Below are 57,671 nucleotides of genomic sequence, written 5' to 3' on the forward strand. Positions count from 1 at the left end.
CAACTTTTATATCTTAGCAAACTCTCGAATGATTGTCAACTATTTTTTAAAAGTTTTTTGAACTCGTTTTTCACGAGATCGTTTTAGCAACTCACTTATCATAACTCACCGTTTGTTATTTGTCAACATGTTTTTTTGTTTATTTCTTAATAAAATCAACATCTAAAAACTCATCTCTCATAACCAACTTCGTTATATTATCACATGGAATTATGATTGTCAATAAAACTTTTAAACAAATTTCATGATTGTTTTCATGTTCCAGCAACGTTGACTATACTATCATTAAAAAAAAGATTGGTCAAGGTAAAATTTAACTTTCACTGCACCTAATCTTTTTTTTATTTATTTCATTCCATTTCTATTTCCTGATAGTTGAAATAATCAAAATCAGCATAGCTCCCTCCTCTTACGTTTAAATCATGCACACCAATACCAACAAAGTTTCCTGTAAAACCACCTGTTAGTGTCTGCACATCAATTTCAGCACCGATTTTTTTCCAGTCTTGCGAACGTTTCACATAAAATTGTCCAAAAGTCTTTTCAACAACTACTTTAATCACTGTCTCTCTTCCTCTTAGCGGATAAATTTCAGGCCTAATCGTAACATGACCGTCAACTGCACTAAGTAATCGGAGACACTTCCCTATCTTTTCATCCCAGGTCATACAGCAATAATAATAATTTTCTTCATTTAGAAAAAGAAGCAGCCCAGCCATTTGGTTGAAGTGCTTTGGCTCATATTCCATCTTAGTTTGTGCAATAAATGAAAACGTTGTTTGCCGTATCGCTAATAAGTGTTGGTCAAACGTTGACTGCAGTGATTCTCCTGCGAGCATTCTTAGATAGCCATATCGGCTAGTCAAATCGCACCAAGTTATGTTTGGTAAACAACGACGAGCGTTCCAACTTTTTTTCATTTCACCTGCAAAATCATCAAAAAAACAAGCATTGATCTTTTGGATCACTTTCTCTTGTGTTGGAATGGTGACGATCTCTCTTGGTTCATTTCCTCCTTCTTTTATCCGCAACCAATAGTCTTCCGTCCAATACACTTCTTGAATAGCTGTTTCTCTACCTAAGATAGCAACACCTTCGATAGGGCGAGTACAAAGATGGACTATATACCATCTGTCGAATTCTGTTTGAACTAAACTTGCATGTCCCGCACATTGTAAACTTGAGCTTGGATAACCACTTGCTGTCAACATTGGATTTTGGGGATCGACTTTGTATGGTCCTAACAAATCACGACTACGACACACGGTAACAGCCTGTCCACTACCAGTACCACCTTCAGCAGTCAGCAAATAATAGTAATCATTGACATAGTAAAGATGAGGTGCTTCGGTCTTTGCGAGTTCGGTTCCTGTAAAGATCGTGTGAATCGACCCGACTAGTTGTTTTTGTTTTGCATCATATTCTTGAATGACGATCCCTGCTGATTTATTAGGTGTAGTTAGTCGAAAATCCCAGATTTCATTCAAAAGCCATTTACTACCTGTACGTGGATCATGAAAAAGCGAGGGATCAAAACCACTACTATTTAGATAGATTGGACTTTCCCAAGGTCCATTGATATCCTCTGCGATCATCATGTAATTGTGGGTGTCTTTAAAAGGACGTGTTACGCTTTTAACCTCTGTATAAATAAGATAAAATCGCCCAGCTGAGTAACTGATTTGTGGCGCCCAGATACTTCCATTGATTGGATGACCCTTTAACGATACTTGATCAGTTAAAATATCTGTTTTATGTTCCCAATTAATCAGATCTGTCGATTCATATACACGAATACCTGGTAACCACTCAAAAGAAGAAACGATCACATAATAAGAACTACTCACTTTCAAAATATTCGGGTCTGGATTAAATCCTCGAATGATTGGATTGACTACTTTACTTTGAAACATTTGATCTCCACCTTTGCTCTATTTTTTGGCGATACATACTTGAACCCGCTGCTAATAGATAGAAAAAGACAAAAGGGTACGCAATGAATTGTGTACCGAACAACAGCAGGACTCCTGAAATCAAATAAATGAGTGCCGCCATCGGACTTGCTTTTCCCTTCAACGATAGATAAAGAGCCAGACACAGCCCAACCAATGAGAGGAATAGGCTAACGTTAAACACCCCCGTCATGCTCCGTAGTGACTCAAAGGTTTCTTTTACACTACCAAGGCCCTCTAATGAGAGAGCTTGGTATGTTTCTCGGAAATTTGAAAGAGACATTTGATTGAAGGTCACAGCAATCCCACCAAAAAACAACAAAGCGGTAGACCCACCGATCAAGCCAAAAGTTATTTCCCATTTTTTCGTCATCTAATCGACCTCCGTTTCCACAGTAACCCATGCTTCGCGACAAATTCCCCTTTGATACCTATTATTTTTTTCATAAAAGCGTGCTGTTTGTCTGTTTTGTTTCTCATCCCAGTCATGCCAGCCACTTTGGTAGACATGCGCTCCTACATCACACTCTTCAAATGTCACCTGAGCATACGGACGCCAAGGTCGACCTAAATAGATAGAAGGTGCCTCGTAATCTGCAATGATTGCACACCTAAAAAAAAGAAAACCTCGTTCTTGTTCTTTTACCGTTGAAGCGGCTGTGATATAACCATTAGAAGAACTAACCAAACTGTGGATGAAACAGCGGTAAAACAACGCATCTGCCCCACCGAAAATAAAGTCTACCGTCCCTTCGATCCAACATCGTTCATAAGATTGCCGACAATACTTACGCTCCTTTAACACTGGGGTAAAAAATGGGCGACCATCTTTTTGAATCGGAGGCAACGGTCCTGTGCATAATGTATCTTGTTGCCCGCACAACCGACAATTGATCAACTGGACTTGATGGGCATAATTGAATAGCGCGACTGCTTGACCTACTTGTTCTCCTGCACCAGCGTTATTGATGATTTGTATATTTTCGAGACGAATATTTTCTCCTTCAAGAAATAGTGTCGCGGTTCGAAATGTTTCTCTTGCTTCACCAGATGAAAGTGTTTGTTTCGCAAAACGGCATCCAACAATCTTTACTTCTCCTTGTCCAAACATTTGGAAATTTGACAGCCGACATTCGATATATTCATGATAGACCCCTTCTCGAATGATCATGGTCTTTTTTACGTAATTCGGCAATGAGCTAAGATGAGCAATTCCTGCTTGAATGGTCTGATAGTCTGCTTTTCTTGGAATCGGGTCGATCACGATTTCTGTCTTCATTATAGGTACTCCTTTAAAAATGCTTGCCACTTCATTCGCATATCACGTGTTTCAAAGTGTCCACCATTTAAAGAGTATCCTTGAAAATTCGTTGGCACTCCCAATTGTTGATAATACAAATCTAGCTGTTTATTCAAGCGACAGACGCCTTCTGTTGGACACATTCGATCGTTTTTTCCTACTATAGTGAGGCGTTTACGAGGAGCAATTTTTTGCTGAATAGCTAGGGTCGTATACTCCGTCAATAAATCAGGAACATAATAATAGTAACCGTGGTAGTCTAACATTTGATGTTTCAAGAGTGTTTCAACCTCTACTTGGCTAGCTAGGTCAATACATACTTTCACACGTTCATCCAATGCACTTGTCCACCAACTTAATAGTCCACCCATAGATAACCCGATCGTTGCGATACGTTGTGTGTCAATATCTTCTCGTGTTTCCAAGTAGTCGATCAAGCTTAGCACATCAAAGATCCGCATTCCCCAAAGTGTTCGTCCTGTTAATAAGAATCGCTTAAAAAGTTCACTTTCAGCAATTCCGCCGCGTTCTTCAAATCCCCAAGCATCAATCGCCCATATACCATACCCCATACTCGTCAAGGCCTTTGCAAACGAAGGTTCTACAAAATAGGATGCACCTGCTAGTAATTCACTTTTTCCTAGTGAAAAATCACCCCCATGTGAATGCAGATAGATCACAGCAGGCAAAGGTTCCTTCTTTTTTACTGGATAAACATAAATGGCAGAAACAGGTTCAAGATCATTTAATATCAATTGATAATACTCAATTACTTGATCATCAATGATTTTTTGTGATAAACAGCTACCACTCGGTCTCAAGCAACGTGCGTCTTTCCCTAAGTACTCGATCAACTCCATTTTATTTAAGTTCCTTCTACAATAGATACATTCTTTTTATCCAACTCTGTCGATCGCATACGTTTAATTTCGATATCTTCCGAATCTTCAATCATGATTGCTGGTCCTTCATGATGATCGATCGTGATCTGCTGGAAAGAAATATGCTTACCAAACCGCACATAAAATCCTTGTTGGCGCATGGGTTCTAAACCTGTCATCATAGCTGGTACGCCCGCTTTTGCATCTTTTGCCATTGATATATCGACATGATCGAAAGAAATGTCTTGAACCGCTTGTTCTGCTAGACCATAAATAAATCCCGCGGAAGCATGAACATTTCGAGCAGTGATCGATGAAAAATGAACACGTCGAACTTGTGGCGTTCGCTCATCGATTGGATACACTTCCTTGTCCCAGAAATAAGGATCTTTGCCACGAGGCCCGCAAAAATAATAAAGATTGATGACAAACGGACACAGTACTTGGTCCATGATCAAATTAGTTACTCGGACATCTTCGATCATTCCACCTCGACCTCGGCGTGTCTTTAATCGAATTCCACGATCGGTTTGTTGGAATACACAGTTCGAAATCGTTACATTCCGAATCCCGCCACTCATTTCACTGCCCAAAACTACGCCACCATGACCGTGTACCATCGTACAATTAGTGATCGTGATATTTTGACAAGGCACTTTATTAACGGCATCCTCTGTCCCTGCTTTGATCGCAATACAGTCATCGCCCACATCAATATGGCAATTACTGATATGCACATTATGACAAGACTCTGGATCAATACCGTCTGTGTTCGGCGAATCAGCAGGATTACAAATGACTACGTGATCGATAGTCACATCTTGGCAATGATTCGGATGGATCGTCCAACTTGGTGAGTCGACCAACTGGATATCACGAATCGTTACTCGTCGACAATGATCAAAACCAAGCAATTTTGGTCGCGGGTACTCAAGTGTTTCATGCTCCTCTCGAAAAATGCGCCACCAGTTAGGACCACTACCATCTAATTTCCCTAAACCAGTGACAGCAATATTTTCTGCATGTTGCGCATAGATACATGAAGCATAGACCTTTTTAGGTACCCCCTCCCAGCTGGATAAAATGGCTGAATACTGGGCTGGGTCATCTGTAAATTTCAATACTGCTCCAGGAGAAAGATACAACTCCACATTACTTTTCAAGCACAATGGCCCCGTTAAAAACTGCCCACTTGGAATGGTTACTCTTCCCCCACCTGCTTCTACTACTTGATCAATGGCTTGTTGGATCACCGTCGTGTTGAGTATATCGACTGAGGCACCTAAGCTTAAAATATTTATCACCTAGATACACCTTCCACTTCTACTAAGGCTTGCAAAAAAGCCCCAACACCTTTTTGATCATTACATACGATTGGCTCACTAATATAGTAGGCATAAGAACCATCTCTTTGGTCCGCCCCGCCTAGACCTGCAACTTGGCAATTTTTATTCAGATTCAACCAGCCTTCTTTTGTTTCCAAAACAAATTCATCAAATAAGCCTTGATAAGATTTTTTCAACTGAGGAAACCACACTTCCTTCTCCAATATTCCTATGCGAATCCCCTTTGCCATCGCATAAACGAACATGCTGCTTCCTGAAGCTTCTAGATAATTACCTTTACGGTTCGTTTCGGTTGTTACTTGGTACCAGGTGCCAGTTTCTGATTGATAAGGTAACAATGCTTCTAATGTGGATGTCAGAATCCGCCCCAATAATCGACAATCCACTTCTTTATGCAACAACTCGTAAGTATCAACACACGCCATCAAATACCAACCAATTGAGCGGCTCCAAAAATGATGAGATAATCCAGTTTCTGTATCCGCCCAAGGTTGGACCTTTTTTTCATCCCACGCATGGAACAATAAATTCGTTTTTGAGTCGAACAATCGCTGATAACTGATCTCGAATTGACATAAAACATCTTGATAGTCTTTTTTCGACGTAAAGGTTTGGATATATTCCGCATAAAAAGGCGCTCCCATGTACAATCCATCTAACCATATTTGCCAAGGATAGATTGCCTTATGCCAAAATACACCTTCAGATGTTCGTGGGTGATTCAACAATTGTTTGGCGCAAGTTTCTGCTGCTTTGCGATATTTCTCATCTCCTGTTTCTTTATAGAGTATAAAGAACAGTTTTCCGGTATTGATATGGTCGATATTGTATTCTTCTAATTCATAGCCTTTGATCGATCCATCTTCTTGTACGAAGTAATCAATGTTTGTTTGGATGAAGTCTAAGTACTTCTTCTCCTTTGTTTTCAGCCATAACAACTGAAATCCTTTCAAAACAACGCCATAATCATAAGACCATTTTTGTTTATATCCTTTATCTAGATACAAATAGGGTGTACGCGCCATAATACTATCTGCTAATTTCTCTGACCAATTCAATCTTCTTCCTCCAATCAATCATTTTAAGAGAGAAAGGGTTGCGGTTGGAAAGGTTACAGCCCTTTCTTGATATATCTACTATTGCTGTGCAGCTTTATAAGCCTCTTCGTATTCTTCAGCAATTTGATCGCCACCTTGGGCACGCCAATTGATGATTGCTTGTTTGAATCCATCTTCATCTATTTGTCCCATAATATATTGGACAGTTGCATCGATCATGATTTTTTCGATTTCTGAACCGACTTCATTGTTTTTCTCTGAATCTAATGGAACCGTTGGATCTAACACAACAAACTGTTCATTTTCCTTGACTAATTGATTGGATAATTCTTTCTCTGGATCAGCATCTTTAAACGAAAATGTGACTTCACTTGGTCTTGAACTAGACAATGGTTGCACTTCCTGTTGCCAAAGGTCCATGTCGATATATTCGATTGCGCCATCGTCTTGCAATTGGTAATGTGTTCCTTCAATACCACCTGTCATCAATTTATACATATCTTCTTCTAATAAATCATCGACAAACTGAAGTAATTTCTTCAATTGTGCTTCATCTTTGACCGAGGATTTAGGAAATGCCAATAATCCCCCTACGCCATTTCCTTCTGACCACACATGATAATCCCCATCTTCACCATCTGATATTTTATTTACTGGCACAAGCTCCATCTCTGGTTGAATATCTTTCCCCATATTTTTTAGGTTTTTGATATCGATCATCCCGGTATAGATCCCTGTCTTACCTTGTGCAAATTGTTCCTGTTGGTCTGTCTTTTGAGTCACTGCAAAGTCTTGCGCTAAGTAACCGTTTTCAAATAAATCTCTAGAAAAATCCATCGCTTTCTTATATTCAGCTGTATCAAATTCGGGAGTAAATTTCCCGTTGCTCTCTACTTTCCAACCATTTGGTGCGCCGTAATACGAAGTGAATAATTTGAAGCTTGTATAACGGATATCACTTGGCGCGCGATCGCCAAAACCAACCGTATCATCGACACCATTGCCGTCTGGATCATTTTCTGTGAATTGTTTTGCTACTTCATAAAGTTCATCCAATGTATCTGGTACTTCTAAGCCTAGATTATCTAACCAATCTTTCCGGATAACTAAACCTGCACGGGCATAGTCTTTTTGCATAGGTACGCCATACAATGCACCATCGATACTTGCCGCTTCGATTCGATCCTCTGATATTTTACTTAAATTTTTATAGTCAGCTAAATAATCAGACACATCCCAGAAAACACCGGACTTCAATGCATTTCGTACAGAGGAATTTTTTAGCATAGCAATTTGTAGTGTCACGATATCTCCCAGCTCATTTGAAGCTAATGCAGTGGTCAACCGTTCCTCTTTTGACGCATCAGGAATCCAGTTAAACGTCAATTCTGTATTGGTTTTCTCCTCGATTTTATCAACGATCGTATCATTAGGTGGTGAAGCTGTATGTAAAATGTTCAACAACGTGATTCGCGTTTTCCCATCCTCTGTATCTGCGGATGTGTCACTTGAATCATTGCCACAAGCTGACAAAGCAAGTATGCTGAGTAAACCGATCCCTGCTGTTACTAACGTTTTTTTCTTCATAATTGTTCTCCTTCACTGAATGTATTTTTATCTATTGCTACTTCTTTCTTTTTAAGACGATCAAATAGTTGCACCGCTGTCCAAGTGATGGCAAAAAAGAAGAAGCTACTCCCCATGAACGTCAATATACCCGGCATCAAGCGAATAATTATCGCGTAACTGCCAATAATGATCAACAGTAAAACGAGTGAATAATGTAACTGAGAAAAACCGAATAAAAAAGCCATTTTGATTTTATAAAACATCCCTTGCCATTGGTAATGGGCCATAATTGGGAAAATATATAGTGCAGATAACACGTAAAAAAAGCTAATGACCAAAATCACAACGCGTAAATACCAATTTTGGATATAGGCAAGATCTACGTATAAGACGAAAGCAACTGAAAAATACAACCAACTGATCAACAACGTTTCTTTGTAGTTTTCTTTAAAATAGTGAAAGTACGTCTGTGTCAGTGGAAAATCCTCAGATGAGCGTAACCACTCCCGGATTACTGAGACCATTGCGTAAGACGCTGGACCAAAAGTGAATAGTCCGAGACCCAAAACAACTAATATTCCCCACAAAAAATTTAAGTAAATGAGTTGCAGGAGTCTGATTAATTTTTTATTTGTACTCTCTAACTTTTGCAACATCTGTTTGCTCCTTTTCTAGTACACACCGTCTTCACCCAGTTTTTTTGCTACCTTGTTCGCAAGTATGACCATAAACAAGCCTACTACACCTTTGAACAAGCCCATTGAAGTACTAAAACTTAATTGTCCATTTTTCAATCCAGCAGTATAGATATATGTATCAAAAATCTCTGCCACACTGCGATTCAACGAATTGAGTAGTAAGTACATATGCTCAAATCCTAGGTCAAGTGTTTGACCTATTTTCAAAATCAACAAGGTAATGATCACTGGACGGATCGCAGGTAATGTCACATGCCATGTCTTACGTAAACGTCCTGCGCCATCCATTTCGGCTGCTTCATATAATTGCGTATCTACTGCGGTAATCGCAGAAAGGTAAATGATTGTTGACCAACCGAGTTCTTTCCAAATCACCTGTCCAATGTAGACTGTTCGTGTCCAATCAGGTGATGTCAAAAAACTTATTTTATCTAACCCAATACTGGCCAAAAATTCATTGATGACTCCACCGTCCACATTTAAAAAAACATAGGTGATCGAGACGATGATGACCCAAGACATGAAATGTGGAATGTAAATGATTGTTTGGATACTATTCTTGAATCGCTTGCTGGTTACTTCATTCAATAGAAGCGACAGAATGATCGGCATTGGGAAAAAGACAAAAATATTCAGTCCAAACAAAATCAGCGTATTCCTCAACAACATAAAAAATGTTGGCTCAGTAAATAAACGAATAAAGTGCTTGAAACCAACCCAAGGACTCCCCAGAATCCCCAGATAGGGTTGATAGTCTTGGAACGCAATCACTAAGCCACCCATAGGTAAATATCTGAAAACAATGAAATAAAGGATTCCTGGAAGAATCATCAAGTACAAAAATTTATTCGTTTTGATTCCAGCAATCGTCTTCCTTCTTCTTTTTGTTCGTTCTTCCTTTTTTGATAAAGTAATTGAACCTAGCTCTCTTTTTACACTCTCCATAAGCCCTCCTTGTTAAACATTGTGTGACTTTATTCGCTATCCACAGCATAAAGGAAGAAAAGTGATTCCGTATATAATCATTTTCACTGACGTAGGTAACTGGCGATCATCACTTGATTAATCACTTTTCTGCTTCATCTGTTTGATTTTTTAGGAAATGCCCGTTCCATCTATATGAAACCTCCTGATTTACCCTCCCTAAAAAATGATTATGTACGTAATTTCAAGCAGATGATAGATTGGAGGTACAAAAATACTTATGGTTTAAAGGAGGGTTCTCTCTAAATGAAAAAAAAGGTTTCGCTTGGAGAAAAAAGCTTTACGATTTTTAATTCTATTTTTCTACTATTATTAGCTTTGATCTGTATCGTACCGTTTTTAAATATCATCGCCACTTCATTTGCTTCTACACAAGAAGTCGTAGCAAAAAAATTCATCCTTTTCCCGACTACGTTTTCTTTAGATGCCTATCGTTACATCTTATCTACACCAACGATTTTTCGAGCTTTAGCTGTTTCTATTGGTGTTACTGGGCTTGGGACAGTCGTCAGCATGTGCGTGACTTCATTGATGGCCTATGGATTATCACGTAAATATCTTTTTGGGCGAGGCTTTTTTAACTTTATGGTTGTCTTCTCCATGCTCTTTAGTGGTGGAATGATCCCGACATTCTTAGTGGTGCGCTCTTTGGGGTTGATCAATTCGTACTGGTCGATGATCCTACCTGTAACTGTCAACGCCATGAACATGATCATCATGCGTAACTTTTTTCAAGCTTTACCTAATAGTTTAGAAGAATCTGCCAAAATGGATGGCTGTACTGATTTTGGGGTCTTTTTCAAAATTATGTTGCCTCTTGCTTTACCTTCTATTGCGACGATTTCACTTTTTTATGCTGTGACCTATTGGAATACTTATATGACGGCGATTTTATACATTAACGATTCCTCAAAATGGCCGATCCAAATCTTGTTACGTCAAATTGTGATCGTGTCAAGTGGAATGCAAGCAGAAAGTAGTGCTGTCGATATCATCCCGCCGGCACAGACGATCAAAATGGCCGTCATTGTAATTGCTACAGTGCCAATGTTGGTTGCTTATCCGTTTGTTCAAAAGTACTTTGTGAAAGGGGCATTGGTCGGCTCTGTCAAAGGTTGACCCTTTCACACTTAAAGATACGCGTAAAAATAATTATTCATTTAAATAGCACGATCTAAGAAAAATTCATTTTTCAAAGATCGTGCTATTTCTCGCAATCGAAACAACTATTTTTCCTAAGTAACTTATGTAGGACTTTAATGATCGACGTTCACTAAGTTGTCCTCAACGGTTTTTCTTACGGTACTCACCAGGAGTGACGGATTCTTTCTTTTTGAAAAAGCGAATAAAGTTTTGTGAGTTACGATATTTGAGTCTTTCTGCAATTTCTTTCACGGATAACGTCGTTTCTTTCAACCATTTCTTAGCGATCTCTAAGCGGTAGTTCTGAATGAAATCTCCAAAGTTTTCACCGGTTTCTTTCTTGAACACATTACTCAAATAGTTAGGATTATAGTGCAGACGGTCTGCCACCATGTCTAGTGATAGATCACGATCGTATTCGCTATAGATGATATGGATCATTTTTTCTGATAACGATTTAAACTCTTGCTCCGTGATTTCTTGAGCACTTTTTGTGATTGGTTGAACAAATTGTTCTAACAGCAATTGTTCAAGTTCTTGAGAATGATAAGTATGTAATACCTTAACATATATTTGCTTCAATTCTTCAAACTGCGTAATATTCACACCCAATAGTTGTCCCAACTGAACAAATTCATTGACTAACCGAATAGCTACAACTTCTCGATTCAATCGATTTTTATTTTGAGTGAACATCTCAATGATCAATTCGTGAAGAAGGTGACTGACGTGTTCGTCTCCTGAACGGATGGCTTCAAATAAACGATTTTGTTGTTTCAACGGATATTTGATCAATGTCTTCTCCTGCTGCTCTGAGATGATTTCATGGTAGAACACAATTGAATTTGGTCCAGTGTTTACCCGATGGTATAAGGCTTCTTTCGCTTGGTCGACAGATTGCTTACTGTCATTGAGCGTAGTAAAACATTCACTGATCCCAATGCTAACAGTCAATTTGAGATATTCTTGAATCATTTTTTGGATCTGACGACAGTGATCCATTACTTTTTTATTCGCGAATTCTTCTTCTTTAGGAATTCGATAAATCGTTGCTTGCATTTCTTCGTTTAGCACGATAGGAATCATTCGTTCTTCTTTAGGAACGATCTCAGCAATCATTTGGTTGATAGCCAATAGCAATAAATCTCGTTCTCCTCCATGGCTGTCTTCTAAAAGATCGATCTGCACGATTGCTGTATAGTAACATTCATTTTGCGAGTCGTAGTTGAACTGCCGTAACCGTTGATCCAACTCCCGTTTTTCCACACGATTTCTAAAGAGACTCAAGACAAATAATGTTTCTAGTTGTGGTTTCTGAGTAATCAAATTTGCACTCAATAGTTCATTTTCACCAATTACTTGGCTCACTGACTGAACAACGTTCTCTAGTTTCTTTCCAGATAAGCCTTCCGAATGAAGATTCAATCGGTCTTGAATCTGGCTGATAGGACGAACATATCGCTCAGAAAAGATATAGGACAAGCCCCCTACTAAAATGATCAAAGTAAAGGATACAGTAGCTAATCCGATTTGCAAGTTTCGGACAGTCGTACCTATAGTTGCAGGATCGATCTCTAATTGATACTGCCATTGATTGTAATCAGATTGGAGCAAGATGAAATTCCGACCATTTCTTTGAACCACTGTTGGTACATTCGCTTCGATATTTTGGACTGTTATCATCCCTTCTCTTGATGATTCAGCATCAGTAAAAAGTATCTCTGCTCCATAATAGATCGTTAAGCGGTCTTCATTGCTTCGTTCAATGATTCGTTTCAGTGCCTGATGGTCGATCGAAGCAAAACCTAGCGCATACTTTTCACTGACTGCTTTAGGTAATGCAACAACCATTTCAATTCCATCTGGTTGTTTCGTCCAAAAAACTTGTTGATCCTGATGGACGTACTGGGCTTTTAAATCAGTCACTTCTTGTGGTGATAGTTGATTCAGCGACCCATTCACGACACCCCAACCGCCTTCTAGGCTGACTAACTTGAACGCATTTTCCTCCATTGCGATCGTTTCAATAAAATTAAGTTCTTTTCGTACTTCGGAATAAATAGTGTAGTCGGTATGATTCAAAGGAGATTGAAATATTTCGGAGAAGTTTTTAGTGGAGCCGTATGTAGCGAAAGAGTATTCAATCGTCCGAAACTTCCATTCTACATTTGTTTTGATTTGTTTCAATAGATTTTGTTTATCTAATAAGTAGTTCTCTTCAATCGATTCATAGGTGTTGGTATAGATAAACAAACTAAAGCCAACGACCAGTACCACACCGATAATAAAAAGCGGCATAAACATTTGATAAAACAACATTTTGTTCCTCATTTAGCTTTCTCCCCCTCCAGAATTAAAAGGCTTACATTTTATGTAAAATTGATTATCTTCTAAAGCAATGAGTATCTTCACTCTTTCAGATTAACATACTACTATTTAAAAACATAAGTTTTTTTGAAAGAGCAAAACCTAACGATAGCAAGCTATATTGACTAAACCTTCCATTCATATTACGATGAATGCGCTACCAAAAAAATTGAACCTAGCATGAAAATCAAAAATAGATTTAGCTACAAAAAAAAACATAAAATCTGTCAAAAAGAAGCATGAAACCGTCATAAAAATAACAAGCATTGATAATTCTCGTTTCGTTCCAGAGATTTTTATCATAAAATTTTTGTCTCACAGAAAGGAAATCATTCGATGGAAAGATTAACTAAAAAGCAATACCCTAAAAACCAAGCTACAATTACTTGTCTACAGTTTGGTGAAGGAAATTTTATGAGAGGATTCGTTGATTGGCAACTTCAGCAGTTAAACAATCAAGGACTCTATCAAGGAAATGTTGCAATCGTCCAGCCACTAGCTCACGGCTTAAGTGACAAGCTGGCTGAACAAGATCAGCTCTATACGGTTCTACTTCAAGGGTTAATTGATGGCAAAGTCATCGATACGACAGAGCCGATCACTGTGATCGACCGTACGCTCAACCCTTACGAGCAATGGCAAGAATTCCTCGCATTGGCAGAAATCGATGAATTAGCCTTTGTTTTTTCTAATACGACAGAAGCTGGTATTAGTTATCATGAAGCCAATACTCGAAATGATATCCCTCCAACAAGCTTCCCCGCAAAATTGACTGCCTTTTTGTATCATCGATTCAAAATGAATAAAAACGGACTTACGATCATCCCATGCGAATTGATTGATCGCAATGCAGAGCTTTTAAAAAAATTCGTTTTACAGTATGCAAAAAATTGGCAGCTTGAAACAAAATTTGTCAATTGGCTACACCAAGAAAATCATTTTTATTGCAGTTTGGTGGATCGGATCGTTCCTGGATTCCCGAGAGATGAAATCGATGAATTGCACCAACGATTGGGATATGACGATCAACTGTTGGTCAAAGCTGAACCATTTATGTTGTGGGTGATCGAAGCACCAGAGGAATTGAATGAACGCTTACCATTGAAAAAAGCAGGTCTGAATGTTGTTTTGACTGATGATTTGACGCCTTATCGTGAGCGGAAAGTCCATCTACTCAATGGTCCTCATACTGCAATGGTGCCGATTGGTCTACTGTCAAACGTCTCAACAGTCGAAGAAGTCATGAAAGATCCTCTGCTATCCGATTACATCAACACATTAGTGACTAGTGAATTGATCCCAATGTTACGCTTACCCGAAGAAGAATTGCTGGCGTACGCTAGACAAATCAACGAACGGTTCTTAAATCCTTTTGCACATCATCAATTACATGCGATTGCTTTGAACAGTGTTGCCAAATTTCAAACACGATTACTACCTATTCTAAAAAAATACATTGAAAAAAGGGAAGCGCTCCCTTCCTACCTGACTGTCTCATTTGCTGCCTTGATCTTGCTTTATCGTTCCGATCATTCGAAAATCCAGGTAAACGATGACCCTATGGTACTCGCTAGCTTCGCTGAAGCTTGGGCTGAGCCAGAGACTGCTGTCCTTCAACTATTGAAAAATCCAACGCTTTGGGGCGAAGATCTATCCGTACTTCCTGATTTAACAGAAACAGTTTCACTTTACGTGAAAGAGATCGATCAAAAAGGCATTCGTAACGTATTACATGAATTGAAAGGATGAAAAAAATGACTGATCCAGATTTCTCCACTCGAATCATCCAATTACACCCACAGGACAGCGTTGTCGTAGCTACTACCACGATTCCAACGAATACAACACTTCGCTTCGATGATGTTACGTTAACTACCTTTGAAGAAATCCCCTTAGGCCATAAAATTGCTTTGTCTGATTTGAGCGCAGGGACTGATGTGATCAAGTATGGCTATCCGATTGGTCATCTCTTGACGGATGTCAAAGCGGGGCAATGGATACATACGCATAATATCAAAACAAATCTTTCTGGTGAGGAAAGCTACCAATACCAACCAAAATCACGCCCCATCGTCTATCCACAAGAAAATCGCACCTTTCAAGGCTATCTTCGTGAAGACGGACAAGCTGGGATTCGCAATGATCTCTTTATCGTTCCAACCGTTGGCTGTGTCAATGGAATTGCTGAATTGATCATCCAAGAGTTTAAAAAACGGCATGCAGCTGACAATCCTTTCGATCATCTCACGATTTTAAAACATCCTTATGGTTGTTCTCAACTAGGTAAGGACCATGAGAATACGAAAAAGATCTTAGCTGATGCCATCCATCACCCGAATGCTGGCGGTGTGCTTGTATTTGGATTAGGTTGTGAAAATAATACGATACAAGAATTAAAAGCTAGTTTAAATAAATATAACAAACAACGAGTAAAATTTTTAACTGCCCAAGATGTCACTGATGAAATAGCACATGGCGTATCATTACTTGAAGAATTAGCAGAAATCGCACGAAGAGATTTCCGTGTTCCTGTTCCTCTGGATAAACTAACGATCGGTTTGAAATGTGGTGGTTCGGATGGATTGTCAGGGATTACTGCCAATCCATTGCTAGGTGCCTTTTCTGACTATTTGATTTCACAAGGAGGTAGCACGATCTTGACGGAAGTGCCTGAAATGTTTGGTGCCGAACAAGTACTGATGGCACGAGCAGAAAATCAAGAAGTCTTTGAATCGATCGTTCGTTTGATCAATGATTTCAAACAATATTTTCTCTCTTATAATGAACCAGTCTATGAAAATCTTTCTCCTGGAAACAAAGCAGGCGGTATCTCTACCTTAGAAGACAAGTCACTTGGTTGCACCCAAAAAGCAGGAAATTCAACGGTAGTCGATGTGTTAGCCTATGGTGATAAAGTACGTAAAACTGGGCTGAGTTTACTGGAGGCACCCGGTAATGACCTTGTTGCCGCATCTGCGTTAGCTTCTGCTGATTGTCAACTCGTCTTGTTCACCACAGGTAGAGGAACACCTTTTGGTTCTTATGTTCCCACGCTGAAAGTATCAACTAACACACCTTTATTCGAACGAAAACAACATTGGATGGACTTTGATGCTGGTGAATTATTGACTCAATCCATGGCAGAGGTCTTACCTTTATTTATCGATAAGATCATCCGTGTTGCGAGCGGAGAAGAGACAAAAAATGAAGCCAACGACGTAAGAGAACTAGCTATTTTTAAAAATGGTGTCACACTTTGATTTTTCTTATCACTACCTAATCTGAAATTGAAAGAAGTGAAGTAAATGTTTTTATCTGATGATTTTTTATTAACCAATCAATGGTCAAAAAAACTGTACCATTCATCTGCTGAAAAAATGCCGATCATCGACTATCACTGTCATCTATCACCAAAAGAAATTTATGAGAACAAACCTTTCACTAATTTGACAGAAGCCTGGTTGAGTGGCGATCATTACAAATGGCGTTTGATGCGAGCTTGCGGGGTTCCTGAAGAAAAAATCACTGGTCACGCCTCAGATTACGAAAAATTTTATGCTTGGTGTCAAACGGTGCCGAAAATCATAGGCAATCCTTTGTATACTTGGACACATCTTGAATTGAAACGTTTCTTCCAAATCGATTTACTGATCAATGAAGAAAATGCCCTTAACATTTGGGAACAAGCAAATAAACGTTTAGCTGAACCAGCGTTTCGGCGACGAGAGATGGCGAAAAATGCGAAGGTGACTGTCATTTGCACAACAGATGACCCCATCGACGAATTAGTTTATCACGAATTATTGGCAAAAGAAGAACCTGATCTCAAAGTATTACCAGCATTCCGTCCCGATGCTGCGTTAAATCTCACCCACGAGGGGTTTTCTGAATGGTTGTCAAAATTGTCTCACGTAATTGGCAAACCAATCGCTGATTACACTTCTTTGATCACCGCATTGAGTCAAAGGATCGACTATTTCCATCAGCATGGCTGTCGCCTATCGGATCATGGATTAGATCGCTTGTCCTATCATACAGCTTCGGAAAATGAGCTTGAACAGATTTTCCAGAAAGCATTGACGAAAGAAACACTGACACAAACAGAAATTGATGCTTATCGAACGGAAACACTCAACCGGCTGATCACTTTATATCATGCGCATGGTTGGACGATGCAGTTGCATCTCCATGCTTATCGTAACTGCAATACCCAAGCATTCACACGCTTAGGGCCAGATACTGGTTATGACGGAATCAACGATCAACCACTAACCAGCCACCTGCAACAGTTATTGGATCATGCCGATCAAACCAGTCAATTACCAAAGACAATCCTTTATTCACTCAATCCAAATGATTATCCCTTACTTCTTGCTCTGATGGGTTGCTTTCAAAAGGAAACCGCCGGAAAACTTCAACTCGGTTCTGGTTGGTGGTATAACGATACCCGAGCAGGCATGCGTGAACAGATGACACAACTTGCTGATGGCGGTGTTTTAGGAAATTTCGTCGGTATGTTGACGGATTCTCGCAGCTTTCTCTCTTATACACGACACGAGTATTTCCGACGCGTTCTCTGTGAGCTGATCGGTGAAATCGTGGAACGAGGTGAAGCGCCCGAAGACATCCATCTTTTAGGAACCTTAGTGAAAGATATCTGTTATACAAATGCGCGAAACTATTTCGGTTTTTTTGAGGAAGAAGAATGACTATGCAAACGATCCATATCGCAGGCGACTCCACTGCTTCGATCAAACACATGACTGCTCGACCAGAAACCGGCTGGGGAGAAGTTCTTGGTAAATACTTCCAGCCTAAGATTCGGGTAAACAATCAAGCAAAAAATGGCCGTAGTTCAAAATCATTCATTGAAGAAGGACGATTCACTCGCTTGAAAGAAGAATTTCAAGCGGGGGACTTTTTGCTGATCCAGTTTGGCCACAACGACCAAAAAATCACTGAAGCAAAAGGAACAGAACCATATGGTGGGTATATAGATGCACTTGCTATCTATGCACAAACAGCCTTATCCTCAAATGTACAGCCAATTTTCTTGACCCCTGTCACGCGACGCCTTTACTTGAAAAATGGGCAATTAGATCCGAACTGCTTAGGAGAATATCCAAAAGCAATGAGGCAATTCGCAGAAAAAAATAACTACCCCATTTTGGATGTTTTCACTCGTTCACAAGCAACTCTTCAACAGTATACGCAAGAAGAAACAAAAAAGTTCTACTTGCATTTACCAGTTGATACTTATGAAAATTATCCCTCAGGACTTTGTGACAACACTCATTTTAGTCCAGAAGGCGCTGCTTTAGTCGCTCAACTCGTCGTTGAACTACTAAAAGAAACTGATCTTCCATTAGTAAATTATCTTGATACTCCTCATATCTAAAACTTGATTCAAAGGATTTACAATTTTACCCAGACAAAGCAAAAACTTAAAGCATACAATATGCTTTAAGTTTTTGTTTTGTCTATTAAATTAGGACTCAATGATACGATCAAAGGCTTTGTGTTCGATCATTATTCTTTTGTTTTTCCGCTAATGAAGGTCTTCTAGCCGTAATTGCCAAGCTGACGCCCTCTTTTAATTTTTCAAACATAAAAAGATCTTTGTTTTCTACTTGTAGACTTTGGCGGATTTCTTGGAAGATCATTCGTTGGTCTTTCACTGTATAACGTGCATATTCGTGAATATAGCGATGAGTTACCATAAATGAAAGAAGAGCAAAAGGCGTGTGATTCTTTTGTTTTTCTGTTAACCGCTGATATATGACTCGATCCAGTTTTTCTGCCCAGATCAAACTGTTTTGATAATGCTCGAAATGCGTTTTTGTGGATACCCAACGAAAATTTTTATCATAGGCCCATGAATCTTCGACAAGCTGATGTTTCAATTTTTTTAGTGTCTGTAGTAACTCTTTTGTTCGTTTATGTAGGATAAATTGATTGAAAAGGGCTAAGTCAAAAGGTTTCGTAACATTCAATTCTTTAATAGGTGCGGTAATTTCGATCGTCATTTTCTTTGGCATAGGTGCACATCCTCTCGTTTGTTTATCGGTGCCTTTCTGCAACTTAATGATAACAAAGGATGATCCTTGCCTGTCCATCACTTTTTCTTCTGAAAGAAAAAATTGTTTTTCATAAAAAAACTGGCATGAAATCCTTTAGAGATTTCATGCCAGAAAGTTATTTTGTTGGTGACTATTCGCTGTACAAGTCGCGTACTGGTGTCATGATGATACGGTTTAAATCGTTGATGATCGTGCTGAACCCTTGTTCTTTTTGCATCAAGTCATTGATGACTTCTTCTGTTTGGATTTTCATTGCCATTTCTTGCGCTCTGGCAGCATCTTCATCGCTGAATTCTTGTCCGCTCATTTGTTTTTCTTGTAATTCGATCTGCATCGCTTGGAAATCTTTGAACAGTTGGTGTGCTTCTTCATTCGCTTTTACTTTTGCATAAGCTTCTTCTAGCTCTTTGAATTCTTTTAGTTCACGAATCTCACGTTCGATTTGATTTGCACTATCATAAATATTTGACATACGACGGCCTCTTTTCTTCTATTTAATAAACTCTATTGTAACATGAGGTGATTGGTTTTCAAAGTGCCTACTCTCCTTGGAATCGACGCCATAGATCTCGTGTTGCATCACCGATACCTTGTACGCCTTCTCTCAGCATATCGCCAAAATTCCTTAGGCCATCTTTTGCTTGTTCGCCATAACGATCTAAATTGTCTTGCCAGTTCCCCTGATTCTCTTCATTGGTTTGTGAATTATCTGGTACTTGATCTGCTGGGACGACTTGACCGCCGGTAGCATAGGCATCCGCAACATTGAATCTTGTTTGCTCGGTGTAAGGCAAGATGCCTTCTGCTGCTGATTTGAAGACTTTCCCCACCACATTGCCACTTGTACCTTCTAAATAGTGAAGTTCACTCGTTTCTTCAAATCCCAACCAAGTAGATATGACTACATCTGGTGTATATCCAACGATCCATTGGTCATTCGCTTTTGTAGCATCAAAATTCGTTTCTGTCGTTCCTGTTTTCCCTGCCACCGTATAACCATATGGATTCGCTGCAACACCCGTTCCATTAGAGAACGTACCTAGTAACATGCTGGTCATTTGATTCGCCGTTTCTTCGGAAATGACCTGCTTTGGTTTACTATTGGTATTATCAACGATGACTGCTCCAGTAGAGTCAACGATCTTGGTTATCAAATGCGGTGTATACATCTTCCCATTATTGGCAAATGAACCATAAGCCCCCGCCATAGTCATAGGAGATACCCCATTTTTCAAACCACCTAACGCTAACCCATAATACTTGTCTGAATCAGCTAAAGGTAAGCCAAATTCTTTTGTCTTATCAAAGCCTTTTTGAAGACCGATCTCATGAAGTAGCCACACAGCTGGTAAATTCAAGCTTTGAGCAACTGCTTGATACATCGGTACTTCCCCTTGATAGGTCCCATCAAAGTTGTGTGCATCATAATAAGATTGTGGTTTATCTTCAAGAATACTTGACGGTGTATAGCCAGCTTCTAACGCAGGTGCAAACACACTGAGTGGTTTGATTGATGAACCAGGTGAGCGTTTCATCTGCGTTGCAAAGTTGAATCCTCTAAAGACATGTTCCCCACGTCGACCAACGAGCGCTGCAACCCCTCCTGTTTTCGGATCTAGTGCAACTGAACCTGATTGGACCATGGCACCATCTGTCGCATTTGGAGGGAATAACGCATCATTTTGATAAGTCGCTTCTAGTTGTTGCTGATAATTCTGATTCAATGACGTATAGATTTTATAGCCTTTGTTCATGACATCTGCTTCATCTAAGCCATATTCACTAACAGCTTCATCAATCACTGCATCAAAATAATAAGGATAACGATAACCAGACTCCGAACCAGTATACGTATCATTCAAATAGTGTGTGATGTCCGTCTGAGACTCAGCAGTTGCTTGTTCTTCACTGATTTTACCATTGTCTGCCATCACGCTTAACACCGTATTTTTCCGATTATTGGCATTTTCTGGATGATCGATTGGGTTGTAGATACCAGGACCCTTCAACATCCCCGCTAACGTAGCAGCTTCAGACAGCGTGACATTGTTAGCATCCACTCCAAAATAGCGTCTTGATGCATCTTGTACACCCCAAACCCCATTACCAAAATAGGCATTGTTCAGATACATCGTTAAAATTTCTTCTTTGCTGTACTTCTTCTCGATCTCAATCGCTAGAAAAAGTTCTTTCGCTTTTCTGTCAAACGTTTGATCTAGTGTAAGATACGCATTTTTGGCTAACTGTTGGGTAATGGTACTTCCGCCACCCCCGCCTGTACCACCAGATGTGATCATCCTTACTGCTGCTCTGGCAATCCCTTTGATATCAAAACCAGGATGTTGATAAAAATTCCGGTCTTCGGTCGAGATAACGGCATCTTGGATCAGTGGAGAAATCGCATCTAACTCCACATAAGACCCTTTTTGTGCATACAACGTCCCCGCCTCTTCGTTGTTTTTATCATAAATCACGGTCGACTGACTCAAACCAGATTTCAGTGTTTCAACATTCGCTTGTTTTGCTAATACAAATAGATAAATACTCGTGATCAATACGAAGATCAGTCCGATCAGTAAAATCAACTTGTTGATATGATATTTTTTCCAAATGCGCTTACGCCATCGATGGAATTGTCCGAGGTAAGGCTTAATCCATCGCCAAAAACTGATGAGCGCAGTTTTTATTCTTCTTAACATGCTCTGAAAATCCATTCACTTCTTCTCCTGTCTATTGATCTCATTCTTCTCATTTTAACATAACTAATTATGCGTGACGTCCTGCTTGAGATGTAGGTGTACGCTTTGTTTATTCACAATGTGGATAGTTTAGCATATGAAGTGAAGGAATTTTTCCATTTTTTTCTTAAATATCTGTTAAAAATGTTACAATGAATCTGAATTTCAATGAAAGGTGTGAGCATGTGGACATCACAATCACGTTACCTGAATCTCATCCAACCATGACGATTCGAGAATTATTAGAAAATGAGTGGCTTGTACCAAGAAAAGTCCGACATTTTTTACGTATACGTAAAAACGTCTTATTGAATCGCGAACCTGTTTTATTCCATCACGAAGCAAAAGCTGGAGATCAAATCACTTTGCACTTTGAGGAGACTGACTATAGTTACCAAGAGATCCAATTGGGGGAAGCAACAAAAGTCAGCGTGTTGTATGAGGATGAGCACTTGATCATCGTCAACAAACCAGTCGGTATCAAAACGCATCCGAATGAACCAACAGAAACGAATACGTTATTGAATCATCTGGCTGCTTACTTAAATCAAAAAAAGCAACGTCCATATGTCGTTCATCGATTAGACAAGGAAACGAGTGGAGCTGTTCTATTTGCTAAAAATCCTTTTATTTTACCTATTTTAGGTAGAATGTTGGAACAGAAAAAAATCTACCGCCGTTATCAAGCCGTTGTTTGGGGTAAACTTTCTCAAGATGTAACAATTACAGACAAAATCGGCAGAGATCGTCATGATCGTCGCAAACGAGTGGTTGATCCAAGAAATGGGCAACCAGCCATCACACATGTCCAAGTCGCCGAATTTTCGGCAGATAAAACAAAGGTCTATTGTGTCTTGGATACAGGACGAACCCACCAAATCCGTGTACATTTAGCAAATCAAGGCCACCCCATTGTTGGTGACCCGCTCTATCAAACGAAGTCAGCGAAACGTTTGATGCTCCATGCGTTAGAACTCCATATGCCCCATCCATTTACACAAGAAAAAATCATTGCACAAGCATTGCCGGGACTATGGTAAACACTTGAAAATAGTCATAAACAAAAAACTGAGAATTGGGAACTTAATACGAGCCCAATTCTCAGTTTTTTTCTGTTTCTATCAAAAATATGAATTGACAGTAAGCGCATACATGCTAGACTTACATTAGTATGTATATAAAAAATATCAAGGAGATCATTCATATGAATATTGAAATAACTAACCTTTCGTCACAAATTGCTGTAGCAACCAAAGCGACTGCTGTTACTATGGAGAACATGACCGTTGCAATAGATACTGGCTATGAAAAATTGATGAACGCTGTTGCTGAACAAGGTGCCCAACTGATTGGCGCCCCCTACTGCGCTTATCTGAATAGCAACGAAGACTTTACCATCTTTGACATTGAGTTAGGGATTCCTATCAATACAGCTATTTCTGCAAGTGATGAGGTGTATATGAGTCAAACGTATGGTGGAAAAGCCGTTATCGCCACACATCAAGGTTCTTACGCCACACTTGAGGCAACATACGAGGCAATGCTGGTTTATCTCCAAGAAAATCATTTGGAAAGTACAGGCGTTTATTATGATTACTATCTAAGTAATCCGCTTGATACACCGGAAAACCAATTATTGACACAAGTTGTTTTTCCAATCAATTAAGTTCGGATTCATGTTGCTCCAAACCAGCCTCATTTGCAACAATTATTTCTTGTACATAATGCTTCTATGACCAATAGAAAATAGTTCAATTATAATTTCAGAGTCAATTATATTTGTTAGTATGCGATAATTCCCAATGCGGTACCGCCACTCACCACCTTGATTTCCAGTCAATCCTTTACCGTGTTGTCGAGGGGTGCTGGTTCCTTCCAAATTTTTTCTAATCCAAGCAACGATTATTCTTGCCTGATTTCGATCCATCTTTCTTAACTGTTTCTGCGCTTGAGGCATATAGATAACTTTATACTTCAGCTAAGAACTTCTCCATGCCAGACTGAGAAATTCCCTTCTCTTTTTTCTTTTTAGAAAGTGCCATTGCATCTTTTAATAATTTTAAATCAATCTCATCTTCGATTTTATCAAGTACTGACGTCCTGTAAAGTTCCTTCAATGATGAGTTATGTACTTTAGCATATTCTGCTACTAGTTTGTTTTCATCATCTGGAATTCTAAAGGTAATTGTGGATTGCCCCATAATCTACCCCTCCGCTCTAATTTGTAACAACATCGTAATAAAAAATACATTCTTTTGTCAATACAACTTTAGTACGTAATATATAGAATAAAAAAGAACGGCTACCAATAATGACAGTCGTTCTCTATACCTATTTTTATTCAAGTTTCCATCTAAAAATTAAAAGTCGCTATTTTCTTCTTAGATTTATGCAAATTCATTTCCTTCTCGATGTGCCTTTTCCGCCAATAATAAACTGCCGATGATCCCACTTTCATTTGGCATGCCCCATTGAACAATATACTCCTCTACTGGCGGCGTTTCCATGTAACCAGCCATCAATGTCATAAATTGTTCTCTCACTTTTTGTAGTAAGTGTGCTTGATTCATGACACCACCACCTAAAATGATTTTTTCTGGCGCTAATGTCAATGTATAATTGACTAATGCTTGTGCAAGATAATATGCTTGGATATCCCAGACAGGATGATCCTCAGGTAAATTTTGTCCCTTGATTCCTGTACGTGCTTCGATCGATGGTCCAGCCGCTAATCCTTCTAAACAGTCTTTATGGAAAGGACAAGTTCCTTCGTAGTCGTCTTCTGGATGACGTTTGACCATGATGTGCCCCATTTCCGGATGAGCACTTCCAGAAAGAATATCGCTATTCAACACAACACCGCCACCAATACCTGTGCCGACAGTCAAGTAGATGCAACTGTTTTTCCCTTGCGCCGCCCCTTTTAACAATTCACCATATGCCGCAGCATTGACGTCGGTTGTCCATGCCAAAGGAACGTCGTATCGTTGTTTGATGCTTCCTAAGAAATCAAAATCTCGCCATCCTTGTTTAGGCGTAGCTAAGACATAGCCATAGCGAACATTCGTTGGATCAATACCGATTGGACCAAAGGAACCGATTCCAATTGCTTCTAATTCAAAGCGATCAAAGAAATCAAACACTAACGCCAATGTTTCCTCCGGTAAAGTTGTCGGTACACTGATTTTTTCAATGATTTCTCCCTGATCTGATACTGCACAAATAAATTTTGTTCCACCTGCTTCTATTCCACCATACATCAATTATTCCTCCTCAAAGCCGACTGTCCGAATCTCATAAGGCTGGAGCATTTCGTCAATCGTCTCTTGACATTCTTCTTCAAGGAGATTCAACCGTTTGCCTTTTTTGCCATTTTTCGTCAAATGCAACGATTCTAAATGACTAGACATATTGAATCCTCTCGCTACTAGTTTATCATTAAGTTTGCTTCGTTTCAAAGCAGTAATTGCAAACGTTTCCCCTTCAATTGATAAATATTGGTTTTTCGGTGATAGTTTGCCTACTTGATTGGACAATTGCTTTGTCGAAAATGGAATTTGAGCTGCATAAGCATGCTTGTAGGTGGCGAATTTATCTTCTCCTGTATGGACCTCTAAACTGTAATCGAATTGGTGAACACCTAAACACTGTGCTTCCGGTGTTGGGAAATAACCCCAGTCGCCCATCTCACCGACGCAACGCAGTAATGTCACCGCAATGGTTTTTCCATCCAAGATTTCATATTCATTCAAACCAAAATTACCAATCGTTATCCCTTGGGTTGCATCGCCTAATTGGACAAAGGCATGTTGATGCTGGGGATTGGTCGGGTTCTCCCAACTTGCAGAGACTTGGTTTGGACGAGCTACAACTTCAAAAATACTATCTGCTTCGTGTTGTTCCACATGTAACTTCGTTGGGAATAAGACACGTAAGCGATGATCTTTCATCTGATTGTCGATGGTTGTTGTAAAATCGATCTTTTTGCTCTCTGCACGCAACGTAATCAGTGTTGTGATTGTCAGTGGCTTTGTTTCTTTTGAGCGTTGGGCTTGCCTAAAGCGGAACTCTCGTACCATTTGTTGCTCTTTTTCTAACCGATCATCTGCAGAAATAGGGATGTCAATGGTTTGAGTTAGTTTGATTTGAGCGATTTTAGATGTATCCTTGATGATCTCAACAGTACTTCTCGGTTGGTCTTTTGAAAGAATCGCTTGTTCATTCTCTGGTTGCTTGAAGATATATTCGTTACCGATGTCACCGACGTCTTCAAATGTCAATAACTCTTCAAATTCTTGCCCGCTCGTTTTATCCAATAAGGTCAATGTCCCATTTTGCTCAATGGATACATGCACGAATTGATTTTCAATACAGCGTCCTGCTTGAGTAATCATCGACTCTTGTTTTTCATCCGTTGCTCCTTCAACTAAAGCGAATGTTTCCCATGAAAATGCAGGCATTTCATCAATTGGTAGCTCAATCGTGACATATCTTGCCATATATGGCACTCTAAAGCGATCTTTCGGTAAATCATAGCCAAATGATACAACTTCTTCAGAAACCAAAGCTGGGATCTGTTTTTTTTCAGACGTTTCAACATGGTAGTATTTCTTAGGTTGTTCCGCCAATTCTTGATATAGCTCCTCTGGAATACCTTCTGCAAATCGTTTTCGTTCCAACTCTAAAGTGATTACGGCTGACCCTGTTTTGGGCATTCCTGCTGTATTGAAAATAACAAAAGGATAGCTTTGCTTCGAAAATCCACTGGTATCAATAGCTGTTGCCAGTTGATCCAATGCTTCTTGTGCTAAAAATCTCCCCACTTCATTGGCTTTTTCAAAACGCGGAATCATTTCTCGATGAACGGAGTCAACTGAGCATCCGCAAATGCTATCATGAGGATGATTTTGCATCAGTGTTTTCCAAGCGTAATCTAATTGATCGTGCGGATACTTTCCTGTCACTTCATATGCCATCGTTGCTAAAGGTTCTGTGACATTTTCAAGTTGACGTTGTACTTTTGTGTTCCACTGTTTGAGGTAAACTCTCGCAGAAGCTGTATTGACTAACGTATACCAGCCATCGGTTTCTTGACTCGTCAATTCTCCTTCAACTGAGCCAAGATCCTGAGGAAGATCTTGTTGTACCGTTTCTAGATAATCAGTAAAATTGGAATGAATGAATTCATAGTCAGGATACAATTCATTGGCTAATCGAATTGCCTTTGATATATCTTTTTGTACAGGTTGATGATCCACTCCATTCATCATCAATAAATGGTTGGTTGACGCATATTGCTCGGCATCTGCTAACTTCTGATCCCAAAAACGAATCGCAGCTTCTTTCTCAGCTGGAATCTCATTCCCGTTACTGTACCAGTTGGCAAACAATAACCCAAAGATCTCCGTTTGATCAGGGCCTTTCCACCACATCTCAGAATATTGTGACGAATAGTTCTCAGCTTCTAGTACTTGATTATCAAAGCCTATCGGTTTCACCCCACGACCAAACGCAGCAGCTTCTAGTCCTACTTGCTTCATCATTTGTGGCGTTTGTCCCATATTGCCAAAAGTATCAGGGAAATAACCTAGCATGACCGGCGTTCCCCATTTGCGACTTTCTTCCATACCGATCAACATATTCCGAACATTTGACTCTGAGCTAATTAAAAAATCATCCTGTAAAATATAAAATGGTCCAATCCGTAATTTTCCTACATCGATGGCTTGTTGGATTGCTTCTCTTTTTTCAGGACGTACTTGTAGATAGTCATCTAAAATAATGGTCTGTCCATCTAAATGAAAGCTGTTGAAGTCTGGATCGGTTTCAAACAGCTCCAACAAATCATCCATTAACTCCACTAATCGCATGTGATGTTGCTCATATGCCATGTACCACTCACGATCCCAATGGCTATGAGAAATGATATACACTTTTTTCTTCATATCTATTCTCCTCCTTATTTTTCCACTCGGATATCAAAGTAATCCATGACTAATTCACAAAACATCATGTTTGCCCAAGAAAACCATTCTCTTGTGTAGTTTTGCGGATTGTTCACATCAAAACCTTCATGCATCAAGTGTGTCCCTGCATCGGTCGCTACTAGTAAATCAAGGATTCGTTCTTTTTCTTGTTTGTCTTCTGTCGTCATTCCTTCCATCGCTAGGGCGATTGGCCAAATATAATTCTCGGGCGTATGCGAAGAACCAATTCCTTTTGCATACTTCCCTTCATAAAAGTAAGGGTTCTCTTTACTTAACAAAGTGTTTCGCGTATTTATATAGTGTTCATCTGTACTGGAGCAATAACCCAAATAAGGTGCTGAAATCAAATTAGGCACATTGCTATCGTCCATTAATGAGGCATTCCCTAAGCCGTCTACTTCATACGCATAAATCGTTTCACCTTGTTGATTTTCGATTTTTCCATAGGTGGCAATCCCCTCTTGGATGGCTGTTTTTAAGTCGTTTGCTTTTGTAACGATTTCTTGGTCTTCAAGAATTGAGGTGAAAATCTCTTCCACATATCCTAGAATAACTACAGCAAACATATTGGATGGGACAAGATAGCCATATTGACAGGCATCATCGCTCGGACGAAATCCTGACCAAGTCATACCCGTGGGCGCAATCGCCGATCCACGTCCCTCGTTGACTAACGTATCTTCTTTTCTTGTGGTGTCTCTTGTAAAGGTGTAAGGCGATTGTCGATGGTCTTGTTCTACTTGAAAAACTTCTAAGATTTTTTGAATCCCCTCAATAAATGAGTGGTCAAATTGATCTGTACGTCCGGTATTCTTGTAAAGTAAATAAGCTAGTTGAACAGGGTAGCATAAAGAATCGATTTCATATTTTCTTTCCCAGATCCAATCGTTCATTTGAGTGTGATCGGTTTGATGCCCTGCGCCATTTGCTTGTTCATTGAACGCATTTGCATATGGATCGATCGTGATATAGTAAAATTGCTTTTTGACTAACCCACTGATCATGTTAGCTAAATCTTCATCCTCTTTCGCAATTACTAAATATGGACGAACCTGCGCGGTGGAATCACGTAACCACATTGCAGGGATATCTCCTGTGAGTAGAAAAGTTGTCCCATCCTCTTGCCGTTTGACTGTGGTCAACAACGTATTCGCAAAAGCCGAAGAAAAATTCTTAGCCCAATCTGCATGCTCTTCTCCACATTTTTGTATGACGTCATCCATAAATTGCTTCACTGAATTAGGTATATCTTTATAAGCCATATTATATAAACTCCCTTTTATTTGATATGTCATTGTGAATTATACCTGCTCGCACTATAAATGTCTACGCTTTCAATGAACTTTTTTCTATTTACTTTTTCAAGTATTATGCTATGATTTAATTATGATATATCATTAAGAGGTGTAATTATGGAGCAACCATTATATAAAACAATATTTTTAGCGCTAGAAAAAGCAATACATGATGGAACTTTACCTGTCGACAGTCAAGTTCCCACTGAAAAAGAACTATCCCAACAATACAATGTTAGTCGGATCACGTCCAAACGGGCATTGACAGAATTAGAACAACTAGGATTGATTTATCGTGTACGCGGAAAAGGAAGTTTTGTTAAAGCTCCCAAAAAAGGTGTTCCTTCACGTAGTCTCTCTACTCATAAAAGAATCTTATTTCTTTTGCCTTACTTGTCTGATTTATCCGTGGGTGACTTTACTCAGGGCTTGAATCCAATCATGCAAGAACATCAATTCGAGGTCATGATGACGACTTTAGATTTTTTAGAAACAAAGACAGCCAATGATTTGATGCAAGAATTTGATGGCTTGATTTATTATGCTTTTGAAATAGATCAACATCTTGACTTGCTTTTTGAGCTTTCCTTAAAAGACTTTCCAGTACTCATGCTAGATAAAAAAATATATGAGTTACCTTTTCCAACTGTCTTATCGGATAACTTTCAAGGTGGTTCTTTAGCAACCAATCAATTGATTGAACAAGGTCACAAAAAAATCGCTTATCTTTTTGGTGATTTATCCCATCCACAATCCGTGAGACAACGCTATCTCGGTTATCTTGAAGCACTGAATAAAGCAGAGTTATCGTTCCATACTGCATTAAATGATCCAATGGCGACCACTAATGAATTAGCTAACTATATTCATACACATAACGTTACAGCATTTGTTTGTGAGAATGACTTAGTTGCAATTCAAGCAATGACTACGTTAAAACAATTGGGTTACACCATTCCCAATGATTTTTCCGTCATCGGGTTCGATGATATCCAAGCTGCTGCTTTGGTTGATCCGCCTTTAACAACGATTGCCCAAGATTTTCTCCAATTAGGCGAATTGGCGGGCAAAGCGATGATCCAGTGGTTACAAACAAAAGAAAAACCGGCTGACATCAAACATCCTGTTACTTTGATCCAACGACTATCGACAAAGGAGTATACACATGGACATTCAACAAATTGATACACGTCATGGCACTGCGAATCAAGCCAACTTTTCTAATGGGAATTGCCTGCCTTATACAGGCGTTCCTTTTGGTATGAACTATTTTGCCCCACAGACAAATGAACAAAGAGGTAGTTGGTGGTTTCACCCCGATGACCGGATTTTCCAAGGTTATCGTTTGACTCATCAACCTAGTCCTTGGATGGGGGATTTCAGCCACTTTTTGATGACTCCGTTCAGTGGAGTATTACAAGAACCCACGGTGTTCCATGCCCAAAGTTCGTATCGCCCAGAAGAATGTACTTTTTGTCCCACCCACCTTTCCATTGACCAATTGCGTTACGGTATTCAATCGACATTGATCCCTAGTATGTATGGTGGCATCCTTTCCATCACTTACCAACAAAATGATAGCGGTTTATTACTAGCGTTTCCTGGCCGTTTCCGTCTTACTGCAAAAGATGCCTACACACTAGAAGGCCAAGTCACTCATTTTGCGGGCGCAGAAGATCCGAATTTCACTTTTTATTTTGTTTTGGGCTTCGAACAGCCTCTGACAACTAGTGAACTCGAGTATTCTAGCGAACAAGCAGACACCGTAGCTCTTTATTTTGGTCATATCAAGCAACAGACGATTCGGCTAGGGACGTCATTCATTAGTAATGAACAAGCTCACCACAATTTGAAACAAGAGCAAGAAAAACAAGAAAAAGACTATCTTTTAGACAGTCAGGAGCAATGGCAAAACTACTTTGATCGAATCAAAATCAACCATCATGATCAAAAACAAATGCAAACGTTCTATCACAATTTATATCGGACATTCCTATTCCCACAAACTTTTTACGAAATTGATCCAGAAGGAAAAAAAATCCATTATGATACCACTAGTTGTACAGTAAAAAATGGGATTCTTTATACAAATAATGGGTTTTGGGATACGTACAAAACGGTTTACCCACTCTTTTCATTGATTGCGGTCGAAAAATATGAAGAGATGTTGGAAGGTTTTTTAAACAGTTATCGAGAAACTGGCTTCTTACCTAAATGGCTTTCTCCAGATGAACGAGGTCTCATGCCTGGAACATTGATCGATGCAGTGATCGCTGATGCTGCCATCAAAGGTATCGGCAGTCAGAATATGCCGGAATTTTTAGAAGCCATGAAAAAAGGAGCGACAGTTCAAAGTGATCAACAAAATTATGGTCGCCAAGGGACAATCGATTATTTAAAGTATGGCTACGTGCCAAACCATTACCATGAATCGATCAATCACACACTTGATTATGCCTACAGTGATTTTTGTATCAGTCAAGTTGCTCAAACACTAGCTGATGTTGAAACAACTCATCACTATCAGCAACAATCCATGAACTATCGCAATGTTTTTGATACAGAAACTGGTTTTATGCGTTCAAAAGACTGCTCAGGAAAATTCCGTCCTGATTTCTCCTCTATCTCTTGGGGCACAGATTACGCAGAAGGAAGTGCATGGCAAAGCAGTTTTGCTGTTTTCCATGACTTTGCAGGTCTGATCGAAGCGCATGGTGGAAAACAAGCTTTTGAGAACAAATTAGTTGAATTATGTAATCAACCGCCTAAGTTTGAAGTCGGTGGTTATGGGTTTGAAATCCATGAAATGAGTGAGATGGCAGCAACTGAATTTGGACAATTAGCCATCTCTAATCAACCAAGTTTTCACTACCCTTATCTTTTCCATTACCTTGGGAAACCCGAAATGGCACAACCTTTGATCAAACAGTTGCTTACGCAACTTTTCGATGCATCACCTACTGGCTATCCTGGCGACGAGGATAATGGCAGTATGGCCGCTTGGTATATCTTTAACAGTTTAGGTTTTTACCCAGTTACACCTGGAACCGGTGAGTATGTCATTGGTATCCCACTGTTTGATCAAGTGATTTTAACACTTTCAAACGGCAATCAATTGACTATCCATGCTACGCCTAACCAGCCCCAACAACAGTTTATTCACCATGTAAGTCGAGATGGCTACACTTATGAAAAGCTATATTTTACTCATAAAGATTTACTAAACGGTGGCACGATCAACTACCATTTAGGCATTGTTCCTCATACTAAAACTTATTCAGAGGATAGTTTGCCTTATTCTTTAAGTCGCCAAGAATAATATCAGTGGTTCAGCTAGAAAAGAAGCGTGGTTAAGGAAGCTTCTACCCCAGTGCTTACTCTTTAGTTAATTCCATTTGCCATCGTCTTCAGCACTAATTTTAGAGAATGTGCGACTCCATTAGGACTTTATTGAATGATTGATTTCACTCATGACTCGTTGTTTACAGATGACTCGTTGAGATGCTATACTAAAGAAAAGAAGCGATGCGCTAACATCACTTCAATGTAGCCGCATGACGGTAGCAAAATTATTTGGAAATTCCCCGTTAAATCTCGCTAAGGTTTATGACGGGGTTATTTTTTATCGTTTTTGCTGCTTGTCAGCATAATGCCAACAAGCACAAGCATCAACGATCCAAACTGGATCATCAATGCCAGTGCTTCCGCAACAGACAAAAGGCTACTCCCTTCGTTGAAGTAGGAAAATGCTCATAAGCATCACCCCCTGAGTAGCTACCATCATAAACAATCTACATGGTCCATTTTAACATAGAACCCATCACATATTTTATATTTTTTGTTTTTTTATATGATTTTTTTCACTTATTCAATCATATAAAAACAGAGATAATGAGATGTTAAATCTCAAGATCTCTGTTTTTTTTCAGATGAAACTTCCTTCTGTTTGACTTTGATTTTCTCGGTATTCTGAAGGCGACTGTCCAACGATTTTTTTGAATAATTTTGAAAAATAGGTCGTATTATTATAGCCGATTTCATTAGAGATCTCATTGATATTTTGATTACTATGGATCAGCAACCATTTTGCTTGTTCCATTCTTAAGTGATTCAAGTACGCAGAGAAGCTTTTTTTAGTTTCTTTTTTAAACAGTTGTCCTAGATACATGACATTTAGATGCAAATGTTCTGCGACTTCTTTCAAGGTTAAAGGTTCTTTATATTTCTCATGTAAGATTTGAAGAACTTTTTCGACATTTTGACTATATTTTTGATTATGCTGATTTTCCAATAAAGATAGTAGGAGTTGATGCAACTCTTGGACAGATTTTGCTTGATTGATTTTTTGGATGCCTGTTAAGTATTCATCATCTTCTAAACGGATCAGCTCACGATAGATATCCATAAATAATAAAAAACTGAAATGACGGATATCTTCAGGCGACATGACCGCCTGTTGGAATTGCTCGAAAAAGTCAGAGATCATTTGTTGTGCGAGCGCTAATTGACCACTTTTCAACACACGACTAAATGATACAAAATCAATTGATTGTTTAATTTCTGCTTGTTCGGCATAGAAAATACGTTGATTTTGATCCCCATAGAATTGATGTAGTTGTAAATTATCTTTAGCATGCTGGAAGCTTTGCGGTATCATTTCCGGATCACAAGATTCATCCCCAATACTGATCAGCCAATTCTCACACATCAGCGACTGTTCAACAAAATGGCTAAACAATTCTACTGCCTCCTCCTGAAGCAACAAAACAAATAAAACAAGTTCTCCATAATTCCGTTGGTAATAAAAAGGTTCTTTTCTTTTTGTCAGCCACTGACTGATTGTCGTTTCAGCCTGCCTAGGTACTTGTGCAAGTAAGACACGTCGCTGACGCTTGCCTAGTTTTTCTAAAAGTTCTTCTTCACTAGGTTCATCCAATTCATCATTCAACCATTGGCTAAATAGAATTTCTTGGTACACTTCTTGTTGATTTTTTTGTTGTCTTCGATGATCCAAGCGTTTCTTGACGGTTTCAAGACTAGTAATCAGTTCTGCTTTATTGACTGGTTTCATCAAATAATTAACGGCGCCTAACTGCATCCCGCTTTTTAGATAATCAAATTCTTGATAGCCCGATAAGATCATAAATTCAAAAAAATGTTCTTTTTGAGCAGCTTCAATAAATTCTAATCCATTCATCTCAGGCATCGTTACGTCTGTGACAACTAGATCAATTGGCTGCGTCTCTAAAATCGATAGTCCCTGCATAGCATTTTCTGCAGTAGCAACAACGTTAAATCCTAAATTTTGCCAATTGATGATTTTTTGTAAGCCAGCTAAGATCATATATTCATCATCAACTAGTAGTACATTATAAGTCATCAGCAGCTCCCCTTTTTATTTTAAAAGTAATATGGATCGTTAATCCACCAGTTGCATTTCTAGCTAGGATCATCTGATAACTCGGTCCAAAACTAGCACGCAACCGTTCATTGACATTTTGTAAGCCGATCGATCCACTGAGTTCTACTTTGTTTTGCGCCAACTGTGCGCTGATTTCAGCTAATCGCTCTTCCGTGATTCCTTTGCCATTATCACGAATCAAAAGATGAACAAGTCCATTTTCTTCAAATACTTTTACACTCAATGCGTTATCAAAACGAGTAAAATCAACGCCATGTTTAAAATAATTTTCTACTAATGGTTGGATGATAAATTTCGGTACTTCAATCTCTTCCAATGATGATTCAATCGTGAAATGATAGGCGATACGGCTAGGATAACGCATTTGATAGAGGTACACATACTTCTCACAAAAATCCAATTCTTCTTTTAAATGAATCGTCTTTTCCTGGTTGGTGTTATTACGTAATAATGCAGAGAAAGCATAGACAACATCTGCTAGTTCTTCACTACCTTCACTGATGGCATACATTCGAATATATTCCAATGTATTGTATAGAAAATGCGGATTGATTTGTGCTTGTAATGCGCGCATGTGCGCATCTTGTTGTTTGATTTCTAATTTGTAGATATCTTCCACATATTGATTGATACTGCCTAGCATCTCATTGATTCCGACTGATAGGTCTTTTAGCTCGTATTCAGTGATACTAGTATCCACACGAGTATCTAAATTCCCTCTAGCCACTTCATCCATGGCTTCCATGACACGATCGATTTGTTGAGAATAACGTTTGAACGTCTTGTATAAATATAAAAGCAATAAACCATCCAATAAAATGACGCCAATAATTAACGGTGCTAAGCTTTTTTCTGTTACTTGGCGAACCGTACGCTTATCTAATGTGGCTAAAATACGATAATCGTCGGACACCTCTTGCGATTGGATAAAATTCGATTTTTCTAATTTCTCCACTGGTAATGTAGAATCCGCTTGTAGGGTCTGATTGATCAACTTTTCCTGCTTAAAGATTCGTTCTTTGCCCAGTGCTCGATCATGAAATGTATACAACCGATTACTCGTTCCGGAAATCATGTAAAGAGATAATCCATTAAACGTATTTAAATTCGTCAGCGCTGCATCAAGTTCATCTTTATCAAACCCTACAAACATACTGCCAATTTCTGCGCCACCTTGTGTAATCGTCATTTTGATATAAAAAGCCTGTTTTAATTGTGGCGTTCCCTTCTTGACTATCCCGCCTTTGTTCTCTCTAGTGGACTCAAAATATTCTGGTAATTGGTTGAACACAAGGTACACACTACTTACCTCTTCATAATTGACATACATATCACGAACTACGTTAGGGAATGAAAGAAAATCAGCAGATTGTCGTTGTCGGTCGTACGCATACATCAAATATTGATCGATCGGTTTAGTTAAATAAGTGGTGGTATTCTCGATTTTATCTGAATCCCCTACAAATTGATCTTTGATCACTTTACTTAACGTTGTTTTATCACTAAGCGTTCGCAACGTACTTTGAACTGCGTCATTCACTACTTGTTGTGCTTGAATTTGTCTTTGGATGAATGTATGCACACTGATGATGATCGTTGCAATCATCGTCAAAGCAATCATCATGATCGCATATTTACGCAATAAACGGTTTAACAACGTTCCTTTTGAAAAGATAAAATCTAACCTATTCATATGTTTCCAACTGCAAGTCCAGATTTTCCCGCCATTGTTTGGTGATCGTTCCGTTCCAAACTGTAAGTAACCCAATCAAACCAAATAAAATCAACCCTTTATAATTCCACGTCACCCAAAGAATCAGACCACTGCCAAGGATGATTTTTAAGAAAGTTGAAAAACTTGCGAAACTGGAAATCAAGCTCAACTTCAGCAGATTTCTTAAAGTCATTTGATAGCCACTATCTAAAATCATACTATATTGATACGTCGCATAGGCGTACAACATGCTGAACAGTATAATAAAATCAACCACTAAGAAAAGAATCCCTTGAATCTGTACAGATAAATACAAGTTATAACTAAGCAAAAAAAGACAAGCCGAAAAAAGACCAAATAATTGATTTCCTCGCACGAAGGACTGTTTGAACATCTGCCAACTTTCGCTGATCATGATATCTTTATATTCGAAACCATGGAGATAAAACTGTTCATTGACAACTTTCCAAGCTGGCCCGATTCCTAAAACGACGCCGCCACACACAGCTAAGCCCCAAAAATACAATGTCAATTTCATGATGACCCATACGCGTATGAATACTGTTTCCAATGCTCTACCTAACACAGGACTTCCCCCCCTTTATTCTTCATCATATCCTATTATACAAAAACATACTGTAACATTGAGCATATTGGAACCTTTAAAACCAAATAAATGGTCTTCGAGGAGCAATACTTCGGTTATCAGCTAGATAACCGATAGTCCAGAAGTAGCTTCTTCGTAAATAAGGCGGAATCCACAAAAATGCAAGAGCAATTTCCGTGGATTCCGCCTTATTTCTCGGAGCTAGATACTTCCATCATAACTTCAGTATTGATTAATTGTTCTCTTGTCGGAATGTATCATATTGTTTTTGCATTTCTGTCAGTACTTTGTCGTATCCAGCTTTATCTAAGGCATCCATTAGTTTTGGTAAGGTTTCATCTGGATCGACAGTTCCAGTGTTCAATCCATCAAGGTATTGATTCATGACATTTGAGATATTACTCAATTCAGTTTTTACGCTGTCTGTATTAAAACTGAAGCCTAAGATTGGAGAAGTTTCAGCTTCTGCAATCGATTGATCTCTTTTAGCAATCATTTCATCGGTAATCGTATCTTGTGTATAAAGAATCTTATTGTTTCCAGTATTCCAAGCAGACATGTGCGTTTTTGGCTGATAGCCGTCTAATAATTTTACTTTGTCATCGCCAACTTTTTCCCATGCCTCTCCTTCGATTCCCCAAACCAAGCCGTTAAGCAATTCAGGATCGCTATTCAATAACGCTAAGAACTCTACTGATTTCTCTTTGTTTTTTGATGTATTAGAGACAACAAAATTTGCCATTTGCGCTTGTCCTGTTGATTTCAAAGGAACAGTAATTGGTTTCGATACTAATTCTTGATTTGCAGCATTTGTTAAAATCGTATCGCCGTAATCGTATGGTCCTTGTGTTTCTCCACGCATCAACCATGTATTACCTTCTAACGGATAATCTTTGTTACTAGTCGCTGCATCACTAGGGATCAATCCTTGATCATACCAACTATGCATCGTCCGTAACAGTTCGATGTAATTTTCGTTGTCATATTGATTAATGATCTTTGTTTTGTCGCCATTCAAATCAACCGCAAATGGCAAAGTATTTCCTAATGGATAATCGAAATCCCCTTGTACTTTAAATCCTTGCCCAATGGCAAAAGCCGCTGTATTCGGTTCTTTTTTATGGAATTCTTGTAAAACTTTTTCTGCATCTGCATACGTTTCAATACCATCAATCGATAAATTGTATTTATCTAATAATGGCTTATTGAAAGTCAACACTTGTTGTGCAAAGACATTGGCGTTTACAGGGAAGGCATATAATTTCCCGTTGACCAGATTGCCTTTGATATATGCTTCATCCAAAGAATCATACGCTTCTTTTCCATATTTAGGCGCTAATTCAGTCAAGTCTGCAAACGCGCCTTTTTGTGCATTTGATACGTAATTGTTGGCAAAAGCGATATCGTAATTTTCACCGGATGAGATGATGACGTTCATTTTCTTCTCATAGTCGCCCCAACCAATATAGTTGATATTGACTTTTACACCAATTTTTTCTTCAATACGTTTATTTGCGACTTCCATCAGCTGATCAAGGTTATCTGGTTTGTCACCGATCTGGTACATTTGTAATGTCGTCGTATCACTGGCCGCTGCATCGTCCTTGTCACCTGAACCGCCCCCACAAGCTGCTAAACTGATTGCTGTTAGTGCTGAGAATCCTGTAAAAGCTAATTTTTTCCATAACTTCATATCTTTTTCCTCCTATTTTAGTGCTTTATTCTTTGACGCCGCCAATCGTTAACCCTTTAACAAAATGTTTTTGGAAAAATGGATAGCTGATCGCAATCGGTAATGTTGAGATAACAACGATTGCCATACGAGCAGACTCTCCAGGAACAGAAGCAAGACCGCCGGCTAACTGACTACCTGCTCCAGCATTTTGAGTAAGATATTGGATATTGCTTTGAATCTTCATCAATAAATATTGCAATGGAACGAGATTATCGTTTTGAATATACAGTAACGCATTGAACCAGTCATTCCAATAACCTAAAGCTGCAAATAAACTGATTGTCGCAATTCCTGGAATCGCTAAAGGTAAGACGATTTGTACAAAAATCCGAAGTTCACTCGCCCCATCTATCCTAGCAGATTCAATGATCGAATCAGACACCGAACGTTTAAAGAATGTTCGCATCACGATAATATTGAACGGACTGACTGCCATCGGTAAAATCAATGCCCAAATCGTATCTTTCAGTTGTAATAAATTCGTCATCACTAAGTAGTTCGCAACCATCCCTGGTGAGAACAACATCGTGATCAAACAAAAGACTGTAAAGAAACGACGAAATGGAAAGTTGGATCGAGAAATAGCATAAGCATATAAAGAAGTTGCTGTACTATTGATCAACGTTCCTACTACTGTCACAAGAACAGTGACGAAAAGAGCCTGAAAAATTTTGTTTTGCATCTGGTCAAACAAAAAAGTATACCCAAATGTACTAAATGTTTTAGGCCAGAAACTATACCCTTGTGTGGACAAAATGGATTCATCTGTAAAAGAGATCGCAATTACAAAAATAAATGGTAACACACAAGAAAAAGCAAAAAGTGCAATCAAAATATTGGAGAAAAAGTTGGTGGTTTGACTAAACGAGCGGATCTCTACTCGTTGAACTTTCTTTTTATTCATTTTTCTCCTCCTTAGAACAATGCCGATTCGCTGTCAAAACGACGAGCAATCGTATTGGTGATCATTAATAAAACAAAGCCGACGACTGATTGATACAGCCCAGCTGCGGCCGTCATACCAAAGTCGCCAGTGGATGTCAGCCCATTATAGATATAAGTATCTAAAACTTGTGTCACTTCATAAAGCGCTCCGGAATTTCTTGGGATATTATAGAACAAACCAAAGTCCGCTCGGAAAATATTTCCAACTGCTAATATCGTCAAGATCGTCATCAGAGGGACCAATTGTGGAATCGTCACATGTTTGATTTGTTGCCACTTGCTTGCGCCATCCACCATCGCTGCCTCGTAATACGTCGGATCGATTCCCATAACTGAGGCAAAATAAATGATACTGTTATAGCCGATCCCTTTCCATGTTCCAATAAAGACTAGAATAAATGGCCAATATTTAGGATCATTATACCAATTGATTGTTTCTCTCCCACTTGCTGCCAACCATTGATTGAAGATCCCTTTATCTGGACTTAAAAACGCATAGACAAAGTAACTAATGATGACCCAAGAAAGGAAATAGGGAAGCAATGACATGGTCTGGTATACTTTTACCAATCGTTTATTTCGCAATTCACTCATAATGATTGCAAACACGACAGATATCAAAAGATTCAGTAAAATAAATGTCACATTATATAAAATCGTATTTTTGGTAATCAGAAACGCTTGATCAGAAGAAAATAAAAACTTGAAATTCTCCAATCCAACCCATGGACTCTCTCTTAAACTGGCAAGAAAGCCATCCGCAGAAATATGGAAATTTTTAAACGCAACGACATTCGCTAATACCGGGATGTAAAAGAAAAAAATCATCCAGATCATCCCAGGGATCGCCATTAAAACAAGCGCCTTATAGCGCCATAAATTCCCAAAAAAACCTTTTAACCCCTTCCTTTTTCTCATATAAAAACTCCTTTCACCTCATTCGCACTGTCATTATAGCGCTTTCAAAAGATATAATAAATGAACAAATCATAGGGAAAATGAAACAAATTATAGAGAAGATTGTAAAAGAATCATTTTGATCTGAGGTGTGAGACAGAAAAACGAAAAATAGCTGTTTTAGGTTGCCATCTATCATGATTTCAATAAATAAACAAAAAAACTTACAGGATTGAGTAGTATACCCCAATCCTATAAGCTGTGTTTTCAGGCTCTATTTACTTCTTACTTGTGCCAATTCATCTGGTGTCATTTGGCGATACTCTCCTAAAGCTAAATCTTCTGGCAGAAGAAAATTCCCCATACGTATCCGTTTCAAGTAAGTGACTTCTTTGCCAACGGCTTTTACCATCCGTTTGACTTGATGGAATTTCCCTTCATGTAAGATCAAGCGGATACGAGAAGTGATTGTTTCTTCATCGACTGAGTCAATGAACAGTTTTGCAGGCAGTGTCTGTTCATCTCCATCAATGAGTAATCCTTCTGCAAATGCTGACACATCTGCTTTCGTCATCACACCTTTGACCTCTGCCAAGTATTCTTTTTCTACGTGTTTTTTAGGAGAGAGTAATTGATGTGAAAACTGTCCATCATTGGTCAGGATCAACAATCCTTCTGTATCTTTATCTAACCGACCGACTGGAAATAGATCTTCCCGAAAATCTTCATCAGAAAGTAAGTCGATGACGGTTTGATCATGATTATCTTGAGTTGCTGAAACTACGCCAGCTGGTTTATTCAAGATATAATAAAAATCTTTTTGATAATTTAAGGATTCATCTAGATACACCACCGTGTCTTCGGTTTCTTTCACTTGATATTTATCACTTTTAATACAGTTTCCATTGACTGTGATCAAGCCTTTTTTGATCAGCCCTTTGACTTCTTTGCGGCTGCCAAGACCGATGTCAGCTAAAAATTTATCTAAACGCATGTGATTGTCCCCTTTTCAAGCAATGCCTGTCTTATTTGATACGTAACCGTCGGCGTAAACGAATCATCCCTTGACGTCCTAATAACTTATCTGCGAGACGAAGCTTCAGTGCCAGATACGTATATACCAAACCACCCACTCCGGCGACTAAAACAATTAATATTAGTGATTGGAACTTACTGTCTTGGCTCAAGAACATCCCGAAAATCATTTTCGTCAGCCCTGCTGCAAGGAGCATCAACAGAGTAAGAATAAAAATCAATAAGGTGCGACGCCATACAAATTTCCGATTGAAGCGAGCCACTTGATGGATTTTCTTTAGTATCAGTGAACAAGAAACGATAAAACCAATCATCGTTGCGAGCAATGGTCCATATACTTCAAAAATACGGATTGCTGGATACTGCAAGACTAATTTTACGAGAAACCCAACCAGTAAGTATTGGATCGCCGCTTTGTTTTCAAACATCCCTTGAAGCATATTCGATACAAGCATATAAAGTCCTAGAAAAAGACCGACAAAACTTGCTTGGATCAATACTTGGCTTCCTAATTGATCTGGTGTGTAAAATAAAGTATTCAAAGGGTATGCCAAGAGCATCACACCACACGTTGCAGGAAACATAATAAAGGAAAACAACTGTAAATTACTGCTTGTTAATTTTGCTAGTCCACGACGATCCTTGATCGTTACCGCTTCCGTGATCAAAGGTAAACCTGTCGCAGCAATCGACGTCGCTAAAGCAATGACGACCATTGTCAACTTGTCAGGATTCGCACTGAAAATTGAAAAAAGATCCAATAATTGGGCATTGGAATATTCAGTGGTATCCGACATGATTTTAATAAATGTAAATTGATCGACTAATTTAAAAATCGTGATCCCTGATCCTACGATGATAAAAGGAATCGCTTCTTTGATCGTATCCAACAATAATTCTTTCGTGGCAATGGTCACTTGGTTTTCACTGTACTGCACACGAGCTGCTGTATACGCTTGATGTTTCTTCAAAAAATATAATAAGACAGCCAAGCTGACGATCATCCCAATAAATGCTGCAAAAGTCGATTGGGTCACCGCAGTTACGTAGTCCCCTGACAGGACTTTCATGATGATGAATGTAGAAAGCAACAGATAAAATACGCGCGCAATCTGCTCAACGATTTGCGAAAGTGCATAAGGCATCATTTCCTGATTCCCTTGGAAGTATCCTCGAATAACACTCATACAAGGAAATACTAATAGTGCTGCACTTAATGAGCGCATGATTGGAATCAATTCTTCCCCACCACCAGAGGCACGAGCTAACCAAGGCGAAGCAAAATACATAAATCCTGCAAAAAACACCCCTAAAACAGCCATCATTTGCATTGCTCGTAGAAACAACCGGTGAGACGTCCCGTATTCATTCAATGAATTGTAACGTGCGGTTTGTTTCGCAATGGCAGCTGGAATCCCCGCAGTTGAAATCATTAAGAATAACGCATAAATATTGTACCCCATATTGAATAATCCATTGGCAGCCTTTGCATTTTCGCCCATCCAAGCATACCAAGGAATAATATAGACTGCGCCCAGTAATCGAGAGATCATATTACTTGCAGTCATCCAAGCAGAACCTCTAGCCATTTTCTCTTGAACTGTCAAATTTTCTACTGCTGGTTTTCTTTGATTAGTCATTGATCAGATTCCAACTTTCTTCAAAACATTACTCATATTTTAAGTGTAAATCCACAAAGTAGCAATCTTTTTATCGGCTTTTTTTATTTTATATCAGTTAAAGTCTTTACATAATAACTGTTTTATTTTGATTACAGAATGCTCTTGTTCTCTATCCTCATTCTTTGGAAACTGGCTTATTTTTTACCAAGGGAGTATTTTCTGTTTTAACATCTTCATTCACCGAACGAAATTAAAATGTGAAAAAATCGCTTAATTTCTCAGTTGCTTTCTATTTATTTTATTATTTTTAATATATTGGGATTTCTGTAATGAATTATCTCCATCTATTTTTAGGTCCTTTCCTATTTTTCGGCCTGCCTATTTTTTTGATCTTGTCAACTAATTTTCATTTTTACTTAAATCGTCTGTTCACGAAAATACGTAACAAAAAATATGCTATAATAAACCAAATAAATACAAAGTGAGGGATGATTCAATGAGCTTCTCCTTAGAAGATATCCGCAACTTATTGTTAAAAGAAAATCTGTTAAAAGAATTTGTATCACCACAGGGGTGGCATCTGTATGCTCCAGAAAATAGAGTATTCAAGAAATTAAGTTATGACTCACGTCAGGTCGATGCTGAGACATTATTTTTTTGTAAAGGATTAAATTTTAAAGAAGAGTATTTAACTGCCGCAATTGCTCAAGGGCTTAATTACTACGTGGCTGAAGAACCTTATGAGAACGAAGCTTGTGGCATAATCGTGACCGATATTCGCAAAGCAATGGCAATTCTTTCCATGGCTTTTTATGATTATCCACAAAACAAGATGCTAGTCATCGGATTTACTGGGACTAAAGGTAAAACCACCGCTGCATACTTTACCAAGGCCATTTTAGACCATACGACTAACTATAAAACTGCCCTTTTTTCAACTATGAATACCACATTAGACGGCAAGTCTTTTTTCAAATCTCATCTGACAACACCGGAATCACTCGACTTGTATCGCATGATGGCTGAAGCAGTAGAAAACGGTATGACACATCTTGTCATGGAGGTTTCTTCTCAAGCCTACAAAACGCAACGTGTTTATGGACTCACTTTAGATGTCGGGATTTTCCTAAATATTTCACCCGATCATATCAGTCCGATCGAACACCCGACGTTTGATGATTACTTTTATTGCAAACGTCAACTGATCTTAAATTCAAAAAAAGTGATTTTAAATCGTGAAAGTGATTACTTTGATTTATTAGTGGAAACAGGACAAGTCCACGGTATTCCTGCCATCACTTACGGACGAGCAGATACTACAGACGTTCAAGTGAAAAGTTTAGAAAATCAAACGCAAGCGTTCGAATTGATCACACATGGTTCTGAATTACCTGTTGAAGCAGAATATACGATCAAATTAGCTGGTGGCTTTAATCAAGAAAATGCAGCTAGCGCAATCATTGCAGCGACATTAGCGGGTGCTTCGATTTCAGATGCCCAACAAGGACTAAGAGAAGCTAGGGTTCCCGGACGCATGGATCAGTTGACCCATAAAAACGGCTCCCATATATATGTTGACTATGCCCATAACTATTTAAGTTTAAAAACATTATTAGCATTTGCTAAGAGTGAGCATCCTAATGGCCGTGTGATCGTCGTTCTAGGAAGTCCAGGAAACAAAGCGATTTCCCGCAGACAAGACTTTGGAGAAGTCTTGTCAGAAACAGCCGATGTCGTTTTCTTGACCGCAGATGATCCTGCTTTTGAAGATCCACAAAAAATTGCAGAAGAAATCCATGCAGCGATCACAAATACAGCACTTGCTGTTCATTATGAAATGGACCGTCCGACTGCGATCCAACTAGCATTAGCAGAAAGCCAGCCAGAAGACTCTGTTGTGATTGCTGGTAAAGGCGTGGATGCCTATCAAAAAGTCGGTGGCGTAGATGAACCTTATGAAGGTGACTATGACATAGCAAAACGCTTGATTGAACAATGATTGATTTACAGAAAAAGCAGATTTTCTAATTTAGACACTTAACAACAACTAAAAAACCAACTCATCATGAGCTTTCCTTTTTTATGATGAGTTGGCTTTTTTAGTTGGTTAGTTCCATGATTTTTGACGTGAGGGGAAGTGAATGATTTTTTCTGTGGATTCTTGTCTTTCAATATTTTTGTATGAGCCTTTGCTTTCAAATTATCGAGAGACTGTCATTTCGAATCATCGGCTTTGCTTGTATAGATACTCAAGTTTTTTTGTTTATTGGATTTGTTTATTGGATTTGTTTCTTTCATTTCTTTTACTTGTCCTCCTTTTTCTAAACCTCTTTATTTCATACTTATGTCTAGTATACGGAGGATTTCCCACATATTTGTCCTTTTTTTTCTGTTATTTGATATAAATATCAAGCATCATTGAGTTGCCATCGACCATTTTTACATCTTTTTATGACTGTCCATATATGAACTAGGCTATTCCCCTTATTTTTAGAATGTTGCACTTTTGACTATCTTGGCAATTGAAATATCGTGGCTTTCTTTAAGAGGGGGAGCAACTGTTTTCTAATATTCCCTTGCCTTACTTTGATCGTGTTCTCCCTCTAGAAGTAACTTCGTAGGTTCTATTGACTAATAGATATCTATTTTTTTGTATACAAGGTTATTTTTACAAGCTTCCCCCAATTTTCTCATTATTCAACATATATAGGCTTTTCTTTTTTCATAACAACTCACTAAAAAACTCAGTTACCATCTCTAACGAATGGCAACTGAGTTTTCTTTTGAATCACTATGCCACTGAACCTTCTCTTGCTAATTCTGCGGCTTTTTCTTGTTCTTCAGTCAATAATTTATTGTCATAAAACTTGATGAATGGCAACCAGATGATAAAGCCGAGAATCGCACATAAGACGGCTAAGACAGCGGCTTTCCAATCACCTCCACTACCAACAAAGGCGCCGATCCCTACCGGTGAAGGCCAAGGCATTTGGGCTAACATTGGTCGAACAATTTCTAGTTTGATGGCAAAGTATGCTAATGATGCGGATGCCATCGGTGCTAAGAAAAACGGTACTGCCAGGTAAGGATTATAAACGATCGGCATCCCGAAAATGATTGGTTCATTGATATTGAAAATCCCTGGTACTAATGAAGCTTTTCCTAATACTTTTAACTGATCGGATTTTGCCATAAAAGCAATAAAGATAATTAATCCTAATGTCGCCCCAGAACCACCAACTGTTACATAAGAGTTATTAAATTCGCCGGCTAAAGGATAATTTGCACCTTGGGCATTCGCTGCCATGTTCGCTAAAACGATTGGTGTCAAGAATGAGGTAATAATGTTCGCCCCATGAATCCCTACGATCCATAATGCGTGGATCAAGAAATAAATGATCATGATCCCTATCCACGTATTCGTTAATTCTGTTACAAATCCAAATGGAATAGCGATCATTTTGAAAATATCTGTTCCTAACGCAACTAATGTGCCATTGACAAGCATCACCACAAAGGCAATCACAAACGTTGGGATCAATGCGGTAAAGGAACGTGAAACCCCAGGTGGTACAACATCTGGCATCTTGATGACCCAGTTGCGTTTTACACACATACAATACAACTCAACTGCAATGTAAGACATGATGATGGCGGTAAAAATGCCTGACGTACCCAGACGTTCGACAAATGCGCCCATACGTACCCCACTAACCACAGTTTCTGCATCGGTCATACTAGAGATCAAGCTGATTTTTCCGTCTGAAATGATCAACTCTGGAATACACATGAAGAAAGCAAAAACAGATAATAGCGCGCCAGTTAAAGGATTGACATTCAGTGCTTGTTCATCTCTTTCGATCGACGTTAATTCATAAGCAAATACAATAGCAAAATAAATAGATAATATCCCCATCGTCATCGTATTGACGATCATATACAAGTCGCTGACTTTAAAGAAAGTTGCATTGAAAAATCCTTCTAAAAACGGAAATGGTAACGGTAAAATATTCAAAACTAAAAACATCGAACCTACGATCGTAAAAGGAATCGACGCCATCCCAGCAGCCATTACTGCGCGTACGATCTTGAATTGTGCCACTTTCCCCATCGGTCCCATCAAATATTTCTGTAGAAAATCAAACATCTATTTACTCCCCTTTCCAAAATGTACTACACGTTCATACTCTTTGATTCGTTGATAGTGACGATCCGTATTTGCATGGATTTTATTCAAGCGTCGCTGACAAAACAGACAGATCAGTAGCCCACTAGCAATCACAAACAGAATCAATGCTTGTCCATTTGAACCATCCGCCATAAAAGGAAACAATTGAGAATATCCTGGTGAAAATACTGCTAATAGGAGAAATACATTGGTTACCGCTTGCAATCGGAAATAATTTCGAGTAACCGTTGCATTATTTTTATGTGTACGATAGAGTGCCACTTGTTCTGCGACGACTGGTAAAAGAAAGAATAATAGCCCTAATGGTACCCAAAACATCTTGCTACTCGCAAGGAGTAAGGAAACCAGCCAGTAAAGATTGGTAAAAAAGAAACCAGCTGTCAAATAGCGAATAATCAGATAGCGATTAAAATATAAGACTTTCAAACTAAATGCGTTTTTCTCTAACTCCCGTTGTTTTTTCTCAGCTTCACTCATTTTCCCACCTCCGTTCTTGTTTATTTTTGATATAAGTAACTCATCTCTTTTGCCACTTCCAACAAAGTCATCGTCGTCATCAGATGATCTTGCGCATGGACCATGATGATTTCCATTTCGATCTTTTGCCCACTTGCATATTCTTTCAATAAATGCGTTTGTGACCTATGGGCTTCCAAAATCTCCTGATTCGCTTCATTTAGCTTTCCTTCAGCTTCTGTGAAGCTTTCTGCTCGTAACAAAGCAAATGCCTCGTGGATCAATGTTCGTGCATTGCCACTGTGAAAAATAATATCAAATGCGGTCACTTGGAGCTCTTCACTCGTCATTTTCTCCGTCATCAAGACGCCTCCTTAGTAAATCATTTTCATAAATTGTTGATTAAAGTTTTCAAACGTTGGTTCAGCTAAAATCAGCTGCTGTAGATCCAATCGATCAATAAATTTTACGATTGCCTTCGTTACAACAGTGATTCCTTCATTCTCGATACAAGAAGGAGAGACTAGAAAGACAAAATGGAGCGCCCCTTGTTCATCCCATGCCATCCCATCAGGAATGATCCCCACTGCAATTTTAGCAGTAACCCCCACTGGGATCGCTGGATGCGGGACAACTACTTGTTCACTGAAAATGATTTGCCCCATTTTCTCACGACGTTCGATTTGGTGAGACATCTCAGACGTATAATTCTCCGTTTCATCTTCTTGTAAAAGTGCCAACAATTCAGCGATCACTTGATCTTTTGTTGGTGCTGAAGAATAGACTTTAAACCATTTTTTTGAAATCTGCTCTTCGTAAAATGCCCTCTTTTCTTTCATGAGTGAGACAGATTCTTGGGGCTTCACGAAACAACTTGGGCGATGTTCTTCAATCACTTTACGGATTTTTTGAACATCTTGATCATTCAAGAAAACACTGACATGAAGAACAGGGACTTTGAAAAACATCGTTGATAAATCAATGGAAGAAATGATCAAATCAACATTTTCTAACGACTGTTCATCGATTTCGTAATAGCCTTTCACTTGATTCACTGCAATATTTTTTCCAAATTCACTCAACACTCGATTTTTTAGCAATTGCGCACTTCCATAGCCAGTCGCACAAATGATCAATGCCTGTAGTTTACAATCTACCTTATTTTTTTCAATTGCTGCCATTAAATGAAGCGCTAAATACGCCCATTCATCCTCATTGATTTTATAACCTTTCAGCGAAGGCATTTGACCAAAATAGTATTTGGTTAATTCAAATGCTCTCGGATCTTCTTTTTTGATTTCTTTTGTTAAAGGATTTTCCAGAGCGATTCCTCGCTCTAAGCGAACCAGCATCGGTTCTAAATGATTGAGTAAGCCATTCCTGAATTGATAATCCTCGACGATGGACTGCCCCAGAACCTGAGCTAACTCTTTAAGAACTGACATTAACTCTGTCACTAACTTCTGATTCTCCCTTTTATGATTTTGATTCGATTTAGCCATCAAATGTAACGCTAAATAAGCAATTTCATCTTTTGGGAAACGAACATTCATTATAGACTCGATCCGTCTGGTTATCTTCTTAGCTGCTTGATATTCGGTCTCATGGATTTCTTCTCCAGTGATTTCAGGTACTTGTATCTCAAAACCAGCTCGCATTCGCTTGATTGCCAATGCTAAATGTAACGCTAAATTTTGTATCACAAAATCGGACACCTTCAATTTGGATTCACGAATCTCGTCCAAGATGACGATCACTAATTCTTCAAAATTGATTTCCTTGAAAAATTGACTGTTACCGAGATATTCTTTTAAAGAATTAGTATACTTATTTCCAAAAAAGGTATCCATGATCACATGTCGCTTGTCCTGTTCTTGACCCTCGATCCACATTCCCTGCTTATGTTTCGACACAATTTTCAACGAATATTCGGCGATCTTCTCTTTGATTTCTTGGATATCATTCACTAAACTCGAACGGCTGATATATAACTCTTCTGCCAAATCATCGATCACGATTGCGCGATCTTCCAAAAGTAGTTTATTTAAAATGTACTTTTTTCGATCTTCTGAACCATAAAACTCAGTCACCTGATCACCATATTCGACAGTTACTTCTCGTTGCTTTAAAAACAGGGCAAAAGCAAGCTTGTTGATGATCTCTAGTTGATACCCTTGCCCTTGCTTGGCGATGAGTCTTCCGCCATTGTTTTCGATCACTTCATTCAATGTTTTTAAATAGTTGCGAATCGTACGGTCAGATAATAATAATTCAGAAGCGAGGTACTGGCTCGTGAGGTATTCTCCTTGATGATCAATCAATTGCCGCAATAACTCTTTTTCTGTTTGTTTCATTATTATCTTCCCCTATTCGTCTATATATTTTCCTCAATCAGCTCCGCTAATTTTTGGATACCTGTAGGGATAGGAACATACGCTTGGAATGGTATACTTACGACCGGTTTCCCTACTGTTTTTCCTAGTTTAACAAATTTATCCAAGTACATTGTTGTTTGAGGACTGATCAAGAACAAATCGAAATCACTTGTCTTGATTTGGTTGTCCCCTTCAGTTGCAGAAACCGCATCAACAAATACTTCTTCCCCTTTTCCTTTAAAATATTCTGTTGTTTTTGATGCCATCATCGAAGAAGACATTCCTGCGGCACAAATAATCAATGCTTTTTTCATTACGATCACTCCTCTAATTTTTTAATTGGATTTCTTATATTCACTATAAAATGAAATCGCTTTCTTTTCAAAATAGATTTTTCCGTATCGCTTAGGAAAATAGTTATAAGATTACGTACAAAAAAGAAGTCACACAGTTGTGCAACTTCTTCTTATCAATTACTGCGCATGGAAATTCAAACGCATACTGTAGATTGGATTCAAGGGATCATCCAAGCCTTCAAAATCAAAGTTTTCACCAACTGTGCCAAATAATGAGAAGGAGAAAGAAGCACTATGCCCTTCGATCGTTCCTAATTCTCTGCGGTTATTGAGGTTTTTTCCTGATGAGATCAACATGACTTGATTGTCATTCAAATTGTTTTTTACCCCAAGATCGATTTCTGTTAGTTTTTCCGTAGCGGATTGACTAACGACCGAACTCACTGACACTTGGACCGCTCGTTCCGCATTGTTTTGGATCTGATATGTTGGTGAGACGATACCATTGCTTTCTTTACTTTCTGCAAAGGATACGTTCACAGGAATCGTCACATCAATGTACTCGGACGTATCTTCTAGAATCGTGACTTGACTGTTCAGTGTCCGAACATTGCCCGCTTGGTCTGTTAAGGTGATCGTTACACCATGATCGCCTACCGCTAAATCCGCAAATGCGACATTATTTTCATACGCAACTTCGACTTGAATATCTGGTGACAATGACCAGTTATCCGTTGGATCCCCATCTAGAAATTCACGAGCATCTGGTACTGTTTGTCCTTTTGTGAACACCAATGGATCTTTTAATGTTCCGTCGGGTGCTGTGGTATCTAGTATCCGTGGCATGATATTTTTAAAGACATATTCATTCCCAGCTTCATCGGTTGCTGTGAGATCCATGTAATAGGTATTGTATTCAGTATTCGGCTCTAAACTATACAAGGGATACTGACTTTTCAATTGAATATTTTCTAACTCTGACCAATTGTCCGCTAAATCATTGATCAAGGAACGCAACTCTTCTTGAGTAAAATCTCGATAACGATCGGCCTCAAAAACGGTCCAAGTTCCTTTGACGCTTCCTGTCGGCGCTTGCGTATCGATCACTCGATAGTTCACAGGATATTCCGTCTGATTGCCTCGGATATCTTGTAAACGGACTTTTGCATCATAGACGGTCATCGAAGGTGCGACATTGACAACACTCACAATTTCTCCTAAATCATTCCGCAAAGAAAGATCGATTTGATCTGAGGCCGTCGTATTATCCAATGGATCTTCAGTAAAGAACTGTAATAGATCGTCTCTCGTCAATTCATCTTTTCTTCGTGCTTGGAAATCGACAGGTTGGGTTACGACATTTCCTGTCGGTCCTTCGTTGTCTCCTGCTTTGAATTTGACTTCGTGAGGACTTGACTGATTCCCATGTCCATCCGTCAACCGGATGTAACCGATATATTCCTTGAATTCTAAATCATCTAACTCAAACTCGTTGCCTTCACTATCCACTAATTCAATGACAATATTCTGTGGCAATGTCCAGTTATCACTAGGATCTCCATTTAAGAACTGCAACAAGTCTGTTCGTGAAAAAGTATTAGCTGTATGACTCGAAAAGTCGATGACTTCATTTTTAAAATTGGCTGTTGGAGCGGTAGTATCCACTATCCGTGTCATGGTATTTTTAAAGACATATTCATTCCCAGCTTCATCGGTTGCAGTGATGTCCGTCGGATGATATGAATTCGTTGAATTAGGAGATAAATCAAACAAGTGTCGGTGATTTTCTAACTGAATATTTTCTAACTCTGACCAATTGTCCGCTAAATTATTGATCAAGGAACGCAACTCTTCTTGAGTAAAATCTCGATAACGATCGGCCTCAAAAACGGTCCAAGTTCCTTTGACGCTTCCTGTCGGCGCTTGCGTATCGATCACTCGATAGTTCACAGGATATTCCGTCTGATTGCCTCGGATATCTTGTAAACGGACTTTTGCATCATAGACGGTCATCGAAGGTGCGACATTGACAACACTCACAATTTCTCCTAAATCATTCCGCAAAGAAAGATCGATTTGATCTGAGGCCGTCGTATTATCCAATGGATCTTCAGTAAAGAACTGTAATAGATCGTCTCTCGTCAATTCATCTTTTCTTCGTGCTTGGAAATCGACAGGTTGGGTTACGACATTTCCTGTCGGTCCTTCGTTATCTAGTGTAAATTTGACTTCTTGTAAGTTTGATTGATTTCCTCGCTCATCTTCTAAACGAATATAACCTGTCTGGATAGCATCTGATGATTCTAAATTTTGTAAGTTTATCACTGTACCATTTTCGTCAACGAGTTGAATAATGATATTTTCTGGTAAGGTCCAGTTATCATCAAGATCATCATTTAAAAACTGCATGAGATCTGTTCGCGAAGGAATCTCTGTTGTCACTTCAGAAAGATCGATTGTCTCTGTTTGCACTGTTCCTGTTGGGGCTAATGTATCAACAATAGAAATTCTTGTTGGTGAAACATAGCCAGCATTTAACGATTCATCCGTAATGGTAAAGCCAGTTTGATAAGATGTACCTGGTCTTAACTCGGATAAGTTCCGTTCATAAGTCACCTTTATGTTTTCTGAATATGTCCAATTATCACTAAGTGTATTTATTGCAGATCGGAGCTCTTCTTGAGTGAAATCGCGATGTCGATTCGCTTGAATGGACGTCCACGTCGTTTTTGCTGTTCCAGTAGGAGCTTCGGTATCAACAACCGTCACATTTGTCCAAAATTGTCTAGGGTTTGCAGTTGAATTGTTATCCTGAAGATACACTGGTATTCTATTACTGTAACCAGGATACCAGCCGCCTCCCAAACTAACCGTGGAATAACTCCAACTACCTGTACTCGGTAATGTATGGAACCAGCCTTGAATGACTGATTGAGGAAGACTCTGACTTCTCGTCGCCTGAACAGTCACATTTTCATAAACACCCACTGAAGCAACCGGATTGATAGTCAAGTGTCCAATTGTTTCCCCTGTATAATTGAGCTCCATCACTTTCCTTGGTGTAGCAATATTCGGAAACTGCGTTGCGACAACCGTTGAACCTAGCGCTACATTTCCACGAATATCTAATGATATCGCTGTATTCCCTGTTTGTGTTCGTGTAACTGTGAAATTGATGGTTGCAGTATAGTTAGCATTCTTTGTCACTGTTGCAGAAACCTCAATAGCTGAATTACTTGATACTATATTATTCAAATTATAAGTATTTTGGTGGGTCGAATGATTGCCGTAGTACATCTGTGTGTAAAATTCGTCCGGCATTCCTGCAGGACTGTCAGTCGCAATTGACGAAATCCATCCATTACTGCCGTTGATTCTTTCAACTAAAGAGTGAGTCGGTACAGTAACTGCGAATGTTGTGGATGAACCTGCAGCTGTATTTAAATCGATTGTTCGATTAATTGCATTTTGTAAGATATTTTCTAGATATGAACTTCTACCGTGATTAGTCAACTCTCTAACATTTTCTGTAGACAAATTCAATCGCCCCAAATAGCCAGATAAAAGACTTTCATCAAGTGGAGGCACTGCTTGTGGTTCCACTGTCTCTAGGGACTCCTCTGTCACTTCTGCTTGTGGTTCAGGTTCCTTCGGTACTTCTGGTAGCTCTTCGTGAATCATTGATTCTTGTTCTTCGACCATTTCGGTTGTTGCTCCAGACAAGTCGCTTTCTGGTTGTTCTTGTGTAATCTCTGCACTAGCTGTCGGTTCATTTTCTATAGCCATTACTACTGAAGGCATCAACACATGTTGAAACAACAGAAACGATGCAGCGATAATCCTTATTTTTTTTGCTTTCAAAGTTTCTCTCCTCTCTCTTATTTTTTGACAATACATTTCATCATCGATCTTTTTGGATAAAAAGAACGTTATAAATAATCGTCTAAAACAAACTGCTTGATTATAAATTCTCTGCAAAGTACAGCTGTAGAAAAAGATATGTAGTTAGCTCAGGCCCCTTCACAAAAAATATTGCTAGCAAAAGCAAGATCATTTATATGAAATCAATCATCCACTCCTCTCTACAAAGTAAAAAAATATACACATCCTATAGATATTATCTATAATTTCAAAATACTAATAAAATCTTTTTTTACCGTTAGCAAGGTAAAAAAACACCCAAGACGTGAACCCCAGTTGATAACTATTTTTTTCGACTTTACCTTTTACTTGTCTACACTAGATTAATTACTATTCCTTGAACAAAAAGGGATAACTATTATATAGAGTAAAAATATGAAATCATCACTGATAATAAAATTTCCCTCCGATGGAAATTTATAAAAAAAACCACATTCTCATGAAATCCAAATGATTTCCATGAGAATGTGGCATCTCGTTTTTATTTTTTTCTATTGGTATTTAATTGTTAATTTGCGACGATGTTGACTAATTTATTGGGAACCACGATCACTTTTCTGATTGTTTTTCCTTCTAGTTGTTCGTTGATACTCTCATCGTCCATCGCTGTTTTTTCTAGTTCTTCTTTTGATAAGTCACGTGCGACACTGGCTTTTGCACGAACTTTTCCATTGATTTGGAAGACGACTTCTACTTCATCTTCAATCAAAGCAGTTTCATCATAAGTCGGCCATGGTGCATAAGAAAGATCTTGTTCATTGCCTAGGATCGCCCATAGCTCTTCACCGATATGTGGCGCGATCGGCGCAAGTAATTGTACGAATCCTTCAATATATTCATAAGGTAAGGCATCGACTTTATATGCTTCATTGACAAAGACCATCAATTGAGAAATCGCTGTATTGAAATGTAGATTTTCGTAATCTTCTGTGACTTTTTTAACTGTTTGATGATATACTTTGTCCAGTTTACCGTCATTCAGTGTCGTGATGCGATCACGCATTTTATTATTTTCATCCACGATCAAACGCCAAACACGATCTAAGAATTTACGGCTACCCTCTAAGCCATTTTCACTCCAAGCAATTGATGCGTCTAATGGTCCCATGAACATTTCATAAAGACGTAACGTATCCGCACCATATGCTTCCACGACATCGTCAGGATTGACGACATTACCACGAGATTTAGACATTTTTTCGTTGTTTTCTCCAAGGATCATTCCTTGATTGAACAATTTTTCAAAAGGCTCTTTTGTTGGTACCACGCCAATATCGTAAAGGAATTTATGCCAGAAGCGAGCATACAATAGGTGAAGTACCGCATGTTCTGCCCCACCGATATAAATATCTACTGGTAACCATCGTTCTAGTTTTTCATAGTTAGCTAATTCTTTTTTATTATGTGGATCGATATAGCGTAGGTAATACCATGAGCTTCCTGCCCATTGTGGCATCGTATTCGTTTCACGACGGCCTTTTTTACCTGTTTCAGGATCAACGACATTGACCCACTCGTCAATGTTTGCTAATGGTGACTCCCCTGTGCCACTTGGTTGGATATTGCTTGTTTTTGGTAAACGTAGTGGTAATTCTTCTTCTGCTACTGTTGTCACTGTGCCGTCTTCCCAATGGATGATCGGGATTGGTTCTCCCCAATAACGTTGACGAGAAAATAACCAATCACGCAAGCGATAGCTGACTTCTTTTTTCCCAACGCCATGTTCTTCCAACCATTGATTCATCGCCTCGATGGCTTCTTCTTTGTTCAATCCGTTCAAGAAATCAGAATTGATATGCACACCATCTTCTGTGTAGGCAGCTGTTGAAGTATCGCCACCTTCGATGACTGGTAAGATTTCTAGATCAAACGTTTGTGCAAACTCGTAATCACGTTCATCATGTGCCGGTACTGCCATGATCGCACCTGTTCCATAAGAAGCTAACACATAATCAGCGATCCAGATAGGGATTTCCTTGCCATTTACTGGGTTGATCGCATACGCCCCTGTAAATACGCCGGTTTTTTCTTTAGCAAGATCTGTTCGTTTCAGATCTGATTTTTTCGCTGTTTCTGCGATATACGCTTCGACTGCTTCTTTTTGTTCTGGAGTTGTGATCTCACGAACTAAGTCTAGCTCTGGTGCTAGCACAGAGTAGGTTGCTCCAAATAACGTATCTGGACGTGTAGTAAAGACCGTATATTCTTTATCTGTGCCCGCCACTTTAAACGTGACATTTGCTCCGACTGAACGTCCGATCCAATTACGTTGCATTTCTTTGATGCTTTCGGGCCAATCCACAAGCTCGAGGTCATCGATCAAACGATCTGCATATGCGGTGATTTTCAGCATCCATTGACGCATTGGTTTGCGGATGACATCATAGCCACCACGTTCACTTTTGCCGTCGATCACTTCTTCGTTTGAGATCACTGTACCTAGTTCAGGTACCCAGTTCACTGCTACTTCTGCTTCATAGGCTAACCCTTTTTCATATAATTTAGTAAAGATCCATTGTGTCCATTTGTAGTACTCAGGGTCTGTTGTGTTGACTTCACGATTCCAATCGTAACTAAAACCAAGTGAATTGATTTGGCGACGGAAGGTTTCAATATTTTTTTGTGTAAATTCTGCAGGGTCATTCCCTGTATCCAATGCGTATTGTTCTGCTGGTAGTCCAAATGCATCCCACCCCATTGGATGTAACACGTTGAAACCTTGACTACGTTTGAAACGTGCTAAGATATCTGTTGCAGTATAGCCTTCTGGATGCCCAACATGTAGACCTTGTCCTGATGGATATGGAAACATATCCAACGCATAGAATTTTGGTTTGCCTGGTTCATCATGCGTATTGAAGGTGTTATTTTTTGCCCAATATTTTTGCCATTTTTTTTCAATTTCTTTGTGATTATAGCTCATCTTGAACCCCCTATTTTGATGTAATGATCTGTTTTTCTTTTAGCATCTGGCCTTGAAAAACAAAAAAATCCTATAAAAAGATTGCTCTTTTTATAGGACGTAATCTACGTGGTACCACCTAATTTTGCCTTACTAA

General features: G+C 38.9%; 44 protein-coding genes and 1 other annotated feature (1 of these 45 running past the window's edge). Of the genes, 10 read left to right on the plus strand and 34 right to left on the minus strand.

From position 1 onward, the window contains the following. Positions 1 to 350 precede the first annotated feature (350 nt). From ACH0AK_RS13280 to ACH0AK_RS13320, 9 genes are all read right to left on the minus strand, one after another. The gene (locus ACH0AK_RS13280) at positions 351 to 1,913 is read right to left on the minus strand and encodes a glycoside hydrolase family 43 protein (RefSeq protein WP_499796962.1); all 1,563 of its coding nucleotides are present in this window, start codon (positions 1,911 to 1,913) and stop codon (positions 351 to 353) included. Next, positions 1,900 to 2,325: a DUF4064 domain-containing protein gene (locus ACH0AK_RS13285; protein ID WP_153830608.1), complete on the minus strand. Its 426-nt coding sequence runs from the start codon at positions 2,323 to 2,325 to the stop codon at positions 1,900 to 1,902. Before ACH0AK_RS13285 ends, ACH0AK_RS13280 begins: the two co-directional genes overlap by 14 nt. After that, positions 2,326 to 3,231, minus strand: a complete 906-nt coding sequence (locus ACH0AK_RS13290) for a pectinesterase family protein (protein ID WP_153830607.1) — start codon at positions 3,229 to 3,231, stop codon at positions 2,326 to 2,328. Beyond that, the gene (locus ACH0AK_RS13295) at positions 3,231 to 4,112 is read right to left on the minus strand and encodes an alpha/beta hydrolase family protein (protein WP_062806091.1); all 882 of its coding nucleotides are present in this window, start codon (positions 4,110 to 4,112) and stop codon (positions 3,231 to 3,233) included. Before ACH0AK_RS13295 ends, ACH0AK_RS13290 begins: the two co-directional genes overlap by 1 nt. A gap of 5 nt (positions 4,113 to 4,117) precedes the next feature. Then, the gene (locus ACH0AK_RS13300; RefSeq protein WP_499796963.1) at positions 4,118 to 5,437 is read right to left on the minus strand and encodes a glycoside hydrolase family 28 protein; all 1,320 of its coding nucleotides are present in this window, start codon (positions 5,435 to 5,437) and stop codon (positions 4,118 to 4,120) included. Beyond that, positions 5,434 to 6,537 carry a glycoside hydrolase family 88/105 protein gene (locus ACH0AK_RS13305; protein WP_010734178.1) on the minus strand — a complete coding sequence of 368 codons (1,104 nt, stop codon included), beginning with the start codon at positions 6,535 to 6,537 and terminating at the stop codon, positions 5,434 to 5,436. Before ACH0AK_RS13305 ends, ACH0AK_RS13300 begins: the two co-directional genes overlap by 4 nt. Positions 6,538 to 6,615: 78 nt before the next feature. Next, the gene (locus tag ACH0AK_RS13310; RefSeq protein WP_499796964.1) at positions 6,616 to 8,124 is read right to left on the minus strand and encodes an extracellular solute-binding protein; all 1,509 of its coding nucleotides are present in this window, start codon (positions 8,122 to 8,124) and stop codon (positions 6,616 to 6,618) included. Then, positions 8,121 to 8,762, minus strand: coding sequence for a YesL family protein (locus ACH0AK_RS13315; RefSeq protein WP_499796965.1), 642 nt, complete (start codon positions 8,760 to 8,762; stop codon positions 8,121 to 8,123). Before ACH0AK_RS13315 ends, ACH0AK_RS13310 begins: the two co-directional genes overlap by 4 nt. Before the next feature lie 15 nt (positions 8,763 to 8,777). Continuing rightward, the gene (locus ACH0AK_RS13320) at positions 8,778 to 9,749 is read right to left on the minus strand and encodes an ABC transporter permease (RefSeq protein WP_062806086.1); all 972 of its coding nucleotides are present in this window, start codon (positions 9,747 to 9,749) and stop codon (positions 8,778 to 8,780) included. 285 nt (positions 9,750 to 10,034) lie between these two features. Between ACH0AK_RS13320 and ACH0AK_RS13325 the strand changes: the two genes are divergently transcribed. Next, positions 10,035 to 10,907, plus strand: a complete 873-nt coding sequence (locus ACH0AK_RS13325) for a carbohydrate ABC transporter permease (protein WP_023520460.1) — start codon at positions 10,035 to 10,037, stop codon at positions 10,905 to 10,907. A gap of 165 nt (positions 10,908 to 11,072) precedes the next feature. Here ACH0AK_RS13325 and ACH0AK_RS13330 read toward each other — a convergent pair whose 3' ends face one another. Further along, entirely contained in the window at positions 11,073 to 13,262 is a 2,190-nt protein-coding gene (locus tag ACH0AK_RS13330) for a helix-turn-helix transcriptional regulator (protein ID WP_438753694.1), read from the minus strand. A gap of 372 nt (positions 13,263 to 13,634) precedes the next feature. Between ACH0AK_RS13330 and ACH0AK_RS13335 the strand changes: the two genes are divergently transcribed. The 4 genes from ACH0AK_RS13335 to ACH0AK_RS13350 are packed head-to-tail and all read left to right on the plus strand — an operon-like array spanning position 13,635 to position 18,696. Next, entirely contained in the window at positions 13,635 to 15,047 is a 1,413-nt protein-coding gene (locus ACH0AK_RS13335) for a tagaturonate reductase (protein ID WP_499796966.1), read from the plus strand. A gap of 5 nt (positions 15,048 to 15,052) precedes the next feature. Continuing rightward, positions 15,053 to 16,558, plus strand: a complete 1,506-nt coding sequence (locus ACH0AK_RS13340; protein WP_499796967.1) for a UxaA family hydrolase — start codon at positions 15,053 to 15,055, stop codon at positions 16,556 to 16,558. Between the two features lie 45 nt (positions 16,559 to 16,603). Beyond that, complete coding sequence (uxaC, locus tag ACH0AK_RS13345) at positions 16,604 to 18,007, plus strand: glucuronate isomerase (protein WP_499796968.1); 1,404 nt, start codon at positions 16,604 to 16,606, stop codon at positions 18,005 to 18,007. Between the two features lie 2 nt (positions 18,008 to 18,009). Further along, complete coding sequence (locus tag ACH0AK_RS13350; protein ID WP_023520464.1) at positions 18,010 to 18,696, plus strand: rhamnogalacturonan acetylesterase; 687 nt, start codon at positions 18,010 to 18,012, stop codon at positions 18,694 to 18,696. 109 nt (positions 18,697 to 18,805) lie between these two features. On the opposite strand, the gene ACH0AK_RS13355 is transcribed toward ACH0AK_RS13350, so the two are convergent. The 3 genes from ACH0AK_RS13355 to ACH0AK_RS13365 all read right to left on the minus strand — a co-directional run bounded on the left by ACH0AK_RS13355 (position 18,806) and on the right by ACH0AK_RS13365 (position 22,092). Next, positions 18,806 to 19,336: a hypothetical protein gene (locus tag ACH0AK_RS13355; protein WP_023520465.1), complete on the minus strand. Its 531-nt coding sequence runs from the start codon at positions 19,334 to 19,336 to the stop codon at positions 18,806 to 18,808. Between the two features lie 172 nt (positions 19,337 to 19,508). After that, a complete protein-coding gene (locus ACH0AK_RS13360; RefSeq protein WP_010734167.1) occupies positions 19,509 to 19,850 on the minus strand; it encodes a YlbF/YmcA family competence regulator in 342 nt (113 codons plus the stop codon). A gap of 67 nt (positions 19,851 to 19,917) precedes the next feature. Beyond that, the gene (locus tag ACH0AK_RS13365) at positions 19,918 to 22,092 is read right to left on the minus strand and encodes a PBP1A family penicillin-binding protein (protein ID WP_023520466.1); all 2,175 of its coding nucleotides are present in this window, start codon (positions 22,090 to 22,092) and stop codon (positions 19,918 to 19,920) included. Between the two features lie 209 nt (positions 22,093 to 22,301). Between ACH0AK_RS13365 and ACH0AK_RS13370 the strand changes: the two genes are divergently transcribed. Then, positions 22,302 to 23,156 (plus strand): RluA family pseudouridine synthase, encoded by an 855-nt coding sequence (locus tag ACH0AK_RS13370; RefSeq protein WP_023520467.1) that lies wholly within the window; start codon positions 22,302 to 22,304, stop codon positions 23,154 to 23,156. A gap of 164 nt (positions 23,157 to 23,320) precedes the next feature. Beyond that, complete coding sequence (locus tag ACH0AK_RS13375; RefSeq protein ID WP_023520468.1) at positions 23,321 to 23,782, plus strand: GyrI-like domain-containing protein; 462 nt, start codon at positions 23,321 to 23,323, stop codon at positions 23,780 to 23,782. Between the two features lie 42 nt (positions 23,783 to 23,824). Here the strand turns inward: ACH0AK_RS13375 and ACH0AK_RS13380 are convergent, their stop codons facing one another. The 5 genes from ACH0AK_RS13380 to ACH0AK_RS13400 form a co-directional block, all read right to left on the minus strand. Continuing rightward, a complete protein-coding gene (locus tag ACH0AK_RS13380) occupies positions 23,825 to 24,094 on the minus strand; it encodes a type II toxin-antitoxin system RelE family toxin (protein WP_224434911.1) in 270 nt (89 codons plus the stop codon). Next, positions 24,084 to 24,317, minus strand: coding sequence for a type II toxin-antitoxin system RelB family antitoxin (relB, locus tag ACH0AK_RS13385; protein WP_010734162.1), 234 nt, complete (start codon positions 24,315 to 24,317; stop codon positions 24,084 to 24,086). The genes ACH0AK_RS13380 and relB overlap by 11 nt, the downstream gene beginning before the upstream one ends. 186 nt (positions 24,318 to 24,503) lie before the next feature. Then, a complete protein-coding gene (locus tag ACH0AK_RS13390; protein ID WP_499796969.1) occupies positions 24,504 to 25,376 on the minus strand; it encodes an ROK family protein in 873 nt (290 codons plus the stop codon). Between the two features lie 3 nt (positions 25,377 to 25,379). Next, positions 25,380 to 28,061 (minus strand): alpha-mannosidase, encoded by a 2,682-nt coding sequence (locus tag ACH0AK_RS13395; RefSeq protein WP_499796970.1) that lies wholly within the window; start codon positions 28,059 to 28,061, stop codon positions 25,380 to 25,382. Between the two features lie 14 nt (positions 28,062 to 28,075). Beyond that, positions 28,076 to 29,365, minus strand: coding sequence for a glycoside hydrolase family 125 protein (locus tag ACH0AK_RS13400; RefSeq protein WP_499796971.1), 1,290 nt, complete (start codon positions 29,363 to 29,365; stop codon positions 28,076 to 28,078). 150 nt (positions 29,366 to 29,515) lie between these two features. Here ACH0AK_RS13400 and ACH0AK_RS13405 point away from each other — a divergent pair, with 150 nt between their 5' ends. Both ACH0AK_RS13405 and ACH0AK_RS13410 read left to right on the plus strand, forming a co-directional pair. Further along, positions 29,516 to 30,583: a GntR family transcriptional regulator gene (locus tag ACH0AK_RS13405; protein WP_010734158.1), complete on the plus strand. Its 1,068-nt coding sequence runs from the start codon at positions 29,516 to 29,518 to the stop codon at positions 30,581 to 30,583. After that, on the plus strand, positions 30,564 to 32,717 hold the full coding sequence (locus ACH0AK_RS13410; protein ID WP_023520472.1) for a GH92 family glycosyl hydrolase: 2,154 nt from the start codon (positions 30,564 to 30,566) through the stop codon (positions 32,715 to 32,717). The genes ACH0AK_RS13405 and ACH0AK_RS13410 overlap by 20 nt, the downstream gene beginning before the upstream one ends. Positions 32,718 to 33,013: 296 nt before the next feature. On the opposite strand, the gene ACH0AK_RS13415 is transcribed toward ACH0AK_RS13410, so the two are convergent. The 9 genes from ACH0AK_RS13415 to ACH0AK_RS13455 form a co-directional block, all read right to left on the minus strand. Next, on the minus strand, positions 33,014 to 33,115 hold the full coding sequence (locus ACH0AK_RS13415) for a putative holin-like toxin (RefSeq protein WP_226077204.1): 102 nt from the start codon (positions 33,113 to 33,115) through the stop codon (positions 33,014 to 33,016). Positions 33,116 to 33,323: 208 nt separating this feature from the next. Further along, entirely contained in the window at positions 33,324 to 34,778 is a 1,455-nt protein-coding gene (locus ACH0AK_RS13420) for a response regulator transcription factor (protein WP_499796972.1), read from the minus strand. Next, on the minus strand, positions 34,768 to 36,513 hold the full coding sequence (locus tag ACH0AK_RS13425) for a sensor histidine kinase (protein WP_023520473.1): 1,746 nt from the start codon (positions 36,511 to 36,513) through the stop codon (positions 34,768 to 34,770). Before ACH0AK_RS13425 ends, ACH0AK_RS13420 begins: the two co-directional genes overlap by 11 nt. Continuing rightward, positions 36,506 to 37,120 carry a YesL family protein gene (locus tag ACH0AK_RS13430; protein WP_137072921.1) on the minus strand — a complete coding sequence of 205 codons (615 nt, stop codon included), beginning with the start codon at positions 37,118 to 37,120 and terminating at the stop codon, positions 36,506 to 36,508. The genes ACH0AK_RS13425 and ACH0AK_RS13430 overlap by 8 nt, the downstream gene beginning before the upstream one ends. Positions 37,121 to 37,373: 253 nt before the next feature. Further along, positions 37,374 to 38,834 carry an ABC transporter substrate-binding protein gene (locus ACH0AK_RS13435; RefSeq protein WP_010734153.1) on the minus strand — a complete coding sequence of 487 codons (1,461 nt, stop codon included), beginning with the start codon at positions 38,832 to 38,834 and terminating at the stop codon, positions 37,374 to 37,376. 25 nt (positions 38,835 to 38,859) lie between these two features. Beyond that, positions 38,860 to 39,780 (minus strand): carbohydrate ABC transporter permease, encoded by a 921-nt coding sequence (locus tag ACH0AK_RS13440; RefSeq protein ID WP_023520476.1) that lies wholly within the window; start codon positions 39,778 to 39,780, stop codon positions 38,860 to 38,862. Positions 39,781 to 39,791: 11 nt separating this feature from the next. Then, entirely contained in the window at positions 39,792 to 40,739 is a 948-nt protein-coding gene (locus ACH0AK_RS13445; protein ID WP_010734151.1) for an ABC transporter permease, read from the minus strand. A gap of 253 nt (positions 40,740 to 40,992) precedes the next feature. Beyond that, positions 40,993 to 41,712, minus strand: a complete 720-nt coding sequence (locus tag ACH0AK_RS13450; protein ID WP_499796973.1) for a pseudouridine synthase — start codon at positions 41,710 to 41,712, stop codon at positions 40,993 to 40,995. Between the two features lie 31 nt (positions 41,713 to 41,743). Next, positions 41,744 to 43,393 carry a putative polysaccharide biosynthesis protein gene (locus ACH0AK_RS13455; protein ID WP_010734149.1) on the minus strand — a complete coding sequence of 550 codons (1,650 nt, stop codon included), beginning with the start codon at positions 43,391 to 43,393 and terminating at the stop codon, positions 41,744 to 41,746. A 478-nt stretch (positions 43,394 to 43,871) separates the two neighbouring features. Here ACH0AK_RS13455 and ACH0AK_RS13460 point away from each other — a divergent pair, with 478 nt between their 5' ends. Continuing rightward, a complete protein-coding gene (locus ACH0AK_RS13460) occupies positions 43,872 to 45,374 on the plus strand; it encodes a UDP-N-acetylmuramoyl-L-alanyl-D-glutamate--L-lysine ligase (RefSeq protein WP_137072925.1) in 1,503 nt (500 codons plus the stop codon). 792 nt (positions 45,375 to 46,166) lie between these two features. Here ACH0AK_RS13460 and celB read toward each other — a convergent pair. The 7 genes from celB to leuS all read right to left on the minus strand — a co-directional run bounded on the left by celB (position 46,167) and on the right by leuS (position 57,535). Further along, positions 46,167 to 47,522, minus strand: coding sequence for a PTS cellobiose transporter subunit IIC (celB, locus tag ACH0AK_RS13465; RefSeq protein WP_023520478.1), 1,356 nt, complete (start codon positions 47,520 to 47,522; stop codon positions 46,167 to 46,169). Next, the gene (locus tag ACH0AK_RS13470) at positions 47,523 to 48,041 is read right to left on the minus strand and encodes a hypothetical protein (RefSeq protein ID WP_499796974.1); all 519 of its coding nucleotides are present in this window, start codon (positions 48,039 to 48,041) and stop codon (positions 47,523 to 47,525) included. It abuts the gene before it with no gap. Positions 48,042 to 48,061: 20 nt separating this feature from the next. Next, positions 48,062 to 48,382, minus strand: a complete 321-nt coding sequence (locus tag ACH0AK_RS13475) for a PTS cellobiose transporter subunit IIA (protein ID WP_010734145.1) — start codon at positions 48,380 to 48,382, stop codon at positions 48,062 to 48,064. 12 nt (positions 48,383 to 48,394) lie between these two features. Beyond that, a complete protein-coding gene (locus ACH0AK_RS13480; protein WP_010734144.1) occupies positions 48,395 to 50,374 on the minus strand; it encodes a BglG family transcription antiterminator in 1,980 nt (659 codons plus the stop codon). A gap of 20 nt (positions 50,375 to 50,394) precedes the next feature. Continuing rightward, complete coding sequence (locus tag ACH0AK_RS13485) at positions 50,395 to 50,709, minus strand: PTS cellobiose transporter subunit IIB (protein WP_010734143.1); 315 nt, start codon at positions 50,707 to 50,709, stop codon at positions 50,395 to 50,397. A 159-nt stretch (positions 50,710 to 50,868) separates the two neighbouring features. Then, positions 50,869 to 54,552 carry a hypothetical protein gene (locus ACH0AK_RS13490; protein WP_499796975.1) on the minus strand — a complete coding sequence of 1,228 codons (3,684 nt, stop codon included), beginning with the start codon at positions 54,550 to 54,552 and terminating at the stop codon, positions 50,869 to 50,871. Positions 54,553 to 55,120: 568 nt separating this feature from the next. Beyond that, positions 55,121 to 57,535: a leucine--tRNA ligase gene (gene leuS, locus ACH0AK_RS13495; protein WP_023520482.1), complete on the minus strand. Its 2,415-nt coding sequence runs from the start codon at positions 57,533 to 57,535 to the stop codon at positions 55,121 to 55,123. A gap of 90 nt (positions 57,536 to 57,625) precedes the next feature. Further along, positions 57,626 to 57,671, minus strand: a binding site (T-box leader) (it continues 167 nt past the right edge of the window).

Origin of the sequence: Enterococcus pernyi (assembly GCF_045371165.1) — a bacterium.
Taxonomy (GTDB): domain Bacteria; phylum Bacillota; class Bacilli; order Lactobacillales; family Enterococcaceae; genus Enterococcus_B; species Enterococcus_B pernyi.

Bases quoted from the DNA above. Each gene is read 5' to 3' on its own strand.
- ACH0AK_RS13480 (WP_010734144.1), bottom strand. From the start codon at position 50,374: ATGAAACAAACAGAAAAAGAGTTATTGCGGCAATTGATTGATCATCAA.
- ACH0AK_RS13425 (WP_023520473.1), bottom strand. From the start codon at position 36,513: ATGAATAGGTTAGATTTTATCTTTTCAAAAGGAACGTTGTTAAACCGT.
- ACH0AK_RS13440 (WP_023520476.1), bottom strand. From the start codon at position 39,780: ATGAATAAAAAGAAAGTTCAACGAGTAGAGATCCGCTCGTTTAGTCAA.
- ACH0AK_RS13410 (WP_023520472.1), top strand. From the start codon at position 30,564: ATGGACATTCAACAAATTGATACACGTCATGGCACTGCGAATCAAGCC.
- ACH0AK_RS13365 (WP_023520466.1), bottom strand. From the start codon at position 22,092: ATGGATTTTCAGAGCATGTTAAGAAGAATAAAAACTGCGCTCATCAGT.
- ACH0AK_RS13485 (WP_010734143.1), bottom strand. From the start codon at position 50,709: ATGAAAAAAGCATTGATTATTTGTGCCGCAGGAATGTCTTCTTCGATG.
- ACH0AK_RS13340 (WP_499796967.1), top strand. From the start codon at position 15,053: ATGACTGATCCAGATTTCTCCACTCGAATCATCCAATTACACCCACAG.
- ACH0AK_RS13450 (WP_499796973.1), bottom strand. From the start codon at position 41,712: ATGCGTTTAGATAAATTTTTAGCTGACATCGGTCTTGGCAGCCGCAAA.
- ACH0AK_RS13445 (WP_010734151.1), bottom strand. From the start codon at position 40,739: ATGAGAAAAAGGAAGGGGTTAAAAGGTTTTTTTGGGAATTTATGGCGC.
- ACH0AK_RS13405 (WP_010734158.1), top strand. From the start codon at position 29,516: ATGGAGCAACCATTATATAAAACAATATTTTTAGCGCTAGAAAAAGCA.
- ACH0AK_RS13320 (WP_062806086.1), bottom strand. From the start codon at position 9,749: ATGGAGAGTGTAAAAAGAGAGCTAGGTTCAATTACTTTATCAAAAAAG.
- ACH0AK_RS13325 (WP_023520460.1), top strand. From the start codon at position 10,035: ATGAAAAAAAAGGTTTCGCTTGGAGAAAAAAGCTTTACGATTTTTAAT.
- ACH0AK_RS13360 (WP_010734167.1), bottom strand. From the start codon at position 19,850: ATGTCAAATATTTATGATAGTGCAAATCAAATCGAACGTGAGATTCGT.
- ACH0AK_RS13310 (WP_499796964.1), bottom strand. From the start codon at position 8,124: ATGAAGAAAAAAACGTTAGTAACAGCAGGGATCGGTTTACTCAGCATA.
- ACH0AK_RS13295 (WP_062806091.1), bottom strand. From the start codon at position 4,112: ATGGAGTTGATCGAGTACTTAGGGAAAGACGCACGTTGCTTGAGACCG.
- ACH0AK_RS13355 (WP_023520465.1), bottom strand. From the start codon at position 19,336: ATGCCAAAGAAAATGACGATCGAAATTACCGCACCTATTAAAGAATTG.
- celB (WP_023520478.1), bottom strand. From the start codon at position 47,522: ATGTTTGATTTTCTACAGAAATATTTGATGGGACCGATGGGGAAAGTG.
- ACH0AK_RS13280 (WP_499796962.1), bottom strand. From the start codon at position 1,913: ATGTTTCAAAGTAAAGTAGTCAATCCAATCATTCGAGGATTTAATCCA.
- ACH0AK_RS13460 (WP_137072925.1), top strand. From the start codon at position 43,872: ATGAGCTTCTCCTTAGAAGATATCCGCAACTTATTGTTAAAAGAAAAT.
- ACH0AK_RS13400 (WP_499796971.1), bottom strand. From the start codon at position 29,365: ATGGCTTATAAAGATATACCTAATTCAGTGAAGCAATTTATGGATGAC.
- ACH0AK_RS13420 (WP_499796972.1), bottom strand. From the start codon at position 34,778: ATGACTTATAATGTACTACTAGTTGATGATGAATATATGATCTTAGCT.
- relB (WP_010734162.1), bottom strand. From the start codon at position 24,317: ATGGGGCAATCCACAATTACCTTTAGAATTCCAGATGATGAAAACAAA.
- ACH0AK_RS13375 (WP_023520468.1), top strand. From the start codon at position 23,321: ATGAATATTGAAATAACTAACCTTTCGTCACAAATTGCTGTAGCAACC.
- ACH0AK_RS13335 (WP_499796966.1), top strand. From the start codon at position 13,635: ATGGAAAGATTAACTAAAAAGCAATACCCTAAAAACCAAGCTACAATT.
- ACH0AK_RS13315 (WP_499796965.1), bottom strand. From the start codon at position 8,762: ATGTTGCAAAAGTTAGAGAGTACAAATAAAAAATTAATCAGACTCCTG.
- ACH0AK_RS13290 (WP_153830607.1), bottom strand. From the start codon at position 3,231: ATGAAGACAGAAATCGTGATCGACCCGATTCCAAGAAAAGCAGACTAT.
- ACH0AK_RS13285 (WP_153830608.1), bottom strand. From the start codon at position 2,325: ATGACGAAAAAATGGGAAATAACTTTTGGCTTGATCGGTGGGTCTACC.
- ACH0AK_RS13350 (WP_023520464.1), top strand. From the start codon at position 18,010: ATGCAAACGATCCATATCGCAGGCGACTCCACTGCTTCGATCAAACAC.
- uxaC (WP_499796968.1), top strand. From the start codon at position 16,604: ATGTTTTTATCTGATGATTTTTTATTAACCAATCAATGGTCAAAAAAA.
- ACH0AK_RS13395 (WP_499796970.1), bottom strand. From the start codon at position 28,061: ATGAAGAAAAAAGTGTATATCATTTCTCATAGCCATTGGGATCGTGAG.
- leuS (WP_023520482.1), bottom strand. From the start codon at position 57,535: ATGAGCTATAATCACAAAGAAATTGAAAAAAAATGGCAAAAATATTGG.
- ACH0AK_RS13435 (WP_010734153.1), bottom strand. From the start codon at position 38,834: ATGAAGTTATGGAAAAAATTAGCTTTTACAGGATTCTCAGCACTAACA.
- ACH0AK_RS13475 (WP_010734145.1), bottom strand. From the start codon at position 48,382: ATGACGGAGAAAATGACGAGTGAAGAGCTCCAAGTGACCGCATTTGAT.
- ACH0AK_RS13455 (WP_010734149.1), bottom strand. From the start codon at position 43,393: ATGACTAATCAAAGAAAACCAGCAGTAGAAAATTTGACAGTTCAAGAG.
- ACH0AK_RS13390 (WP_499796969.1), bottom strand. From the start codon at position 25,376: ATGTATGGTGGAATAGAAGCAGGTGGAACAAAATTTATTTGTGCAGTA.
- ACH0AK_RS13470 (WP_499796974.1), bottom strand. From the start codon at position 48,041: ATGAGTGAAGCTGAGAAAAAACAACGGGAGTTAGAGAAAAACGCATTT.
- ACH0AK_RS13330 (WP_438753694.1), bottom strand. From the start codon at position 13,262: ATGAGGAACAAAATGTTGTTTTATCAAATGTTTATGCCGCTTTTTATT.